Consider the following 49,063-nt stretch of genomic DNA (forward strand, 5'->3'; position numbering starts at 1 on the left):
TCAGACATCTCCACTAAGCCCGGAGGTTCTCCCCTTTCACAAGACCGGAAACGCCACCAACCTCATGGCCGGGTACAACTAGTCGGGTCCTACCACTGCTCGGACTGGACGCTGGAGCGTCCTGCTCCGGCTCCTGCACCCTTGGCACGGGGCTTCCGATTGGCGTCGCCCGTGAAGCGGGTGTCGCCGTCGCGCTTGGGGAAGTCCTTCTTGAAGGGCTTCTTGAACTCTCCTGCGCCGCGGTTGCCCGCAGGCTTGCGCCCCTTGTCGAGCTCGAGGTGGATGAGCTCTCCGCCGATGCGCGTCTTGGAGAGTGCGCGCAGCTGATCGGTCGAGAGGTCCGCCGGCAGTTCCACCAGGCTGTGATCGGCGCGGATGTCGATGCCGCCGATCTGCGAGGAGGACAGGCCGCCCTCGTTGGCGATGGCGCCGACGATCGAGCCCGGCATCACGCGCTGGCGACGGCCGACCGCGATGCGGTAGGTGGCGTTGCCCTCGGTGAGCGTGCGCGTCGGGCCACGCGACCCGAAGGCATCCTTGCGTCCCTCGGCACGCTCGCGCTGCCCGGCAGGAGCGACCGGGATGTCCTGCACGAGGATCGGCTGGCCACCCTGCGCCATGACGGCGAGTGCAGCAGCGACCTCGTTGGCCGGCACGTTGTGCTCACGCTCGTAGGTGGCGATGAGGTCGCGGAACAGTGCGACATCCTTGCCGGCCAGCGTCTGCGTGATCTTGTCCGCGAACTTGCTGAGGCGCAGCTCGTTGATCTTCTCCGTGGAGGGCAGCTGCATCTGCTCGACCGGCTGGCGCGTGGCCTTCTCGATCGAACGCAGCAGGTACTTCTCACGGGGAGTGATGAAGAGGATCGCGTCACCCGAACGGCCCGCGCGGCCGGTGCGGCCGATCCGGTGCACATAGGACTCGGTGTCATTCGGGATGTCGTAGTTCACGACGAGCGAGATGCGCTCCACGTCGAGGCCACGGGCTGCGACGTCCGTCGCCACGAGGATGTCGATCTTGCCGTCGCGCAGTGCCTCGACCGTGCGCTCACGCTGCTGCTGCGGGATGTCTCCGTTGATGGCTGCGGCCGAGAAGCCCCGTGAACGCAACTTGTCCGCCAGGTCTTCGGTAGCAGCCTTGGTGCGGACGAAGGCGATGATGCCGTCGTAGTCCTCCACCTCGAGGATGCGGGTCATCGCGTCCAGCTTGTGCGGGCCCATGACCTGCAGGTATCGCTGGCGGGTGTTGGTACCCGTCGTCGTCTTGCCCTTGACCGAGATCTCGGCCGGATCGTTCAGGTACTTCTTGGCGATGCGGCGGATGGCCGGAGGCATGGTCGCAGAGAACAGTGCAACCTGCTTCTCCGCGGGAGTCGAGGCGAGGATCTTCTCGACGTCCTCCGCGAAGCCCATGCGCAGCATCTCGTCGGCCTCGTCGAGCACGACGTACTCGAGGTTCGAGAGGTCGAGCGACCCCTTCTCGATGTGGTCGATCACGCGGCCGGGGGTACCCACGACGACCTGCGCGCCACGGCGGAGTCCGTTGAGCTGCGGTCCGTAGGGTGATCCGCCGTAGACGGGAAGGACGGTGAAGCCCTCCATGTGCTTGGCGTAGGAGGTGAAGGCGTCGGCGACCTGGAGCGCGAGCTCGCGGGTCGGTGCGAGCACCAGGACCTGGGTGTTCTTGCTGGGCCCACCGTTGACATCGGCCAGCTCGGCCATCTTGGACAGCGCGGGAACGGCGAACGCGGCGGTCTTGCCGGTTCCGGTCTGCGCCAGTCCGACGACGTCGCGGCCTTCCAGCAGCACGGGGATCGTCGCTGCCTGGATGGGAGAGGGCTTTTCGTAGCCGAGGTCGGTCAGCGCCGCGAGGATGCGGCCGTCGAGGTTGAGCTCGGTGAAGCGGATGTCCACGCCGTCGTCGTCGGACTGCGCTGCGGGGGCCGCGGCTACTGCTCCGGTGAGGGTGGAGTCGATGTTCTGCTCGGACAGGTTTTCAGGCACGGGAAATAATCCTCCAGGTAGGTGCCGGACGGCCCTGACAGGATGGAGCCCGCAGTGCCGAATGAACGTAGAAATCCGGCACTTTTTCAATCCCGAGGCCGAACTCCTCGCCACACGGGTTCACTGCGACAGCAGTGATGTGTGACTTTTCTTCTAGCCGGCGCTCCCTGATGAATCTGCTCGCGAGTCTGTGCTCCGAGCCCCAACACAACCTATCCGGCCCTGAAGGGCGGAAATAAAGGGAATACCGGTGTGGGGGATATATCCAGTCTACGTCATGCGCGGGCGGTCGCGCTCCAGGGAAGGCGTTGCAGGAGGTGACGTTCGGCACGTCAGGCCGGCGCTACCACCTTCAGTGCCTGGAGTGCTGACTTACGCACCTGCGGCGTGAGCGCGATCTGCCCCGACGCTCCGGCGTCGAGCAGGGCCTGCGCCTGCCCTTCATCGAGGCCTGCGTAGACCTGGGCAGCGGTGATCCCATGCTCCGGGGCGCTCACCACGCGGATGGTGTCACCTGCGCAGATACTGCCCCTCGTGACGACGCTCAGGTAGGTGCCCACGCGGTTGGCCTCGGCGAAGCGCCTCACCCACGAGCGCTCGCCCAGGTAGCGCGCGAAGTTCACGCACGGCGTGCGGGGCATGGTGACCTCGAGCACCACCTGATCACCCACGGCCCAGCGTTCGCCGATGACGGCGTGGGAGGCGTCGATCCCACCGACCCGGAGGTTCTCACCGAACAGGCCCGGCGTCACGTCACGGCCCAGCTGCTGCGTCCAGAAGTCCGCATCCTCCTGGGAGTACGCGTAGAGGGCCTTCGTGGGTCCACCGTGATGCTTCCTGCTGGCCTGGATGTCGCCGGTCAGCCCGAGCGCATGCACGTTCACTGCTCCCGCGACCGCACGCTTGTCGATTGCAGTGACACCGGTGGAGTCCTTGGTGGGCAGCAGTTCGTGCACGCGACAGACAGCGAGGAGGGTTCCAGTGGTCATGGCGACCATCCTATGCGTCGGCCTCCGCCTCCTTCCGGGTCAGGGCTGGAAGCGGTACCCCATGCCGCTCTCGGTGACGAAGTACCGGGGCGCGCCCGGGTCGCGTTCGAGTTTCTTGCGCAGCTGCGCCATGTACACGCGAAGATACTGGACGTCTTTCGCGTAGGCCGGGCCCCAGACGTCGAGCAGCAGCTGCTGCTGCGACACGAGCCGGCCCGGATGAGCGATCAGCCTGTCCACGATCTTCCATTCCGTCGGTGTCAGCCGGACATCCTGCCCGTTCCTGACGGCGCGCCGCGCGCCGGCGTCGAGCGTGAAATCCGGTGTCTCGATGACGGGGGCCTCCGCCTCGACGGCAGCACGTCGGCTGGCCGCGCGGAGGCGCGCCAACAGTTCGTCCAGTCCGAAGGGTTTCGTGACGTAGTCGTCGGCACCGGCGTCGAGGGCGTCGACCTTGTCCTGGGAACCGTGCCGGGCGGACAGCACGATGATGTGTACCTGCGACCAGCCGCGGATCCGCCGGATCACCTCGACGCCGTCGAGGTCCGGGAGACCGAGGTCCAACACGATGATGTCCGGGTGGTGCTCGGAGGCGGCGGCGAGGGCCGTCTCGCCGTCGACCGCAGTCACGCACTCGTAGCCGTAGGCGCGCAGGTTGATCTCAAGGGCGCGGAGGAGCTGCGGTTCGTCGTCCACGACCAGCACACGGATCACAGCTCCACGGCTCCCGTCGAGATCGGCAGCCGGATGACGAGTGTGAGTCCGCCGCCCGGCGTCTGTTCGGCGTCGAGCACGCCGCCCATCACCTCGGTGAAACCCTTCGCCACGGCGAGCCCCAGCCCGACGCCGGCACCCGACGGTGCGTCGTCCAGGCGCTGGAACGGGCGGAACATGACGGCGACGTCGTCCCGGGACACCCCGTGTCCGTGGTCGACGACCCTCAGCTCCGACGCCGGGAAGCCGTCGATGAGCGCCTTGCCCGTGCCACCCACGGATGCGGTGATCTCGACGGGAGAGTCCGGGGCGTACTTCACCGCGTTCTCGACGATGTTCGCGAGGACGCGCTCCAGCAGTCCGGGGTCGGCCTCGATGGCGGGCAGGTTCGGCGGGATGGACACCTGCACGCGGTCCTCCGCTACGTTCGCCAGGGCGGGCGTGACGACGTCTGCCCACGTGAGGGGGCGTAGGTGCGGATTGACGGCGTCCCCCGTGATGCGGGACATGTCGAGGAGGTTGTTGACGAGCGCGTCCAGCCGGTCGGAGTAGCTCTCGATGGTCTCGAGCAACTCGCCCTCGTCCTCCTTCGAGAAGGTCACGTCGGAGCGCCGCAGGCTGCTGACGGCGAGCTTGATCCCGGCGAGGGGGGTGCGGAGGTCGTGCGAGACCGAGCGCAGGATGGCCGTGCGCATGACGTTGCCCTCGATGAGCCTCCTGTTGGTGCGCGTGCTCGCGATCAGCTCCTGCCGCTGCAGCAATGACCGCAACTGACCGGCGAAGGCGGTGAGCAGTCCGCGCTCGCGTGCCGAGAGCTGGCGCCCGTAGAGGGCGAGGGAGACGTCTCCGTCCACCTGCTCGACGGCTGTCGCGCCGTCCAGGGTGAAACGGTCCGTGTCACGTCCGGGGTTCGGTTCCGTGACCGTCCGCCCGGAGTGCCCGCCTGCCTCCCGAGACCTTCGTGACTCCCGTGACTCCCGTGACTCCGCGATTCCGGGGTCGCGCGGACGCACCGCGAGCGAGCGGCGTTCCAGCCGGTGCCCGCCGGGCGACGTACCGGCATCCGGTTCGGCGTCGGTGCCGGACCCTGCTGGCCCGAACAGCGCGACGGCGTCGACGTCGAACTGGGCCTGGACGTGCTGCAGGAAACCCTGCAGCGTGTCCTCCTCGGCGAGCACGCCGCGCGCGAGTTCGCCGAGCAGTGCAGCTTCCTGCTGGGCCATGGCCGCTTCCCGGGAGCGTCGGGCGGACAGCCCGACGACGAGCGATACAACCACCGCCACCGTGATGAAGATCAGGACCGTCACGACGTTCTCGGCGTCGGAGATCGCGAGGGACCCGAATGGCTCCGTAGACGTGTAGTTCAGGATGATGCTGCTCCACAGCGCGGCCAGCAGAGCGGGCCACAGGCCACCGATCAGCGCCACGGCGATGACGCCCGCGATCTGGAAGAGCACGTCGATGGCGAGCAGCGAGGTGCCGACCGTGAACACGGCCGCCTCGAGCAGCGGCGGCAGCACCAGGGCGACGGCGCACCCGGCCGCGACCCGCACACGGCTGACAGGAGCCGCGAGGGTTCGCCGAGCTGCCGGCGACATCAGCGCGTCCGGTTCGCGGCGGTGTCTTCGTCGGCCGTTCCTGGCGTCCCCCGGAGGTCGTTCCCAGCCGGCAGGGGCCGCAGCGCGCGCGACAGGAGAACCCAGAAGACGGTGATGGCGAGCGCACAGAAGACGCCGGCACTGGAGGCCATGAGCCATCCGGTGGCGAGTTGTGAGTTGAGGTCCTCGGCGCCGAGGAGCACGCCGATGGTCTTCGGCGAATAGATGAATACCGCAAGGGTGACGACGAAGAGCACACCGGCTGTCCTCCGGTAGCCCCGCAGCTCGGCGGGAAGCCGCACCGCCTGACCGGCGAGGACCGCCAGCACGACAACGATCCACACCCAGTGGTGCGACCACGAGATCGGCGAGATCAGCAGCATGAGCAGGGCCGTCATGGCGATCGGGATGAAGCGGTCCCCCCGCCGTGCGGCGGCACGAATGATGAACACCGTCACGGCGACGAGCAGGAGCGAGAGGAGCAGCCAGGGCCCGGTGGAGGGGAAGCCGGGACCCATGAAGTGCAGGATGGCCCCGCGGATCGAGAGGTTGTCCACATAGCCTTCGCCGCCGATGCGGCCCGTGTCGCGCAGCATCTGCAGCCAGTAGGTTGCCGATTCGGCGGGAAGGAGGATGAATCCGACGGCGATGGTCCCGAAGAAACCGCCAGCCATGGTGAACAGGTGCTTCCACTCCCCCCGGACGAGGAAGTACAGACCGAAGACCAGCGGCGTCAGCTTGATACCGGCGGCGATACCGGTGAGCAGGCCGGTCGGCATGCGGCGGTGCGGTCCGGACAGGAGGTCGGCGGCGATCATGGCGAACAGCAGGATGTTGACCTGCGAGAAGGCCATGGTCTCGCGCCAGGGTCCGAGCAGGCACACCAGACCGGTGCCCGCGATGGCGAGCGGCAAGGCCCTGGGGTGCCTGAGGACGTCCCCGATCCTGTGGAATCCGCCGAGATAGCGCGTGATGAACAAGGACGTGATAGCGGCGATCAGCACCGACAGTCCGACGAAGAGGATGGCGCCCGTCTCGGCGCTGACGAGGGTCAGGACGGTGAAGGCCAGGGCGGCGAACGGCGGGTAGGTGAAGAGGAGCGAGCCCTTACCCTCGCCGAAGGCCCGGCTGTAGAGCGAGCCGTCGCCGTCGACCACCGACTGTCCCCCCATGCGGTACACCCGGAAGTCGAGCCCGATGAAGTCGGCCCAAGCGAACGCCCAGGCCATGAGTCCCGCTGCCACGAGAGCCGAGGCGACGAGGCCCAGCGCCCGGACCCGTGCCGGGGTGATGCGCTGGCTCATGCTTTCCTTCCGGAGGATTGGTGGTACCGACCTGGTACCCGGGAACGGCTCAACCAGTGTAGGCACGGCCCAGGTGAGGTCCTCGCGTGCCGATATGGTGGAAATCACCCCGTTCCCTGCGAAAGGCCGATGCACCGATGTCCTCCCCCAGCGGCACCACCCCGTCCGCTCCCGTCACAGCCATCACCAACGCGCACGTCGTCCCGATCGACGGGGAGCCCTTCGACGGCACCGTCGTCGTCGAGGACGGCCGCATCACGGCGCTCGGTGCCGACGTTCCCGTGCCCGACGGCGCGTCGGTCATCGACGCGGGCGGCAAGTGGCTGCTGCCCGGCTTCGTGGACGCCCACGTGCACCTCGGCACGCACGAGGAGGGCGAGGGCACGGCTGGTGACGACACCAACGAGATGACCGATCCCAACACGGCCGGTGTCCGGGCGATCGATGCGATCAATCCCTACGACCCCGGGTTCGACGACGCCCTCGCGGGTGGTGTCACGACCGTGAACGTGAACCCCGGATCCGGGAACCCCATCGGCGGGCTCGCCGTCGCCATCCACACGCACGGGCGCTACCTCGAGGAGATGGTGCTCCGCTCCCCCAGCGGGCTGAAGTCAGCACTCGGCGAGAACCCGAAGCGCGTCTACGGCGGAAAGGGCAAGACGCCGTCCACTCGTCTGGGCACCGCACTCGTGATCCGCGAGGCATTCATGAAGGCCCAGAACTACCTGGGCAAGGCCGAGGAGAACGCGCGGGACCCGCACCTCGAGGCACTCGCCATGGTGCTGCGCCGCGAGATCCCCTGGCGCCAGCACGCACACCGCGCCGACGACATCGCGACCGCCATCCGCATCGCCGACGAGTTCGGTTACGACCTCGTGCTCGATCACGGCACCGAGGCGCACCTGCTCGGCGACGTCCTGGCAGAGCGCGGGATTCCTGTCCTGATCGGGCCCCTCTTCACGACCAAGTCGAAGGTCGAGCTCCGCGGACGGTCCATCGCGAACCCGGGCAAGCTCGCGAGGGCCGGCGTCGAGATCTCGATCATCACCGACCACCCCGTCATCCCGATCAACTTCCTGGTCCACCAGGCCACCCTGGCGATCAAGGAGGGCCTCGACCGGGAGACGGCCCTGCGTTCAATCACCCTCAATCCGGCGAAGGTCCTCGGACTCGCGGACCGGCTCGGCTCCCTCGCCGTCGGCAAGGATGCGGACCTGGTGCTGTGGAGCGGTGACCCGCTCGATGTCATGCAGCGCGCCCTGCAGGTATGGATCGGCGGTACCGAGGTCTACTCCTACGACACCGAGACCCGCAGCGGCACTGTCGCTCCGCGGGGCTAGGAGCGCCCCGGTGCGTTCCCCCCAGAGCGCCCTACCGCCGCGGCCGTTTACACTGCGTGCCGCGCTCGTCCTGTGGCTCGTCATCGCGGTGCTGCTGCTCGTCGCGGCCGGCACGTTCCTCACGTCGGCGGCCGTGCAGGACCTCGACCGCGCCGGGTTCATCGGGCTCGGCGCGCTCTTCGGGGCGCTCGCCGTCCTCCAACTCGCCCTCCTGCTCCCGCTGCGTCGGGGCAGGAGGAGCGCCCGCGAGTTGCTGAGCACCGTCGGGATCATCGTCGGTGTGCCGATCATCGTGCGCGGGACCCCGGGGCTGTCCCTCATCGCGGGGGCGATGCTGGTCGCGGTGCTGCTGATGTGGCTGCCGCAGAGCAGCGACTTCTTCCAGCTGACCCAACCGAAGGCGAAGAAGCGCTTCCGGCTGCCGAAGCCCCGCTAGCGTTCCGCCGGGGGCGCGGGCGTTGCTCGCGCCCGGCGGGTCGCGGTCGTTCGCCCCGGGCCGGACCGCCGTCGTCCCCACGCAGCCGCGTCGCCGTCGTCCCCACGCAGCCGCGTCGCCGTCGACCCCACGCAGCCGCGTCGCCGTCGTCCCCACGCAGCCGGTCGCCGTCGTTCCCGGTCCTTGGCGCCGGCGTGCGTTGGCGGGCATCACGCCGCCGAGACGCCAGGTCGGGCGGGAACCGCGGGAACGACGGCGGGACGCCCTCCGCAACCGGTTGCTGGTGCGGCGTTATGCACGGCTTTCGTCCGCGAAGGGCGTGTTGCGCCAGGACACGCCGCGCCGAACGCCCGTCCCAGCCGGAAACGCGTGCGCGAAGCCGCTTCGCCGACCTGCTGGACGCGCGAAAGGCCCCTCCGGACGGAGGGGCCTTTCGCATGAGGGACAGGGACTAGCGCAGCGCCGAGATTGCCTGCTCGAGGTCGCCGATCAGGTCCTCAAGGTCCTCGATGCCCACCGACAGCCTGATGAGGTTCTCGGGGACGGCGAGTTCGGTGCCCTTGACCGAGGCATGCGTCATGTCCGACGGATAGTTCATGAGCGACTCGATGCCGCCCAGGGACTCCGCCAGCAGGAAGACGTGCGTCGACTCGGCGACCTTCTTGGCAGCGTCCGCCCCGCCCTTGAACGTCACGGAGATCATGCCGCCAAAGTCCTTCATCTGCGCCGCCGCGAGTTCGTGGCCAGGGTGGTCGGCCAGGCCCGGGTAGTACACGCGCTCGACCTCGTCCTGATCCTGCAGCCATCGCGCGATGGCCATGGCGTTCGAGGAGTGCCGATCCATCCGGACGCCCAGGGTCTTGAGCCCACGCGTGGTGAGCCAGGCCTCCATCGGTGCCGACACGGCACCGACCGCGAACTGGATGAACCCGATCTTCTCCGCGAGCTCGTCGTCGTTCACGACGACGGCCCCGCCGCTGGCGTCCGAGTGGCCGCCGATGTACTTGGTCGTCGAGTGCACGACGACGTCCGCACCGAACGTGAGCGGCTGCTGCAGGTAGGGCGAGGCGAAGGTGTTGTCGACGACGAGCAGGGCGCCGGCGTCGTGCGCCAGCTGGGCGGTCGCCGCGATGTCGGTGATCTTCATCATCGGGTTCGACGGCGTCTCGACCCACACCATCCTGGTGTTGTTCCCGGCGATGGCCGCCCGGACCGCCGCGGTGTCAGCCATGTCGACAGCCGAATTGGTGATGCCCCACTGGGACAGCACACGGTCGATCAGGCGGTAGGTGCCACCGTACGCGTCGTTGCCGAGGACGATGTGGTCCCCCGGACGCAGCGCGGCCCGGATGAGTGCGTCCTCCGCGGCGAGACCGGACGAGAAGCTGAAGGCGTGCTTGCCACCCTCGAGCGCGGCGATCTGCACCTGCAGGGAATCGCGCGTGGGGTTGGTGCCGCGCCCGTATTCGTAACCGTTGCGCAGCTTGCCGATGCCGTCCTGCGCGAACGTGGTGGTCTGGTACAGGGGCGGGATCACCGCACCCGTGGTGGGGTCGGGGGTCTGGCCTGCGTGGACGGCTCGGGTGTTGAAACCCTGGGCGTTCGAGTGCGTCACGATGCTCCTGGAATTCGCGGTGGTGATCTTACTTGCTCACATATGTCAGCAAGTCGTGGCGCGTAAGAATTCCCACGGGTGACCCGACGAACGTCACCATCAGCGTGTCGCTGTCCTGGAGCCGCTCGCGTGCCGTGCCGATGGACTCGAGCGACCCGATGAGCGGCAGCTTCTCGTCCATGTGCTGGGAGATCTGGTCCGTCATCTTCGCCTCACCGTGGAAGATCTTCGCGGTCAGGAAGCGCTCGTCGACCGATCCCAGAACCTCACCCATCTTGACCGGAGGCTCCTGCGACAGCACCGGGATGCTCGAGACGCCGTACTCGTTCATGATCGAGATGACATCGCGCACGGTCTCGGTGGGATGCGTGTGCACCAGCTCCGGGATGGATCCACTCTTGGCGCGCAGCACCTCGCCGACGCTGGCGTCATCGCCGCTGTCCATGAAGCCGTAGGACTTCATCCAGTCGTCGTTGAAGATCTTGCCGAGGTAGCCGCGCCCGCCGTCGGGCAGGAGGACCACGACGACGTCGTCCGCCGTCAGGTCCTTCGCGACGCGCAGGGCGGCGACGACGGCCATGCCGCAGGAGCCGCCGACGAGGAGCCCTTCCTCGCGGGCGAGGCGCCGGGTCATCTCGAAGCTCTCGGCGTCGGTGACGGCGTGGATCTCGTCCGGGATCGAGGGGTCGTAGGAGTCGGGCCACATGTCCTCGCCGACGCCCTCCACGAAGTAGGGGCGCCCGGTGCCGCCGGAGTAGATGGAGCCGTCCGGGTCTGCGCCGATGATGCGCACGGGCCCGCCCTCGCGGTCCGCGGACACCTCCTTCAGGTACCGACCCGTACCCGTGATGGTGCCGCCCGTGCCGACGCCGGTGACGAAGTGGGTGAGCTTGCCGTCGGTGTCGTTCCAGATCTCGGGGCCGGTGGTCTCGTAGTGGCTCAACGGCCCGTTCTGGTTGGAGAACTGGTCCGGCTTGTAGGCGCCCGGGATCTCGCGGACCAGGCGGTCGGAGACGCCGTAGTAGGACTGCGGGCTGTCGGGTGCGACCGCCGTCGGGGTGACGACGACCTCGGCGCCGTACGCCTTCAGGACGTTGCGCTTGTCTTCGCCGACCTTGTCGGGCACGACGAAGACGCACTTGTAGCCGCGCTGCTGCGCGACGAGGGCGAGCCCGACGCCGGTGTTGCCGGAGGTCGGCTCGACGATCGTGCCGCCGGGCTTGATCTTCCCCTCGGCCTCCGCGGCGTCGAGGATCTTCGCCGCGATACGGTCCTTCACCGACCCGCCCGGGTTGAGGTATTCGACCTTGGCGAGGACGGTGGCTGCGATGCCGTCGGTGACGGAGTTGAGCTTGACCAGCGGGGTGTTGCCGATCAGGTCAACGATGGAATTGGCATACTTCATGACTACAAAGTTACCGGCTGGTGCTTGCGCAGCCGTGCCGCCGTTACGTCGCGGGACGTGGAAGGCCCCCGGGGGACCGCTCGGAACGAGCACGTGGAGGCGAGGGCGGCGCCGGACGGTGGTCTTCGCGTCGACAGGTTCCAGATCGCGCGGTGAGCCCGGATCTGGGTGGAACGGGAACGACGGCGTCGCTCGGCGCGGCAATCGCGCAGGCCGTCAGCCGCTCGTCCCGCTGGCACGCCGATCCGCCCGGGATCACCAGGGGCAGCTGGTGCAGCGTGGCACCATGGATGCATGACCATCGCTCCCGCCGTCGTGCCCTCGGGCGCCGAGGCCACGGAGTGGATTCCGGACGGACCGTACACCTTGGCCGGCACCGTCCGCACGCTGCAGTGCGGGCCGCACGACCCGTCCTTCATCGTTCACGGCCCCGACCACTGGCTCGCCTTCCGGACCGTCGACGGCCCCGTCACGCTGGCCCTGAGGCAACGCGGCTCGTTGAACGACAGCCGTGTCCAGGCCACGGCGTGGGGACCGGGCGCGGCGCGGGCGCTCGAGTCCGTTCCGCGACTGCTCGGTGGCGACGACGACTGGAGTACGTTCGACAGCTCGGAGTTCCGTGCGACCCTGCCCGAGGTCGCCCGCAAGGGGAGGTACCTCAACCCCGGCCTGCGCCTGCCCTCGAGCGGCCGCATGCTCGACACCGTAGCCCGCGCGGTCCTCGAACAGAAGGTCACCGGCATCGAGGCCAAGCGCGCCTGGCGCTACCTGCTGACCCGGTACGGCGACCCGGCTCCCGGGGCGGGCACCTACGCTCCGTCAGGGCTCCGCCTTCCCCCGACCGCGGAGCAGTGGCGCCGCGTGCCCTCTTGGGACTGGCACAAGGCCGGGGTCGATTCCCACCGCTCGGCGACCATCCTCAAGGCAGCCCTCGTCGCCAGCGGCCTGGAACGCCTCGCGTCCCTGCCGGGAGGCGACGACGTCCGCGCCGGTTTGCGATCCGTTCCGGGCATCGGCGTCTGGACCGTCGCGGAAGTCGTCCAGCGGACCCACGGGTGCCCCGACTCGATCTCGATCGGCGACTACCACCTCGCTGCCTATATCGGGGCCGCACTCACGGGTCGGCGCACCGACGACGCCGGGATGATCGAACTGCTCAGGCCGTGGAAGGGGCAGCGCCAGCGCGTGGTGCGGTCCCTGTATGCGAGCGGTTTCCGCAAGCCGACCTTCGGCCCCCGCCTGTCCCCGGAGGACCATCGCCGGCGCTGACAGGAGCCGATATGACGCAACGAAGCGGCGCACGGAGGCGCCGCCGCTAGGGTTGGAGCATGAGCCACACCGTAGACGTCACAGCAGTGTTCACCCCCCTCGAGGGCGAGTTCTTCCGCGTGAAGCTCGCACTCGACATCGCCATCGAACAGGTGGTGCAGGAGCCGGGATGCATCCGGTACGAGATCACGGACGCGCAGGAGGACCGCATCGTGCTGACGGAGCAGTGGGAGTCCACCGAGCTCCTGGACGCGCACCTGCGCGGGCCCGCGGTACAGGATCTCGGCGAATCGCTGAGCGCGCTCCTGGCCAAGCCGGCCGAGGTCGTCCGCTCAGACCAGGCCGCCTGAACCCCGGCGGCATTCCCACCACGACGAAGCCCCGCACTCGAGGAGTGCGGGGCTTCTGCGCGCTGAAGGATCTATTGCGGGAAGGAGCGTTACTGCGCGTCGGCAGCCGGGCTGCCGCCCTCGGCCTGCTGCTGGGCGATCTGCTCGTGCACGGCTTTCATGTCCAGGCCCTTGACGGCCTCGACCAGTTCGGTGAACTGCGTGGCGTTCAGGGCGCCGGGCTGGGAGAACACGAGCACCTTCTCGCGGAATGCCATGAGGGTGGGAATGGAGGTGATGCCTGCGGCAGCGGCGAGGGACTGCTCGGCCTCGGTATCCACCTTCGCGAAGGTGACGTCATCGTGCTGCTGCGACACGGCGTCGTACACCGGGGCGAACTGCTTGCAGGGTCCGCACCAGTCGGCCCAGAAATCAACGAACACGATGTCGTTGCCCTCGATGGTTTCCGGGAAGCTAGCCTCAGTGATATTGATTGTCGACATCCCTTAACGCTAGCGATCCCGGCTTGCCCTGTCAGGCCTGTTCGCTACCGATGAAGCGCCCCAACCGCTCTACACAGCCGGAGGTACGAGTGACCGACCCGTATGACCTGACCCGATTCGTCGAGGCCCAGAACTCCGAGGGCACCTATGAGCAGGCCCTTGCCGAGTTGCAGCGGGGCCGCAAGACGGGGCACTGGATGTGGTTCGTCTTTCCCCAGATCGCCGGACTGGGCAGCAGCCCGACCTCGGTGAAGTACGCCATCACGTCGCTCGACGAGGCGCGGGCGTACCTGTCGCACACCGTCCTCGGACCCCGACTCATGGAGAGTGTCCATGCCCTCCTCAACCTGCAGGGCGGGGATCCTGTCGCGGTGCTCGGCGGGATCGACGCCCGCAAGCTCCAGTCCTCCATGACGCTCTTCAACCGGGCCAGCCCACAAGAGCCGTGGTTCACGGCAGTGCTGGATCGCTACTACGACGGCGCGGAGGACGAGGCGACGACGTCGCTCCTCGCGGGCTGACGCCGCCGCTTTCCCGTTCCTGCCGGCGGGTCTCTGCGGAGTGCATGAGCGACCGACAGGGTGTGGGCGAGGATCGTCAAGGAGCCGTGGTTGCGGGACAGCTGGCTGGACGCCGCGGGTACTGCTAGGTGGTGAGGTTGAGTTTCTCGATGATCGGCAGGGCGGCTGCGAGTGTCGCCCTCTCGTCGTCGTCGAGATGCTCGAGCAGGGCCGCCACGCGCTCGTTGCGGCGCAGGCTCGCCTCCTCCCAGGCGGCGCGGCCCTTGTCCGTCAGCTGTACCAGGACGGCGCGCGAGTCCGTGGGGTCCGGCTGCCGGCTGACAAGGCCCGCTTGTTCGAGCTTGATGATCTGCTCCGTTGCCGACGGAACCCGTATGCCGAGGTTGGCGGCAACGCGGCTCACGCGCAGGGGCTCGTCGGCAGCCATGCTCAGTGTGCTCATCTGCATGGTGGTCAGTTCGCCGTCGCCGTCCATGGATCGGCTGAGATAGACAGCGTGACGCAACGTGGTGCGGAAGGACTGCGCCAGTGCAAGCAGCTGCCGGCCGGTCGGGGAATCGGTCATAGTTAGGTAGCCTAACATTCAGGGCCGAGCACGACAAGGTGCGCGGAGGCAGTGGTAGCGCTAGCGTGGCAAGAACCGACGTCAGGGGACATTGTGCAGGACCCAGCACCATTGGCCACGCAGGCAGAGCTCATCGACGACCACCTGGACCGCATTCTCACCGAGGTCGACGACGCCATCGCCCTCCTGACCGGGACCTGGTCGACACACCGCACCCTGCTGGATCGGGCCAGTGGTACGGCGGGCATCTTCACAGGCACGACCACCTTCACCCCCGCTGACGGCGGCCTCCGGTGGGACGAGGCGGGCACCGTATTTTGGCCGCATTTCCGCGGTCCGGCCTCCCGCTCCTACTCGATCGAGGGAGATGGATCGGCGATAGCGGTCCACTTCGAGGACGGGCGGCTACTCTGCCGGCTCGACCTGAGCCACGGTAGGGCACGCGATGACCACGCCTGCGCGCCGGATACCTACCGCGTGGAGTTCGCCGTCACCTCCCCGGACACCATCGAGTACTCCTGGGACGTCACGGGCCCGGCGAAGGACCTCCTGCTGACGACGACCCTCACTCGCGTGACCCAGTGAAAGCTGAAGCCGGGGCCACGTCAGCGAGCGGCGGGACCCGGCGCGGGTTCCGGTGCCGTCGCCCGAGGGCCGGCAGGGCCCGACAACGACACCCGCGAACGCTGAGGGAACACGGAGCGGCCTGCCCGCCGACCGAAGTCAGCGGCGGAGCAGGCCGCCTTCGGCTGCGTCCGACAGGACGCAGACCGCGCCAGGAGCCTAGGGAGTGTGGGACGGCAGTCCCTGGCGAAGCGGCGTGGAGGACGGGCCGTCAGCCCCGGCCGGTTCGGAGGCCTGTGCGGGGAGCGGATCGCCACCCGCCTGGTCGTCGTGCGCGGGGCGACCCTCCTCCAGCCGGGCAAGCCCCAGCCGACCGCGGGTTGCGACGAGGATGACCAGGGCGATCACGGCCATGGCAAGGAGCTCGTGGATCTCGTGCACTCCGCCGAGGGCGCTGACCTTGAGGCCGGAGGCAGCATTGACCGCGGTGTGCGCAGCGACGACGGCGAGCAGTCCGCCACCGGCGATGTTGAAGACGAACCCGAGGACGATCGCTATCGCCATGACGAGGATGACGTAGATGGGGAACGAGATGGCCGACTGCGCGGTGGCCATCGACCAGAGAGGCGCGTGCCACACGGCCCAGATGATGCCCAGCATGACGTTGGCGGCCACGGGCGGCAGTGCCGCCTGCAACCGCGGCAGGGCGAAACCGCGCCATCCGAGCTCTTCATTACCTCCGCCGACCAGGGCGATGAGGACGATCATGCCGGGCAGGGCGGCGATTCCGGTCCCGAGCCCCTGGGTGTCCAGGGCCCCGCCGGCAAGCAGCGCGATGCCACCGGAGGCAACCAGTGCCACGAAGATCAACGCACCGATGATGAAGGGACGCCCTCCGCCCTGTCTTCTGGGGAGGTAGCGGCCGAACAGCGCGCGGAGGCCTGCGCGACCATCGAGCCGGGCAGTGACGACGGTGGCGGCAACCGCCGGACCGAAGCTGCCGAGGATGACGAGGGCCATGGTCGACGAAGCTCCCGGCGCAATCAGTGGGCCGGCCCACCAGACGAGCCAGGAGAACGCGAAGGCGATGATGAAGAACGCCGCGAGTCCTCGCGACGGAAGCAGGCGGGCGTCGGCGGTTGGAAGTGCGGTGGCAGAGGACGCATGAGGAGTCATGGGCCCATGCTCCCATACGGCGTATGAGAATCCTACGTCGTATGACTTAGAGGGTCTGGCCGACGTCATGAAGGAGGTCGGCGAGGCATCAGGCCGCCGTTCTGGCGTTACGGATCGCGAGTCGCGCGAATGCTTCGACGAGTTCTGGTGGATGGACGACGTCGATGTCGGTGTCGAAGCGGTTGAGGACGACCGCTCGTGGGGCGGGGGCCACTGATTCGGAAGTGGACCGCGAACGGCAGTCCACTTCGACCATATGCTCGCTTCCATGGAAATCCTCACGTACCGCGCATTCATCACGCCCGACGCGAATCCACGGTCGGGCAATCCGGCGGGGGTGGTCATCGGCGCGGAGGCACTGTCCCGGGCGGACATGCTCACCGTCGCGAGGGACCTGGGCTTCAGCGAGACCGCGTTCCTCACCGAGACCACGCCCGGGTCGACGCGCGTCCGCTATTTCAGCCCTCGGGACGAAATCGCTTTCTGCGGTCACGCGACCATCGCTTCCGGAGTCGCACTCGCTCGGCGAGGAGCCGGACCTGTCGTCGCTTTCGATACCAACGCGGGAGAGGTGCTCGTGGAGGTCTCGTCGGACCGGGCGACCCTCACTGCGGTCGACACGGAGGTCGATCCGTTGAGCGACGCACTGCTGGACGAGCTGCTCGCCGCTCTTCGCCTGTCGCGCGACGACCTCGACCCCGCCCTGCCACCGGCGTTCGTGCGCGGCGGGAATCCGCACCCGATCGTCTTCGTGCGGGAAGGCGTGCTCGCTTCTCTCGATCACGACGGCGAAGCGGTTCTGCACCTTCAGGACCGTGAGGGCTGGGACGGAACGATCCCCGTCGTCCACCGCCTGTCACCCGGCAGGTTCGCTTCCCGCAATCCGTTCCCTCGCGGTGGCATCCGGGAAGACCCCGCCACTGGCTCCGCTGCGGCAGGTCTCGGTGCCTATCTTCGTGCAGGTGATCACCTTGCCCTGCCCGCGGTGGTCGAGGTCGAGCAGGGCGCGGAGGTCGGGCGTCCCTCGTTGATCACCGTCGAAATCCCACTCGAAGGCCGTATCCGTGTGACAGGCGCGGCCTCGGAGCTGTAGCGAACCCTGGGGGCGGCGTCGAGGGAAGTGCCAGAGGTGGGCGGATTATCGCCCTCGTCGTACCGGACGGGCTGACCGAATCCGAGCGTACGCCGGGTGGTACCGGCGGCTACCCTGACGAGAGCAGCCCTGGGTGTCACACCATCCCTCTGGAGGTCCTTCGGTGACAAGTACCCTGCTTCGCTCGGCGACGCCTCCGACGGATGCGGTGAAGGCGTCGTCGTTCCGTCCCGACATCCAGGGTCTGCGCGGCCTCGCAGTCATCTCGGTGCTGCTGTACCACCTCGACGTACCCTTCGTGCCGGGCGGGTTCGTGGGAGTCGACGTCTTCTTCGTCATCTCCGGGTTCCTGATCACCGGGCTCCTGCTCAAGCAACTCGCCACGGCAGGGCGGATATCCCTCGTCGAGTTCTATGCCCGCAGAGCCAGGCGGCTGCTTCCTGCGGCGACCCTCGTCCTCGTGGCCACGGCAGCGCTGACCGCAGTGTTCCTGCCGATCACGCGGTGGGCGTCGATCGGCTGGGACATCATCGCTTCGGCTCTGTACGTCCAGAACTGGCGCCTTGCCGGCGACTCCGTCGACTACCTCGACGGCGACGTGGGCCCGGGCCCGCTGCAGCACTTCTGGTCCCTCGGCGTGGAGGAGCAGTTCTATCTGGTCTGGCCCCTGCTGCTCATCGCCGCCGGCTGGCTCGCGACGAGGCGGAAGCGTCGTTCCGGACCGATCGCCGCGGCAGACCCGAGCCGGCTGCTGCTCATCGGGCTCGGCCTGGTGCTGCTGCCATCGCTGGCGTGGTCGGTCTACTTCACCGGAACAGAGCCGGAGCCCGCCTACTTCTCCTCGACGACACGGTTCTGGCAGCTCGCACTCGGCGCGATTCTCGCCGTGATCCCCGCGCGCCTTGAGAGGTTACCGAGCCGCGCCGCAGCGATCATGGGCTGGACCGGGATGGCCGGCATCATCGGCTCGGTCGTCCTGATCGACGGATCGCTCCCCTATCCGGGTGCAGCTGCCCTGGTTCCCACGATCTCGTCCGCCCTCGTGATCGCGTCGTGCACCGGGCGAGCACCACTCGGGCCCGCACACGTCCTCGACACCCGGCCCATGACCTTCGTCGGAGACATCTCCTACTCCCTATACCTCTGGCACTGGCCACTCATCGTCCTGGCGACGGCGGTCCTCGGGACACTGCACGGCACGGCGGTCATCCTCGTCGCCGGACTGTCGGTCGGCGTCGCCTTTCTCACCTACCGCTATGTGGAGAGGCCGGTCAACCGATGGAGGGCCCTCACCGTCGCTCCCGTGCGCGCGCTCTGTGCCGGCGCCGTTCTCGTGCTGGCCGGAGCAATCACGGGCGGGATGCTCGTGAACACGGTCCGTGTGGAGGTGGACCGGGCCGAGGACGGCATGCGCCAGGCGGGCGATGTCCGGAACGGCGCCATGACCCTCCCAGGCGACCCCCGCTCGTCCGGGGTCCGGCCCCAGGAGACCGCTGAATACATCACACCGATGCCTATCGTGGCGGGCGAGGACTTCCCGACCTGCGACTCAACCAGGATCAGTCAGACCCACATCACGTCCTGCCAGTACGGCGATACGGCATCCGAGCGCCACGTCGTGCTGGTGGGGGACTCCCACGCGAAACAGTGGATCCCGGCACTCGACGGCATAGCCCGGGACAAGGGGTGGAAGCTCACGGCCTACATCCATGACGCCTGCCCCTTCGCAACCGGGGAACTCGAGCGGAAAGGGCGGCTCTACACCACCTGCATGGAGTGGAACGCCCGCATGCAGGACCTACTGGGACGTGACGACCGTCTCGCGCTCGTCATCACCAGCAGCTATACGGAGAGCGCCGGCATCGCGGACGCATCGGACGACGTCGCTTCCATGTCGGAAGCGTTCCAGCGATCGTGGAGCAGCTTCACCCGCCGTGGCATCCCTGTCGCCGTCATCAGGGACACTCCCGCACCCGCCATCAACGTCCCGGACTGCGTTGCCCTGAACCTCGGGGATCTGACCGAATGCTCCGTGCCACGCAGCGAAGCAGCCGATGACAAGGGGCTGGCGCAACTGATGGCCGCAGCATCCCTTCCCGGTACCACCGCCATCGACCTCAACGACTCCATCTGCCCCGCCACGAGGTGCCCGGCCGTCATCGGCGACGTCCTCATCTACCGGGACACGGACCACCTGACGGCGTCGTACGTCCGGTCGCTCACTCCCCGCCTTGCGGAACCGCTCGAGGGGCTGGTCGACGCCGGGTAGCTCCCCCAGGACCGAGGGATTAAACACGAGAGGCCGGTACTTCCTCTATTCCTAGCGGAAGTACCGGCCTCTCCTTGCTGTGGCAGATGAGGGATTCGAACCCCCGTAGGCGTTGCCAGCTGATTTACAGTCAGCCCCCTTTGGCCGCTCGGGTAATCTGCCGAACGTCTTCACAGGAAGACCGCCCGCAGCAAGCGCGGGCAAGACAACTTTACAGACAAACAGCCGCTGTGACGAATCCGCGCTGGCGCTAGAGGCCCGCGGCGATCCTGCGCTCGATCTGCGCGTAGAAACCGTCCGCCTGCTCGGGCGTGACGAGACGCATCAGGACCGCCTGGTCGAGGTCGTCACGGACCCCGGCGAGCCGCACCTCCGACGGCGTCGCCCCTGGCGCAACGGCGACCGGCGATGCGACCGTCACCGACGACGCCGGGTCCGGCCCGAGCGTGATGTCCTTCGCTTCGTGGTCCGCATCCGCAGCGACGGCTCGCGGCGGCACGGCCAGCGCCGGCGCCGCCGTGACACCCGTCAGGGATGCCGCGGCGGCTGCCGCGAGGAAGGACCCCGCTACCGCCGTGCGGAGACGGACCTGGTAGCGCCGGTGTCGTGGGTCAGGCATGAAATTCTCTCCTCGAGGGGCGACTGGTACTCCTACCGTTCCATCGGACCGTGTACGCGTCCCCGGAGTGGCCTGACCGCTCCCTGTGAAGCGCCCGGCCCAGCCGTCCGGGGGTTGCGGATAGTCTTTAACGCAAGAACCCAACCACCCCGAGGAGGCATCGTGGCGAGTGAATCCACGTTCGACGTCGTAAGCAAAGTGGACAAGCAGGAGGTCGCCAACGCGCTGAACCAGGCGCAGAAGGAGATCGCCCAGCGGTACGACTTCAAGGGGGTCGGCGCGGAGGTGGACTTCAGCGGCGAGAAGATCCTCATGAAGGCGAACTCGGAGGAGCGCGTCCTGGCCGTGCTCGACGTCCTGCAGTCCAAGATGATCAAGCGCGGCATCTCCCTGAAATCCCTCGACACGGGCGAGCCCTACCCGTCCGGCAAGGAGTTCCGCCTCGAGACGACCATCAAGGAGGGCATCGCGCAGGATCTTGCGAAGAAGATCAACAAGCTGATCCGTGATGAGGCCCCCAAGGGCGTGAAGTCGCAGATCCAGGGCGATGAACTGCGCGTCAGCTCGAAATCACGCGATGACCTGCAGGCCACCATGGCGCTCCTCAAGAACTTCGATGAGGCCGACCTCCAGTTCGTGAACATGCGCTGACAGTGCCTTCTCTGTAGACAGCTTTGACGACGACGGCGGCCCCACCTGCGAAAGGTGGGGCCGCCGTCGTCGTCGTGGGCATTTCTCAGGTGAGCGGGCGTCCCGCCATGCCCTCGAGGCGCGCGATGCGCTGGTCCATGGGCGGGTGGGTCGCGAAGAGCTTGCCCACGCCTGCCCCCTTGAACGGATTGGCGATCATGAGGTGTGAGGTGTTCACCAGTCGCTGATCCTGCGGGAGCGGAGCGCGCTGCGTCCCTCGCTCGAGCTTGCGGAGCGCCGAGGCGAGGGCCAGCGGGTCGTCCGTCAGGATCGCACCGTCCTCATCGGCGTCGTACTCGCGCGTACGGCCGATGGCCGTCTGGATGAGCCCCGCGGCCAGGGGTGCGAGGAAGGCGAGCAGCAGGGCCGCGATCGGGTTGCCGCCCTGATTCCGGTTGCCGCCCATCATGCCCGCGAACGCGAACATCTGGGCGACGGACGTGATGACGCCGGCGACTGCGGCAGCGATGGATCCGGTGAGGATGTCCCGGTTGTAGACGTGCATGAGCTCGTGCCCGAGGACTCCGCGCAGCTCCCGCTCGTCGAGCAGCTGCAGGATGCCCTGCGTGCAGCACACCGCGGAGTTCTCCGGGTTGCGGCCGGTCGCGAAGGCGTTCGGGGCCATGGTCGGCGAGACGTAGAGCCTCGGCATGGGCTTGTTCGCCCGCGTGCTGAGCTCGCGCACGATCCGGTACATGGCCGGCGCCTGCTGCTCCGTGACCTCGACGGCACCCATGCTGCGGATCGCGATCTTGTCGCTGTTCCAGTAGCTGTAGGCGATCGAGCCGACGCCGAGCAGGGCGAACAGCCAGATGAACATGGAACTGCCGGTGGCTCCAGCGATGACTGCGCCGAAGACGAGGAAGATCCCCATGAGGGCGCCGAACAACAACGCCGTCTTGGCACCGTTGAAATGGTTGTGCACTGCAACTCCTTGTACTGGGTGGGCCGGGCGGCCCCTTCAGTAGAACGGGGAATCCCAGCGGCCTGTTCCACTCATCGTACGGGGGTGCGCTGCGCGGCCGGCGGAGAGGACCGTGACGGTCACGGTCACGGTCACGGTCACGGTCACGGTCACGGTCACGGTCACGGTCACGGTTCCGGCCGGCGGGAGTCGTACTGGAGGAAGCGCGGCTGCCACCGCGCGACCGCGAGCACGAGCGCGGCACACGCGACACCTCCGACGACGGCGGTCCAGCCCTCCCCCAGCCACGATGCCTGACCTCCGGCGACCATGTCGCCGGCACGGGGACCACCGGCGACGACGACGATGAATACACCCTGGAGACGGCCACGCATGGCGTCCGGCGTCGCGGACTGGAGAATCGTGTTCCGGAACACGCTGCTGATGGAATCCGCGATACCCGCGAGGACGAGGCAGACCGATGCCGGCACTACCCATGCGGACAGTTCCCCCTCGCCCGGGGTCGGCAGGGATGACGAGCCGGCCATGACGACCACGAGTCCGAAACCGGCCACCGAAGCGCCCCACCCCACGATGGACCAGACGACGGCCTGGCCGTGCTTGTGGATGCGCCCGAGTGGCCCGGAGAACAGGCCCGCCAGCACCGAACCGAAGGCGGCCGATGCGAGCAGGATGCCGACCGTGAGTTCTCCCCCGCCGATGAGCACGGCCCCGACCGCGGGGAGCAGCGCCCGCGGCTGGGACGTGATCATGGCGATGAGGTCCAGGATGAACGTCATGCGGATGTTCGGCCGCGTGCCCAGGAAGCGGAAGCCCTCGAGAACCGTCGCGAGCCCGGCCCTGCGGGTGGGACCTTCCGGAGGCATCGGCGGGAGGCGGAAGACCGCCCAGACGGCGAAGGTGAACGTGACGACGTCGACGGTGTACGTCCAGGCGTAACCGACCTGCGCGACGAGCAACCCGGCGAGCAGCGGGCCGAGCGTGAACGCGAGGCCGAAGGTGATCATGCTCAGCGCGTTGGCGGCAGGCAGCAGCTCGGGCCGGACGAGGCGCGGGATGATCGAGCTCCGCGTGGGCTGGTTGATCCCGGCGGCACCGGACTGGATCGCGATCAGGATGTAGAGGAGCCACACGCTGTCCACGCCGGCCCAGGCCTGGATGGCGATGGCCATGGTGGTGCCCCACAGCGCGAAGCCCGAGTACAGCGCGACCTTCCGGCGATCCTGGGCGTCGGCGATCGCTCCGCCATACAAGCCCGCGACGACCAGGGGTACGAGGGCGAAGAGGCTGAGCAGGCCGACGCTGAAGGTGGACTGCGTGAGCGAGTAGACCTGCAGGCTCACCGCGACGATGGTGAGCTGCGTGCCGATCGCCGAGAGCGCGGTGCCGATGTACAGCCTACGGAACGCCGGACTCTCCCTCAGCGGTGTGATGTCGGCGAGGAGTCTTGGCACGGGGAAAGTCTAGCCGGGTGATGATTCGCTCCGGCAACGGTTGGCGAGGTGGAAAAGGAACCGACGGTCGTCGTCGTGCACCCGGACATGACTCGATCTACCGGGTCCGCTCCCCGTAGCGCTACTCCCCGTCGGACCGGGTGGCTGCGGACGGGAGACCGTTGGGTGGGGCCGGAGCTGTCATGGACGCCGGTACCGCGTGGCGGTCACGTCCTGCATGAGGTCTCCGAACATTTCGGTCATGGAGATGGCCACACCCGCATGCTGCGCGATCAGGTCGGCTCCGTCGCCGAGTGTCGCTCGGACGGCGTTCAGCGCCGGTGTGGCTCGGCTCGCGGCGGCAGCGCGCAGAAGCTCCAGGCGCTCCGAACCGGAGGTATGGCCGAGCTCGAACAACGTCCAGTGGAAGAGGTGCATCAGGGCAGTATCACGGTCGAAGCCGTCATGGGCAGGCATGCATTCCGACTCCTCCACGGTGAGGTCGAACTCCCGGTGGAGCGACAGGCCGAAGTCCGTGAAGAGGAGTCTGCCGTCCCGGACGAGGATGTTCCCCGGGTGCACGTCGGAGGGGAGGAGCATCGCCGTCGAACTTGCTGAGGTCCGCCTGGCACTTCGCATCGATGACTCTCCATCCGAGCAGGAGCGGAAAGAAGTCCGCTGCTCCCGTTCGGACCCACTCGGACGTCGTCCGATGCGCGGCCAGTTCTCGGCCGACCGCGTGGGTGGGGCTTCCGATCCCATAGTGGGAGATGAAAGGAAGCGGGAGCCGACTGGTCGTGGCTGTCGGATCCGCTTCCTCGACAGCCGTCAGGGGAAGCTGTTTCACGAAGGCAGCCGCTCCGCCGACGCGCGCCGTCAGGGTCGTTCCGCCGATTCCGACGCCTACGCGTTCGGCGGTGTCGACAAGCATCCGTACGCCGGCGTCGTCCAGTCCGTCGAGCACGGCAGTGATGGCTCGGGCGTCGTCGAGGCGGACCGTCATCGCTCCACCCTAAGCGTGCGGCGCTCGGATCGCCGCCCGAGGTCTCAACCGGAGGCGGCGTCCCGCTCCCCCGCCTCGATGGCGCGGTCGATCTCCTGCAGCACGCGCGTGTCGGCGATCGGACGGAAGTGACCCATCGTGTCGAGCTGGACGTTCCGCGCGCCCTCGACGTAGCTGCCGCCGGGGATGTGGGGATCGAAGCGGCCGTAGATCGAGGTGATGTGGCCGTTGAGCTCGAGATTGGCGCGCAGGGTCCGCAGCGTCCTGTTGTGCGGGGAGAACGCCCGGATACTGGGCAACAGGAAGAAGTTCGCGTAGATCGAGCCGGAGAACGGCGTGTTCACGGCCACCAGCCGCGTGATCCGCCTGGTGACGCTGGACATCGTCATGAGGAACTTCCCGATCAGGCCGCCTTTGCTGTGCGCGACGACGACCACGTCGGTGAGGTCGTTCTCCTCGAGGTACCCGGCGGCGAGCTGGGCCATGGCCTCCACGGTGCCGCGGTTGTAGCCCAGCTTCTGCACCACATGGACGGGATGGCCCGCACGGTGGAGGTGGTCGGCGATGGGCCGCATGAACTGCCAGGTCTCGTAGATGCCGGGGATCAGCAGGACCGGAGCCTTGCCGGCGGGACTTCCGGGAGGCGGAGTCAGGTAGTGCGCAGGATCGTCGCGGAAGACGAACCCGTGCACCTGCCAGAAGCCGACATAGGCGTAGTCCAGCAGCCAGGCCCAGCCGCGCTTGATGAGGATCACCCTCCCCACGGTACCCACCGCACCGGCACCGTGGTGTGCGAGTTGGGTGCGCCTATTATGACTAATTCAGATTTACTGGTTTGATGGAGCCATGACGCAGACAGCCAGGACGCCGGAGGCCCGCGAGGCCCAGTGGTCCGCTGCGCTGCATGCCCATCATCGCCGCGTGACACGCCAACGCCTCGCCGTCCTCGCCGCCGTCGAGCGGTTTCCGCACGCGACGGCCGACGACGCCGCGACCGCCGTTCGCGCGGAACTGCCCCACATCACGGTCCAGTCCGTCTACGTGATCCTCGCCGACCTCACCGACATCGGCCTGCTGCGGCGCATCGAGACGCCGCACTCCCCCGCCCGCTACGAGACCCGCGTGGGCGACAACCACCACCACGCCGTCTGCACCGGATGCGGCCGGATCGAGGACGTCGACTGCGCGGTGGGACACGCGCCCTGCCTGACTCCGGAGTGGTCCCCCGGCGCCTCGCGCATGACCATCCAGATCGCAGAGGTCCTCTACCAGGGCCTCTGCGACGACTGCCGCACGGCAGCCCCCTGAGCCACCACTGATCCCCCAACCCCTAGGAATAGGAGCACTATGTCCGCGAACTTCAGCACCACGCAGTCCGGCGCCCCCGTCATCGACGACAGCAACTCGTCCGTCCTCGGCCGCGACGGCGCCATCCCGCTGACCGACCACTACCTCGTCGAGAAGCTGGCCCAGTTCAACCGCGAGCGCGTCCCCGAGCGCGTGGTCCACGCCAAGGGCGGCGGTGCGTTCGGTGTCTTCGAGACCACCGAGGACGTCAGCATGTACACCCGCGCCGCGCTGTTCCAGAAGGGCGCGACGACGGAGACCCTCCTGCGTTTCTCGTCCGTCGCGGGCGAGCAGGGTTCGCCCGACACGTGGCGCGACCCGCGTGGCTTCGCCCTGAAGTTCTACACCTCCGAGGGCAACTACGACCTCGTGGGCAACAACACCCCTGTGTTCTTCATCCGCGACGGCATCAAGTTCCCGGACTTCATCCACTCGCAGAAGCGCCTCCCCGGCACGAACCTGCGCGACGCCGACATGCAGTGGGACTTCTGGACGCTCAGCCCCGAGTCCGCACACCAGGTGACGTGGCTCATGGGCGACCGCGGCCTGCCGAATTCGTGGCGCACCATGAACGGCTACGGCTCGCACACCTACATGTGGATCAACGAGTCCAACGAGAAGTTCTGGGTCAAGTACCACTTCAAGTCCAACCAGGGCCACGAGGTCCTGACGGTCGACGAGGCCGAGGCGCTCGCCGGCTCGGACGCGGACCACCACCTGCGCGACCTGTCGGAGAACATCGCCCGGGGCAACCACCCGAGCTGGGACCTCAAGGTCCAGATCATGCCGTACGACGACGCGAAGACGTACCGGTTCAACCCGTTCGACCTCACGAAGGTGTGGCCGCAGGGCGACTACCCCCTGATCCCGGTCGGCAAGCTCACGCTGAACCGCAACCCGGAGAACTACTTCGCGCAGATCGAGCAGGCGACGTTCGCGCCGTCGAACTTTGTGCCCGGCATCGCCGCCAGCCCTGACCGGATGCTGCAGGCCCGGATCTTCTCCTATGCCGATGCGCACCGCTACCGCGTGGGCACCAACCACGCCCAGCTGCCCGTGAACATGCCGAAGAACGAGGTGCGCAACTACTCGAAGGACGGCGCGGCACGCTACTACTTCAACTCCTCCTCGACCCCCGTCTATGCTCCGAACTCCGTGGGCGGTCCTGCGGCAGACCCTGCACAGTACGGAGCGCACGGCGGCTGGGAGAACGACGGCGACCTCGTCTACGCGGCGCACTCCCTGCATGCCGAGGATGACGACTTCGGTCAGGCCGGGACGCTCTACCGCGAGGTGTTCGACGACGCGCAGCGTGCCCGCTTCCTCGAGACCATCACCGGTGCGGTCGGCGGCGTGAAGAGCGACGAGATCCGCGCCCGGGCCGTCCAGTACTGGGCCAACGTCGACGCCGAGCTGGGGGCGAAGCTCGCCGCGAACCTCGGTTCCGGCGTCGAGCCCGCCACCGAGTCGGAAGCAGCTCTCTACTAGGCGACCACCAGCTCCCTGCACGAACGAAAGGGCGGACCCGCAAGGGTCCGCCCTTTCCGTGTCCCGGCCCCCTTGTGAGCCGCACCATCGCCCAATGTTTCGCCGGAAGTCCTGCGCGTCTTGATCGCCCGACCGATCTGCGATTACATCGCCATACTCCAACGGGTTCGCTCCCCGGGACTGAAAGACCATCCAGAGCGGCTGAGAGACCTGGCTCGTTGAAGCCGCAGCAACCACCCCGCCGGGGCCGGTGCTACTGCCAGGACCGATGGAGATAGCCTTATCCCCCCGTTGGTGACGACCGACCTCTCGTCGGTCCGAACCCTCCTGCGTGCGCGGATAGGGAAGCCTCGATCACGACTGAGAGGACCGGCATGACTTCCCGCACCGTTTCCAGCCACAACGAAGCCCGACTCCGCCCCGTCCTGACGCGACGGTCACTGCGCATGACGGCGATGCTGGGCATCGCAGCCCTCGCGCTCACTGCCTGCGGGTCGACGGCGGACACCGCTGCTCGGCAGGACGCTGCCTCGGGAGAGCCCGTCGAGGGAGGAACCCTCGTGTACGCGGAGGTGACGCCGATCAACAACTGGCAGACCCAGGCCGCACGCTTCTACGAGAAATCGAACGTCCTCAACAGCGTGCTGGACCGCCTGACCTACTTCGATCCCGAGCAGGGCGAACTGGTGCCCTGGATCGCTTCCGAGTTCTCCGCCAACCCGGAGGCGACCGAGTTCACGTTCACCATCCGCCCGGGCGTGACGTTCAGCGACGGCACGCCGCTGGACGCCGAGGCGGTCAAGCTGAACCTCGACGCGCTGGGTCTCGGCATCGAAGCCGCACAGATTCAGCCGAACGTGGACTTCGCCGGGTACGCGTCGGCCGAGGTGATCGGTGAGGACCAGGTGAAGGTCACGCTGTCCTCCCCCAACGCGAACTTTCTCCGGGCCACCTCGTCCGTCACCGCGGGCCTGGTGTCGCCGGCAACACTGGAGCTGGATGCGGCGGGACAGTCGGCGATCAGCAGAATCTCCGGCTCCGGTCCCTTCGTCTTCGAGTCCGAGAAGCCGGACGAGGAAGTCGTGCTCGCCAAGCGCGCGGAGTATGCCTGGGCACCGGAGACCGCCGCCAACCAGGGGGATGCGTACCTCGACAAGGTCGTCGTCAAATACCTGCCCGAGGTAGCCCACCGCGCCGGCGCCGTGCAATCCGGGCAGGTGGACCTGGTGCGGGGCCTCCAGCCCCTGGACGAGAAGACGCTCGCGGGGAGCGGGAACCAGGTGCTCCCGGCCGAGGGCGTGGACCTCACGGCGAACATGGCTGCGGTCCGGATCGGCAGCGGGAAACTCGCCGATGAGGAGGTGCGCCGAGCCCTGCAGATCGGCATCGACCGGCAGAGCATCAAGGACACCGTCCTGTCCGACAGCTACGAGCTCGCCGCCTCGGTTCTGAACCACAAGGCCCCGGGTTTCACCGACCTGTCCGACGAGCTCGAGTACCAGCCGGAGGAAGCCCGGAAGCTGCTCGACGCCGCCGGCTGGAAGGTCGGAGCGGACGGCATCCGGGCGAAGGGCGGCGTGAAACTGGAGGTCACCGTCACGAGCTCCAACAACTCCGTGGTGATCAAGCCCGCCTTCGAACTCATCGAGCAGCAGTGGCGCGAGATCGGGGTCAAGCTCAACAACCGCGCCGGTGACAACACCTTCCTCGCCACGGCCATGCCCGATCCGAACGTGGAGTTCTTCGGAACCCGCCAGTTCATCTACGGGGGCCTCGGCCCGATCTTCGAGCCCGCCAACAACACCATGACGCACACCAGCGATCCGGAGCTCAATGCGATCTTCGCCGCTGAGCGCGCTGCCGCTCCGGGTCCGGAGCGGGACGCCCTGCTGGCCGAGGAACAGCAGGCACTGGTCCTGGACAAGGCCTACTCGCTCGTGCTGTGGGACGAGGTCCAGGTATACGGTGCGCACAGCGGAACGCACGTCGAGTTCACCTCCGGCACGGCACCTGTGTTCCAGGGCGCCTGGAAGACGGGCGGCTAGCGCTGGTGGCACGCTACCTCGCGCAACGGATCGGGCAGGCACTGCTGGTGGTGTGGCTCGCCTACACCTTCGTCTTCCTCGCCGTGCAGCTCCTGCCCAGCGACCCCGTGACGATCTTCCTGACCGTCGACTCGGCGGTCGACCAGGCCGCGATCGACACGATGAAGAGCCAGTACGGCTACGACCAGCCCCTGCCGGTGCAGTACGTGCACCAGCTGCTGGGACTCTTCTCGGGCGACTTCGGCTACTCGCTGGCGTCGGGCGAATCAGTGAGTGACAGGATCAGTGGTGTCGCCGGATCGACGATGGTGCTGGCAGGCTCCGCCTTCGTCTCCGCAGTACTCATCGCGGTCCTGCTGGTCGCCGCCGCCACCCTCACCCGATCGGGCGCCGCCCGTCGGTTCCTCGTCAACCTGCCTCCCCTGTTCTCCGCGGTACCGGTGTTCTGGCTCGGGTTGGTCCTGCTGGAACTGCTCTCCATCCGCTGGGGTGTGATGTCGCTGTTTCCGGACGGCTCCTTCCTGTCGCTGGCCGTTCCCGTCCTGGTCCTCGCCGTCGTCGTCTCGGCCCCGATGGCCCAGGTACTGCTCAAGAGCATGGCCCATGTCTACGAGCAACCGTTCATCGACGTCCTGAGGGCCAAGGGCGCCTCGCGGTCATGGATCTTCTTCCGCCACGCGCTCAAGAACGCGGCAGGGCCGGCCCTGACGATCACCGGTATCACGGTGGGGACACTCCTCGCCGGGTCCGTCATCACGGAGACCGTGTTCGCCCGCTCCGGTCTCGGCTCGGTGGTCCTCCAGGCCGTCACGACCCAGGACGTCCCCCTGGTCCAGGGGCTCGTGCTCCTGACCGCGACGGTTTTCGTGGTCGTCAACCTGGTGGTCGACCTGCTGTATCCCCTGCTCGATCCGCGCATCCTCAAGAGCAACCGCCAGGGGTCCGCACGGGCCCTCGCCGCCTGACGACCCAGACACGATCGAGGTATCTCCATGCCCGTCACCAGGAATTCCCAGCTCCCGGTCCTTCCGGCCGCAGCAGCACCGGCGACGCCGGTCGGTCCCGACGCGTCGTACGCGGCGATCGACGACGTCGGCCTCGCGCACCCAGCCGCACGGCGCCGTCGCAGGGTGCTCCGCAATCCTTCCCTGTGGGTCCTGGCCCTGCCCCTGACCGTGATCGCAGCCTGGGCGCTCGTCCCCGACTGGTTCACCACGTACTCGCCCCTCGACGGCACCCCGAGCGAGAACTTCCAGGCGCCGAATGCCACCCACCTCTTCGGTACGGATCATCTCGGCCGCGACGTCTTCGCCCGCGTGGTGCACGGAACGCGGCAGACACTCCTGACCGCAGGGCTCGCCGTCCTGATCGGGCTGGTCGTGGGCTCGGTGGTCGGGCTGGTGGCGGCGACCGCAGGACGTGCGGCGGACGCCGTCTCCATGCGACTCGTCGACGTGCTGCTCGCCGTACCCGGCTTCCTGATCTCCCTCGTGATCGTCACGGCTTTCGCTCCCGGGCCCGTGTCCCTCGGGGTCGGTGTCGGCATCGCCTCGGTGGCGTCGTTCGCACGCGTCGTCCGATCGGAGGTCCTGCGTGTCCGGAACCTCGACTTCGTCGAGGCGTCCTTCCTTAATGGCGGCACCTACTGGTCGGTGGTGCTCCGCCATATCCTCCCGAACGCCAGTGGACCGGTCCTGGCGCTGCTCGCCGTCGACCTCGGGGCGGCCATCCTCGCGATCTCCGGACTGGGCTTCCTCGGATTCGGCGCCCCACCACCCACTCCGGAGTGGGGACTGCTGATCGCGGAAGGACGCCAGTACCTCGGCAGCGCGTGGTGGCTGACGTCGTTGCCGGGCGTGGTCATCGTGGCGACCGTCATCCTGCTGGCTGCCCTCGGGCGGCAGCTGTTGAAAACCTTCCGGATCTAGCCAGGAGCACACCGTGAACACCCGAGAAGCACCCACCCGCCCCCGTACGGAAACGGCCCCTGACCGGGTACCGCACGTTCCGGACGAATTGCTGCTCGACGTGCGCGGGCTGAGGATCGAGTACGGCCAGGGCGACGCAGCCAGGACCGCGGTCGACGGCGTGGATCTAGCCCTCCGCCGCGGCGAGATCGTCGCGCTCGTCGGCGAATCAGGATCGGGCAAGTCGACCCTCGCGAAGTCGATCATCGGCCTGCTCCCGGCGGCGGCTCGACGGACCGCCGGCTCGATCGTCCTGGGCGACACCAACCTGACCGACGCCCGGGAGAAGGACCTCGAGAAGATCCGGGGCGTCCGGATAGGGCTGGTGCCCCAGGACCCCGGCGCCTCCCTCGATCCGGTCCGGACCATCGGCTCACAACTGGCAGAGGTCTTCCGGCTGCACCGCGATGGCCCGCGCCGCTCCCGCCGATCGGTCCGGGCCGACGTCATCCGGCTGCTCGACCTCGTCGGGATCGACCGTCCCGAGGAACGGCTGAAGCAGTACCCCCACGAATTGTCGGGCGGCCTCAAGCAGCGTGTCCTCATCGCGATCGCCTTCAGCCTGCAGCCCGAACTGCTGATCGCCGACGAGCCGACCTCCGCCCTGGACGTCACCGTCCAGGCAAGGGTTCTGGACGTCTTCGAACGCCTCGCCAGGGAGTTCGGCACGGCCGTGGTCTTCGTGACCCACGATCTCGCGGTCGCCACGGACCACGCCGTGCGGATCGTCGTCATGCGTCGGGGACGTATCGTCGAGGACCGCCCCGTCGCCGACATCCTCGCCGAGCCCGAGGACGAGTACACCGCGAGGCTGCTCGAGGAGGCCTCGCCGCACCCCCGTGCCGAGGCCCGATTGGTCTCCGTGGCAGGACCCGGCGCGACACCCGCTATCGAGGTACGGGGGCTCACCCGGGACTTCGACAGGGCCGGTGAGCACCACCGGGCGGTCGACGGCGTGTCCTTCGGCATCGCCCAGGGCACGACCTTCTCCCTCGTGGGGGAGTCGGGGTCGGGCAAGTCGACGACCGCGCGCATGATCCTCCGGCTCCTGGACCCCACGGCGGGGCAGGTACTCATTCAGGGGGAAGATGTCACCTCGGTCTCCGGCGACCAGAAGAGGGAGCTGTGGCGGAGCCTGCAACTGGTCTACCAGAATCCCGACTCGGCCCTCGACCCCCGGCTGCCGGTCAGGAAGATCGTCGGTGAGCCGCTCCTGAACTACCGGATCGGCACCCGCGTGGAGCGGGACGGACGCGTGGCCGACCTCCTCGAGCAGGTGGGCCTCGCTCCCGGCCTCGCCGGCAAACGCCCCCTCGAACTCTCGGGCGGGCAGCGCCAACGCGTGGCGATAGCGCGGGCGCTCGCGCTGGGCGCACGAACGCTGGTGCTCGACGAGGCGCTCTCAGCCCTCGACGTGCTCACCCAGGCGCAGATCCTCCGCCTCCTCGAGGATCTGCAGCAGGACCTCGGACTGACCTACCTCTTCATCTCGCACGATCTGCACGTCGTGGAACGGATCTCGACGACGGTCGGCGTCATGCGCCGGGGCCAACTCGTCGAGACGGGCCCGACGGCTGACGTCTTCGGCAACCCTGCCAGCGAGTACACCCGCCTGCTCCTCGACTCCAACCCCGGCCACCGACTGCGCGCACTGACCGATTCCCGCAGCACAGCTGCCCTCTCCTCCTCCCGCTAAGGACACCTCCATGACCGCTACGGCAAACACACCGCCCCGCCAGGCGACCGGCAGCACCGACCCCGACGACCCACGAACGGTCCCGGTGACCGGCGAGGCCCGGTATGCGGAACTGGCTGCCCGCTTCCGGCCCGTCTTCGACCGTATCTCCGAGGGGACGCTGGACCGCGAGGCGAACCGTATCCTGCCCTTCGACCAGGTGGAGTGGCTGAGGAAAGCAGGATTCACGACCCTTCGCGTGCCGGCACGCTTCGGCGGCGACCCGGTGAGCCATGAGCACCTCTTCCGGCTGCTGATCGAACTGGCCGAGGCGGACTCCAACGTCTCCCACCTGCTCCGGTCCCACTTCTCCTTCGTCGAGACCGTCGCCCTGCAGCCCGCCGAATTCCAGGAGCGATGGTTCCCACGCATCGCCGCGGGGCAGATCTTCGGCAACGCGGCCACGGAGCGTGGTGGAAACGCGCTGGGTACAACCCGGACGCGGCTCCGCCAGGAGGACGGGCAGTGGTTCCTGACCGGTGAGAAGTACTACACCACCGGCAGCATCTTCGCTGACTGGGTGGTCGTGATGGCGAGCACGGAAGGCGTGGACGGTCGCCAGTACGCCCTCGTGAAAGCCGACGATCCGCGGGTCACCATCGTCGACGACTGGGACGGATTCGGCCAGTCGCTGACCGGCACGGGGACCGCGCTCTTCGACAGGGTGCCCGTGCACGCCGGGGACATCCTCCAGAGGAAGGTGACGAGCACGCTCGAACCTGCGTTCTTCCAGCTCTTCCTGCTGGCTGTCCTGGCGGGGATCGGGCGCGCCGCGCTCCGTGACACCCGCAACCTCGTCGGCGCTCGGACCCGGACCTTCAACACGGGCTCCGGCGGGTTGTTCCGCGACGACCCCCAGATCCAGGAACACGTGGGACTCCTCGCCTCGAAGGTCTACGCGGCAGAAGCGATCGTGACCGCTGCTGCACGGGATCTCGATGCCGCCGTCGATCCCCTCCTGGCCCTGTCTTCCGAGGATTCGTTCCTCCGCGCCGAACTCGCCGTCCAGCAGGCCCACGTCGCCGTGCCCCCGCTGGTGCTCGCGGCCACCGGGGAGCTCTTCGACGTGACCGGAGCCTCGGCCGTCAGCAGGGGTAAGGCGCTGGACCGCCACTGGCGCAACGCCAGGACCGTCGCGACGCACAATCCCGCCCTCTTCAAGGCTCGCTCCGTCGGTGACTACTTCATCAACGGGACGATCCCGATCGGCCTCAACAGCATCGGTGAAGCCACAGTCCCGCAGTCGTCCACAACCGGAGGTACCCCCTGATGTCAGTCTTCTCCGAGCGGCCCCGGCTGCTCCTCAGCGCATTCGCGATGAACACCACCAGCCACATCCTCGGCGGGCAGTGGCGTCATCCCGAGGCACAGCAGCACCGCTCCAACGAGCTCGGCCTGTGGACGGACCTCGCCCGGCGCCTCGAGGACGCGAAGTTCGATGCCCTGTTCCTCGCCGACGTCGTCGGCCTGTACGGGAACCACGGCGGTGGCTGGGACTCCCACGTGGAGCGGGGCATGCAGTTCCCGGCTGCTGATCCGCTGATCCTCCAGTCCGCGCTGGCGGCCTCGACCGAGCACCTCGGGTTGGCGCTGACCAGTTCCGTCGTCCAGTCCCATCCGTTCCAGTTCGCGCGACAGCTGTCCACCCTGGATCACCTGAGCAACGGGCGCGTGGCATGGAACATCGTCACGAGCGTCCTGGAGAACTCGTTCCGCAACTTCGGCAACGACGGGCTCCTCGAGCACGACAGCCGCTACGACTGGGCCGACGAGTACCTCGAGGTCTGCTACAAGCTGTGGGAGGGCTCGTGGGACGACGGCGCACTCCTCCAGGACAAGCGCACGGGTCGCCACGCGGACCCGACGAAGGTCCACAAGATCAACCACAGCGGTGCCCGGTACGCCGTCGAGGGCCCGCACCTCGTGGCCCCGTCGCCGCAGCGCACCCCGCTCCTCTTCCAGGCCGGCTCCTCGGGCCGCGGGCAGCACTTCGCAGCAGCGAACGCCGAAGCGGCCTTCCTCTTCGCTCCGAACGTCGGCTACGCGGAGAAGGTGACCTCCGCTGTGCGCGCCACCGCGCGCCAGCTGGGACGCCGCGACCAGGACATCAAGTTCTTCGCGGGACTGTCCTTCGTCGTCGGGTCCACCGAGGCCGAAGTGAAGGCGAAGCAGGCCGACTTCGACGAATACCTGGACCTCGACATGATCGTGGCGCACATCGGCGGCGGCATCGGCGTCGACCTCGGCGGCCTGCCGCTCGACACCACGCTCGGCGATCTACGCACGGACGGCGCCCGGGGAGTCCTGGAGTCGGTCTTCGCCTCGGTCCCGGGCGGCAACCCCACCATCGCCGACCTGGCGAGGTACCGCGCCTACAACCAGCAGATCGCGGGAACCCCGGAACAGATCGTCGACCAGCTCGAGACGTGGCAGGATGCCGGGATCGACGGGATCAACATCATCAACCAGATCCTGCCCGGCTCCTACGACGACTTCATCGACGGCGTCCTGCCCGAACTGCGCAGGCGCGGGCTGGCCCAGACCGAATACCGACCCGGTACCCTGCGGGAGAAGCTGTTCGGAGAGGGGCCCCAACTGCCCCCGCGCCACCCCGCGGCCGGCTACCGCGGTGCCTTCTCGGAGGTAGCGGTCCCCTGATCGCCGTCCTGTGGCGGACCGGTTCGAACTCGTTTCGCGCCGGTTCGCCACGCCGGCCTGCGCTCTCCTAGGCTGGACGGATGCTGCCACTGCCCTGCGCCGAACTGCACCTGCACATCGAAGGGACGCTGGAGCCGCACCTCATCTTCGAGCTCGCCGGGCGCAACGGGATCTCGCTGCCCTACGCGGACGCGGCCGACCTCGCGGCCCGGTACGCGTTCTCCGACCTGCAGTCGTTCCTCGACCTGTACTACGCGGGGATGACCGTACTACGGACCGAGCAGGACTTCGAGGACATGACGCGGGCGTACCTGCGGCGCGCCTCGGCGGCGGGGGTCCGTCACGCCGAGATCATGATGGATCCGCAGGCGCACCTCGCCCGCGGCGTCGCGCTCGAGACCTGCGTCAACGGCGTGGCCGCGGCGCTCGCGACCAGTGAGGCGGAGTTCGGCATCAGCACGGCGCTCATCGCCGCGTTCCTTCGCGACCGCCCCGCCGCGGAGGCCCTCGGGGTGCTGCGGGAACTGATCGCCATAGACGCTCCGATCATCGGGATCGGGCTCGATTCGGCGGAGGTCGGCTACCCGCCGTCGCTCTTCACCGAGGTGTACGATCTCGCCCGGAACGCTGGACTGAAGTGCGTCGCTCACGCCGGGGAGGAGGGGCCGCCCGCCTACATCCGGGAAGCGCTCGACATCCTGCGCGTCGACCGGATCGACCACGGTATCCGGTGCCTGGAGGACGACGCGCTCGTCGAGCGGCTGGTCGCAGACCGCGTCCCGCTGACGGTGTGCCCGCTCTCGAACGTGCGGCTCCGCGCCGTCGACACCCTTGCCGATCATCCCCTGCCGCAGATGCTAGCCCGCGGTCTGAACGTGTCCGTCAACTCGGATGATCCCGCCTACTTCGGGGGCTACCTAGACGACAACGTCCAGGCCCTCGAAGCGGTGTTCGGTCTCGGTCCCGATGCCCTCGCGATGCTTGCCGCGAACTCCTTCCGTTCCGCCTTCCTGCAGGATGATCGACGGACGGCACTCCTGGCCGAGGTCGACTCCTGGCTGGTTGCCGTCCGGCAGTCCGGCGTCAGCTGACCCTTCCTGGTCGGGCCGTCCCCCTGCCCCTGCGGTGTGGTTTCCTTCACATCCCCGGTACATCGTGGCTGGGATCATGCGGGCCGGTGATACTTTGCGGCCATGAGGATTGCAGCCGCCCGGCCGGACATCGAGGAAACCGTCGAGACCGAGGAAGCCGTTCCGATCGTGAAGCACTCGGCGCTGGAGGACATCCTCGGCATCATCACGGGCACCTTCACGGTCTCCCTCGGACTGTTCCTGCTGAAGGCCAGCGGTGCCGTCACCGGAGGAACGGCCGGCCTCGCCCTGCTCCTGAGCTACGTGGGCGATCTCCCCTTCAGCGTCCTGTTCTTCGCCGTCAACGTGCCGTTCTTCGCGCTGGCCGTCTGGAAGAAGGGCTGGGATTTCACGCTGCGGACGATGGCCGCCGTCGCCCTCGTCTCGGGCTTGTCCTACCTCCACCCGCTGGCCCTGGGCAAACTGACGCTCGATCCGCTCTACGCGGCCCTCGGCGGGAACCTGCTGGCCGGCGTCGGGCTGCTGATCCTCTTCCGGCACAAGGCGAGCCTCGGCGGGTTCAACATCCTCGCGCTCATCCTGCAGGAACGCCTCAACTGGCGCGCAGGCTACGTGCAGATGGCTCTCGATACGGCGATCGTCCTCGCCGCCTTCGCCGTCGTCGAGCCGGCCGCAGTCCTGTTGTCCGCAGCAGGGGCTGTCCTGCTGAACCTGGTGCTGGCCCTCAACCATCGGCCTGGGCGCTACCTCGGCGCCTAGCTGCCCTTCCGAAGCGACCCCGGCGAATCTAGACTCGTCCAAGGATCGGGGGACTCATGGAGGGTACCGGAGCACGCTTCGCCGTTGTGCCTGAGCAGCACGGTCTTGTCCTTGTGCAATGGGCGCCGGCCATCGTCCTGAGGGATTCGGACGGTGCCTCGCTGACGGCCGAGGTCCAACTCCACCGTCCCGGACACCGCGTCCACCTGCTGATGTTCCTCAACGGCATGACGTCCCTCAGCCAGGACGCCCTGGCGTACTTCGCGAAGCGCGCACCGTTGTCCGCTGTCGCCCTGGTGGGCCCATCGATCCTTGACCAGCCGTTAATCGAGCTGTACGTCGAGGTCTACCACCCGCCGTACCCGGTGGAGTACTTCGAGCGGGAGGGCCCGGCGCGGGACTGGCTTCTTCGCCAGCCGACCCTCGGTGCTCCGGGTCCGGGCGCCCGGTGACCGCGAGCCCCATTCCGCGCCTGCTGCGGAGTGACCGCAGCAGGCGCGGGAAGTTACACCAGGACGGTCTCGCGCTCCTTGTCCTCGCGCAACAGCTTCGCGCCTTCGACGTCGACATCGGGCAGGATGCGCTCGAGCCAGGCCGGCAGCCACCACGCGCGCTCCCCCAGCAGGTACATCGCGGCCGGCACCAGCGTCATACGGACCACGAAGGCATCCAGCAGGACACCGAAGGCGAGCCCGAACCCGATCGGACGCACCATCGCGAGGTGCGAGAACACGAACCCGGCGAACACGGACACCATGATGATCGCCGCCGCGGTGACCACCCGGGCGCCATGGCTGAAGCCGATGCGGACGGCAGCCTTCGGATCGTCGCCGTGGACGTACGCCTCGCGCATGCCCGAGACGAGGAACATCTGGTAATCCATGGCGAGCCCGAAGAGCACCCCGATCAGGATGATCGGCAGGAAGCTCAGGATGGGCCCGGGATTGGTGACACCGAAGAAGCCTCCCATCCAGCCCCACTGGTAGATGGCGACCGTCGCGCCGAAGCTCGCGAGCAGTGACAGCAGGAACCCGGCGGTCGCGATGACGGGAACCAGGATCGAGCGGAAGACCAGCAGCAGCAGGATCAGCGACAGCCCGACGACGATCCCGAGGTAGACCGGCAGGGCCTCCATCAGCTTCGCGGACACGTCGATGTTCGCAGCGGTCTGTCCGGTCACGGAGATCGCGACGCCGGTCTGGTCCTCGAACCCGGTCGTCGCTTCGCGGAGGTCGCGGACGAGCTTCTCGGTGGTCACGCTGGCCGGGCCCTCCTCCGGGATCACCTGGAAGATCGCGGTTCGTCCGTCCTCGCTGACTGCGGCGGGGACGGATGCTGCGACGTCGGGCACCTCGCGCAGGAGGTCGTTGACGTCCAGCCTGAGCGCCGTGAGCTCGGCCTCGTCGGCCGTCTCAGGCATCGACCCGACCACGATCAGTGGCCCGTTCGTGCCGGCCCCGAACTTCTCGCCGATGGTGCTGTACGCCTGGAACGCCGTCGAGTCGGCAGGCTCGGTACCACCGTCCGGCAGCCCGACGCGCAACTGTGCAGCAGGGATGGCGATGACACCGAGGACGACGATGCCGGCGAGGACCGTCAGGATCGGTTTCCGGGTGGCGATGCCGCCCCAGCCCGCGCCTCTCGCGGCCTGTTCGTCCGACGCTGAGGAGCCGGAGCCCGCGACGTCGACCGCCGTGCCGTCGTGGTCCTGCGCCTTCGCCCAGCGGCGCTTCGAGATGATGCGCCGCCCGAACACCGCGAGCAGGGCGGGAGTGAGGGTCAGGGCGACGATGACCGAGACGGCGACCGTACCTGCCGCGGAGAGACCCATGACCGTCAGGAACGGCAGCCCCGGGACTGCGAGTGCCGCAAGGGCCACGATCACCGTGATTCCGGCGAACAGCACAGCGTTTCCCGCCGTTCCCGTGGCCTTGGCGATGGACTCCTGCAGGTCCATGCCGTGCAGCAGCTGCGTGCGGTGGCGATTGACGATGAACAGCGAGTAGTCGATCCCTACAGCGAGACCGAGCATCAGGGCGAGGACCGGCGAGATGCTGTTCATCTCGATGATGCCCGAGAGGGCGAAGGTGATCCCGACCCCGACTCCTACGCCCACTACGGCCATGAGCAGCGGCAGACCGGCGGCTATCAGCGTGCCCAGCATCAGGATCAGGACGACGGCGGCGACGGCCAGACCGATGGCCTCCGTGGCACCGACGATGCCGGACACGTCCTCGACGATCTCCTTGCTGTAGTCGACGCCCACTCCGGCTGATCCAGCCTCGGCGGCAGCCTCCTGGACCGCTGCGCGCAGTTCGGGGGACACTCCGTTGATCTGCTGCTCGAACTGCACACTGGCGACGGCGGCCGTGCCGTCCTCGGAGAGGAGCTCCACTCCCGAGGTGGCCTCGAGCTGCCGCTGGGCTAGCTCGAGCTCTGTCCTCCCGGACTCGAGCTGCTCCCGCCCGGACTCGAGTTCGGTCCGGCTGGCATCGAGTTGCGCCTGCCCCTGGGCGAGCTGCTGCTCGGTGGCCGCAGCCTGGTCCGGCGGCAACTGTCCGCGCGCCTGCTCGAACTGCGACCGCTGCTCGTCGAGCTGGGCCTGGCCCTGCGCGAGCTGCTCCTCACCGGCCACGAGCTGCTGCTCGCTGGCCTGGAGCTCGGCACGTCCTGAGTCGAGCTCCTGCGCGCCGGATGCGACCTGGTCTGCGACGTCGAAAGGATCGACGACGCCGCGGACGCCGTCGAGCTCCGCGATGTCCGCGAGCGCCGACTGCACGCCCTCGCGCTGCTCCCCGGAGAACGGTGCGCCGTCGTCCGTGGTGAACACCACCGTTCCCGTGCCGCCGACAGCTTCCGGCAGTTCCTCCCGGAGGCGGTCCGAGATGCGCTGCGATTCAGTACCGGGGATGGTGAAGTTGTTGGTCAGGGTGCCGGAGAAGGCGACGGCTGCGCCTCCGACGGCGAGCATGATCGCGAGCCATGCGGAGATGACCCACCACCGCCTCCGAAACGCGAACGAGCCGAGCCGGTAGAGCAAGAAAGCCATGGGAAAGTCCTAGCGGGAGTGGTAGTGAGGGAATCAGGAGGAGGACCGGGGACGGCCCATCGAACCGACGCCCGGATCGGCGAAGCCGTCCCGCAGCATCGTCAGGACCGCGAGGATGCGGGCCTCCAGGTCGGCGCCGGAGTCGTCGCCGGAGGTGGGGGTGTCGGATGCCCAGTCGCGCATCGCAGCCTTGGTGCAGGAGAGGACGCAGCCGACGAGCGAGTTCAGGTACAGATCCGATGCCCCGGAGCCGAGGCGACTGCGGAGCGCTTCCACGATGCGCACTTCGGCGCGCTCCCAGGAGTGCAGCTGGGCGCGCAGCAGTTCCGGATTCACTGCGGCCATCCGGAAGAGTTCGCCGTGCTGCGACAGCCCCTCCATCCGGGTGGTCTCGATGAAGGCGGAGATGATCGAGTCGAACAACGGCTCGTCCTGCGGGAGCTTGCCGAACACCTCGATCGCCAGGTCGAGAAACCCGTCGACCCGCACCGTCAGCGCGTCTTCCGCGCTGTGGAAGTAGTTGAAGAACGTGCGGCGCGATACGCCGGCGCGTTCGGCGATCTGATCGACCGTGAAGGCGCCCGGGCCGACGGATCGTGCAAGGTCGAAGGCGGCGTCCGCGATGGCACGGCGCGTATCGATCTTGTTCTGCTCGCGGCGACCCATCGGCTCCACGTTGTCGGTTGTACTCAGCACGGTCCAAGCCTAGAGCGAAACTTGCACGCTGTGCAACAAAGGGGTCATGGACGCCTTCGAGCAACACCTGGTCACCGCTCCTCCCCTGGAAGTTGACCGAGGGCCACCGCGGGCAGCGGAGGCAGCACCCCCCCGGGCGCGAACGGGAAGGCTGCCGGTTGTCGCGAGCTGTTCGGCGACGGCGAGGAGCTTGGCGTTGATCTGCGAGGAGACCTGCTCCAGCATGATGAACGCCTGCCCGGAGGTGATGCCGTAGCGCTCCGACCCCTTCCGGGCTATGGCACCACCGCTGTTCACCCGCGGCTGTACTATCGATGCATGGAATCGCACCACCACCACGCTCGGCCCGACGAGGCGAATCGACGGCCTCTGGCCGGCGCACTCGCGATCACGCTCGGTGTCTTCGTCCTCCAGATCGTGGGGTCGCTGTGGACGGGCAGCCTGGCGCTGCTCTTCGACTCGGTGCATGTGCTGACCGACGCCGCCGGCCTCGCCGTGGCACTAGGTGCAGCGACCCTGGCCGGTCGTCCCGCCACCGCCCGGCGTTCCTGGGGATTCCGCCGCGCAGAAGTCATCGCGGCGCTCCTGCAGGCGGCATTCCTCCTCGCCGTCGGGGCGTACGTGCTCGTCGAGGGAGTGCGGCGCCTGATCACGCCCGAGGAGGTGGCTGCGCCCGAACTGATCGTCTTCGGGGCGATCGGTCTCGCGGGCAACCTCGCCGCACTCTGGCTCCTCGCACGGCACCGGACGGCGAGTTTCAACCTCCGCGCAGCCTTCCTCGAAGTGCTCAACGACGCACTGGGATCCGTGGCCGTCATCACCGCTGCCGTGATCATCACGCTGACCGGGTGGATGCGGGCCGACGCCGTCGTCGCCCTGCTCATCGGCGCCCTCATCATCCCGCGGACGCTGATGCTGCTGCGAGAGACCATCGATGTACTCCTGGAGTCCACCCCCATCGGGATCGATCTCGAGGAGGTACGCGCCCACATCGCCCGGCTGCCACAGGTCCGGGATGTCCACGATCTGCACATCAGCCAGATTGCAACCGGACTGCCGGTGCTCACGGCGCACATCGTCGTCGATGACGAGTGCTACCGGGACGGATCGGCCCACGCCGTCCTCGACCAGCTCCAGGAATGCGTCGGCCAGCACTTCGAGGTCGGCATCGATCACTGCACCTTCCAGATCGAGCCGCTGGGGCACGTACCCCACGAGACGGAGCTGACTCACTGATGCTCGAGACCCTGACCTCGACCTCCGTCCTCGAACGCGTGGGCACGGCGCTCTCCGACCCGACGCGCGTCCGCATCCTGGTGGCGCTCCGGGACGCGCCGGCGTACCCGAGCGACCTGGCGCTGCTTCTGGGCGTCAGCCGCCAGAGCCTGTCCAACCACCTCTCATGCCTGCGCGGCTGCGGACTCGTGGTGTCCGTGCCCGAGGGCCGGCGCTCCCGGTACGAACTCGTCGACCCGAAGCTCGGTCACGCGCTCACGGACCTGCTCGGGATCGTCCTCGCCGTCGATCCGGAGCACCACGACCACGCTTGATCCTTGCTCCCCGCACGACGAAGGGCCCGGGAGGCGCTGTGCCTGCCGGGCCCCCTCGTGGTCCGGCTATCCCATCAGCCGGGACCGGATGAGGAACCGCTTCCCTTCGGGCGCCTCGACGGAGAACCCGCTCCCCCGCCCTGGAACGACGTCGATGGTCAGGTGGGTGTGCCGCCAGTATTCGAACTGCTCGCGCGACATCCAGAACTCGATCAGGCGGGGACCGTCGTCGTTCGTTGCCGTTGCCGCGTCCTCGCGACCCTGGGCGCCGGCCGTGATGTCCAGGACGCCGAGCAGCACGTCCGCCTCGGCCGTGATGAACTCACCCGCCGGATAGCACATCGGCGACGACCCGTCGCAGCACCCCCCGGACTGGTGGAACATCAGGGGCCCATGGATGAGCCACAGCGTGTCCAGGAGCTCCACCGCGCCCGTCGTGAGTGCCACGCGGGACGTCGTCTCCCCCGGGATCGTCACCGAGGCCTCGACCGTCATGGCATCTCCTAGAAGAATCCGAGCTTGGATTCCGAGTAGCTGACCAGGAGGTTCTTGGTCTGCTGGTAGTGGTCGAGCATCATGGCGTGGTTCTCGCGGCCGATGCCGGAGGACTTGTACCCACCGAACGCCGCTCCCGCGGGATAGGCGTGGTAGTTGTTCACCCAGACGCGGCCCGCCTGGATCTCGCGTCCGGCGCGGTAGGCGACGTTGCCGTTCCTCGACCAGACACCAGCCCCGAGCCCATAGAGGGTGTCGTTCGCGATCTCCATGGCTTCGGCGTAGTCGTCGAACCGGGTCACCGATACGACCGGACCGAAGATCTCCTCCTGGAAGACCCGCATGTTGTTGGTGCCCTCGAACACCGTGGGCTTCACGTAGTAGCCCTCGGCGAGGTCGCCGTCGAGCATGTTGCGCTCGCCGCCGATCAGGACCTTGGCGCCCTCCTGCGTGCCGATGTCCATGTAGGACAGGATCTTCTCGAGCTGGTCGTTGGACGCCTGCGCGCCGACCTGCGTGTCGGTGTCCAGCGGATTGCCCTGCACCATCTTGTCCACGCGCGCGATCGCATCCGCCATGAACGAGTCGTAGATGGAGCCCTGCACGAGGGCGCGTGACGGGCACGTGCACACCTCGCCCTGGTTGAGCGCGAACAACGCGAAACCCTCGAGCGCCTTGTCGTAGAACGCGTCGTTGCTGTCGGCGACATCCGAGAAGAAGATGTTCGGGCTCTTGCCGCCGAGCTCGAGGGTGACGGGGATCAGGTTCTGGCTCGCGTACTGGCTGATCAGGCGGCCCGTGGTCGTCTCGCCGGTGAACGCGATCTTGCGGATGCGCTTGCTGGACGCGAGCGGCTTGCCTGCCTCCACACCGAAACCGTTGACGACGTTCACGACGCCCGCGGGCAGGATGTCGCTGATCAGCTCCATGAGCACGAGGATCGACGACGGCGTCTGCTCCGCCGGCTTCAGCACGACGGCGTTGCCCGCGGCGATGGCCGGGGCGAGCTTCCAGGTGGCCATGAGGATCGGGAAGTTCCACGGGATGATCTGCCCCACGACGCCGAGGGGCTCGTGGTAGTGGTAGGCCGTCATGTCCTCGTCGAGTTGGGAGAGGTGGCCTTCCTGGGCGCGGATGGCACTGGCGAAGTAGCGGAAGTGGTCGATCGCGAGGGGCATGTCCGCAGCGAGCGTCTCCCGGACGGGCTTGCCGTTGTCCCACGTCTCCGCGACCGCGAGCATCTCGAGGTTCTCCTCCATGCGGTCCGCGATGCGGTTCAGCACTGAGGCCCTCTCGGCAACGGACGTCCTGCCCCAGGCGGGGGCGGCCTTGTGGGCGGCGTCGAGGGCGAGTTCGATGTCCTCGGCCGTGCCCCGGGCAACCTCGCAGAAGGGCTTCCCTGTCACCGGCGAGATGTTCTCGAAATACTGCCCCTTGATCGGCGGAGCCCACTCGCCGCCGATCCAGTTCTCGTATCGCGGCTTGAAACTGATCTTCGATCCATCCTGGCCGGGCTGGGCGTAAACGGTCATCGTCGAACTCCTTGCACTCCTCGGGACCGGGACGTCGTCGTCCCTGGTCCACAGCGTAGGAGGCCGGGGGTTGCACCGACGTTGCACGGCAGCAGCAGCACCGGGCCGGGCCTGCTCAGGTCACGGTCACGGCGACGTGTACCGATGGAGGCCCTGAGGGACGCCGATCAGGATGCCCTACGCTCAGCCCTGCTCGCGAGGGAGAACCGCCGGTTCTCCGGGCGACGGCGCCCCCTCCTGCTGGGATCCCGATTCCGGTGCTGGTGCCGATCCGGGGGCCGCCGGACCGTCAGCCCCTGGATCGGCATCCCCGGGCTCGTCCGGGTCCTCCCAGTCGTCCGGGTCGTCCGGGCCGTTCAGATCCTCCGGGTCGCCGCAGGGTGTGTTCGCTGCGTCGACGTCGTTGGCCGGTGCAGCATTCGCTGGGTCGACGTCATTGCCCGGTGCGAAATCCGCGGCCGGCACCGTGGAAGGGCGCCCAGCGGCGCCGTTCGACGCCGCTCCGGGCCCGGTGTCGGTCGGCAACGCGCTCGGCGCGGGCGGCGGCACCGACACGACCTGCTGCTGCGGAGCTTCGGCGGGCACACCCGGCACTGCGGGCGCATGTTCTCCGTCTTCGGGTGATGGCGGGGCCGGAGTCAGGGCTGCCGGATCGCCGGGCCCAGGCGTCGTCGAAGCGGTCGCGTCAGTATCGGTCTCCGCCTCCGCAGCCGCATCCGCAGCCGTGCCCGAAGCCGTACCCGAAGCCGTGCCCGAAGCCGTGTCCGCAGCCGTGTCCCCAGCTGTCGCGTCGGTGCCGCAGGAGGACTCCGGGCCCGGAGTCATCGGAGCTTCCGGTGAAGGTGACGTAGCGGTCGGCGGGGCCGGCGGCTCACCGGGCGCATGAGGTGGCGCCTGGGTCGGCGGAAGTGGCGCTTCCGGCGAAGGCGGCGGAGCATGCGTCACGTCGGGCGTCGTCGACGGCGTATCGGCCGGCGGGGGCGGCCGAGTAGTACCGGGCACAAGAGGCGGCGGAGCCGGCGCTTCCGGCGGAACTGCACCCGGCGCAGGTGGCTGAGGAGCCTCCGCCACTCCCGGCGTCGTCGACGGCGGTGGCGTGACACCCGGCGTCCCAGCGGGCGCGGGTGGCGACGGAACGGGAGCAGTCGCGATCCCGTCGCCGCTGGGCTTCTCGGGGACGTCCAGCTCGTCGGGCAGGTCCGACACCCGCGGAGGCACGTCGGGCTCCTCGGCCTGCGCCGACGCAGCGGACCGGGTCGAGGACTGCGCCCACGCTGGAACGTCTCCCCCACTCGAGGCACCAGGGGTGTAGTCCCTCAGTTCGCCCGTTCGCTCGCCGTGCTCCGCAGTTATCAGCTTCCACCGCAGGGGGTCGACGTGCTCGCCGTCCAGGATCGTCTCGAAATGCAGGTGGCAGCCGGTCGACGAACCGCTCGTTCCCACCTCGGCGATCGGGTCCCCGCCATCGACGGACTCGCCCACGCCGACGGAGATGCGCTGCAGGTGGTTGTAACTCGTGATCAGACCGTTGCCGTGATCCACCTCGACGCGGTTCCCACCGCCCCACAGATGCCATCCGACGGCACGGACAGTGCCGGCGTCGGCCGCGAAGACCGGCGTACCGCACGGTGCGGCATAGTCCTGGCCCGTGTGGAACTCACCGGCCTCGCCGGTGATGGGGCTGGTCCGTAGCCCGAAGGACGACGTGGGAGTGAGGGCGTCGAAGGGTGCGAACAAGGTACCCGCCGGAGGCCGCCGGGTCGTGCTGGCCGCAGCAGCAGAGATCGCGGCGCCATCCTTGCCTGTTTCCCGGGCGGACGCGCGGCGCCCAGGAGCCGTCGCGTCAAGCGCGTCGAGGGCACCCGATGGCACCAGGAGCGACGGGCCCACGGTGCCGGTGGGCACGAGCGCGTCTCCCCGCGCAGACAACGAACCGGCGCCATCGGCGTGACCGGAGGAGACGGACTCAGGATTCCAACACTGCGGTGCGACTCCGTGGAAACCGATCAGGCACACCACCATCGCGAGGCTCGCGTTCATCCTCAGGCGCGAAGGCCCGAGGATGCGCCCCTGCACCTTCGGCCCGCCTAGGTGGAGTCCAGCCTGCGCCACGAGAAGTCCCCTTGAAGAGTGCTGCATCCGGTGGGTCGGATCGTCGGGCAGCAGTGCCCTCAGGACGTTCGACCGTCGTGAACAACGGTAGACCGATCACTATGCCACCGCGACGGTTTATTGCATTTTGCTAACGGGCGTGAGGAGCACGCGAACCCGGCGATGACGGCGTCGAGAGTTCCCCCTCGAGCCATTCGGCATGAGCGACGACGGCAGCACGGCGTGGCGAGCGCGGGGGCAGGACCCGGAGAGCGAGCTGCCACGCCTCGGTGTCGTACTCGGCTTCGGCGAGCGCAAGGTACTGCAGCACGGTGTCGGCGGCGCCGTCGTTCAGGACGGCGTCCCGAAGGAGAGCTGAAACCTCCACCCGAAGCCGTGCGATAGCCGGCGCCTGCGACCGGGGGAGGACGGGCCCCCGATAGATACCCAGCGCCATGCGGTGCGCTCCTCGGTGGAGGTAGTTGAGGACCTGGACGGCATCCACGACGAGCTCCGCCGGGAGCCGGTACGGGCGCGACTGGGGCACGATCGTGTCACCGTGCCCCACCAGCACCCTGCGAAGCCTGAGCATCTCGGCCCTGATGGTCGTCACCGATGCGTCGCCCGAGTACGCCATGCCCGCGAGCTGGTCCGCCGTCAGGCCCTCCGGATGCAGCGCCAGCAGTGTGAGCAGTTCCGCATGGCGCAGGCTCAGCTCCAGGGACGAGCCCCCGGCGTGAACGATGCCGTGGTCGGTGCCGAGGATCTGGAGACTGTTCCGGTACAGGCTGGCCCGCGTGCGGGGGGATCGCGTGCGCCCCGCTGCAGGCAGGCGGCTCCGGAGCCGGTGGATACTCAGTTGCGCTTCCGCTGCGGCCACCGCTGCTTGGACGAGGGACAGTGTGTGGGTCGCGACCGCGTCCGCGGTACCGGTGATGTCAATGACGCCCAGGACGGTTCCCGAGTCGGGGTCGTGAAGCGGCACCGCGGTGCAGCTCCACGGATGGACCTGTGGACTGAAGTGTTCGGCTCCCGCGATCTGCACGCTGCGCTGCAGCGCCAGCGCGGTGCCCGGTGCGCTCGTTCCGACGGAAGCTTCGGACCAGTCGGCCCCTGCCACGAACAGCATGCCTTCCGCCCGCCCGCGCAGGTCACGGTCGCCATCGACCCACAGAAGCCGGCCGTTCTCATCGCCGACCGCGACCAGCATCCCGGACTCGAGGCTCGGCTGCACGAGCAGCCGATCGATGACAGGCATGACAGCCGCGAGCGGATGCGCCTGGCGGTAGGACTCCAACTCTTCCTCGGAGCAGAACAACCGCGCCCGCGCCGACGACGGATCGGGCAAGAACGCGAGCGAGCGGAGCCAGGAATCATGGACGACGCCGCGCAACTTCCCGTCGACACTGGCACCCTGACCCAGGGCCTCATGAGCGGCAACGGCCTTCCGCTGCACCACGTCGGAGGACAGCTCGGCTAGGGGAATCGAACGGGACGGCAACATCGGCACTCCGCTTCGTGACCTGCCCCACCAGAAGCGTGGGACAGGTCACAGTGTAGCGGGACTACTCACCTCGGGAAATTGCCACCATGTCCTCACGGGGAACCAGTTTGACGCGCTCACGGACCAGTTCCGCGTTGCCCGAGGTGTTGACGAAGTTCGATCCGAGCTTCATCTCATGGGCGTCCAGCTTCAGCCACCCTTCCCAGGTCGTGTAGCGGACGCCGCGCTCTTCGAGGAGGTTGATGATGGCGTCCTCGGAAGGGTCCTCCGCCGGCGGCAGGTTCAGTCGGTCCTCGAGCAGGAACCCGATGGTCTCGAGCGCATCGCCCTTGGTGTGCCCGATGAGGCCCACCGGCCCGCGCTTGATCCACCCCGTGGCGTAGATACCCGGTACCGGGCTCCCGTCCTCGTCGATGACGCGGCCTCCCTCGTTCGGGATGACACCGCGCTTGTCGTCGAAACCCACCTCGGGCAGTTCGGACCCGAAGTAGCCGATGGCCCGGTACACGGCCTGGACGGGGTAGTCGATGAACTCGCCGGTTCCCCGGACATTGCCGTCACCCGTCAGCTCGGTGCGCTCGAACTTCATGCCGGCGACCTTGCCGGGTGTCTCCGGTGAGTCGTAGATCTCCACGGGCGAGTGCAGGAAGTGCAGGTGCAGCCGGCGTGAGGCTCCCGTCGGCTCGTCCT

At 68.1% G+C, this 49,063-nt stretch carries 45 protein-coding genes, 1 tRNA gene, 1 pseudogene and 1 riboswitch; of the genes and pseudogenes, 22 read left to right on the forward strand and 25 right to left on the reverse strand.

The window, feature by feature from the left end; translation table 11 throughout:
• Positions 1-89: 89 nt before the first annotated feature.
• From CXQ96_RS15515 to CXQ96_RS15535, 5 genes are all read right to left on the reverse strand, one after another.
• Entirely contained in the window at positions 90-1,913 is a 1,824-nt protein-coding gene (locus tag CXQ96_RS15515; RefSeq protein WP_258059158.1) for a DEAD/DEAH box helicase, read from the reverse strand.
• Positions 1,914-2,335: 422 nt separating this feature from the next.
• Positions 2,336-2,992, reverse strand: a complete 657-nt coding sequence (locus tag CXQ96_RS15520) for an MOSC domain-containing protein (RefSeq protein WP_104118952.1) — start codon at positions 2,990-2,992, stop codon at positions 2,336-2,338.
• Between the two features lie 39 nt (positions 2,993-3,031).
• Positions 3,032-3,706 carry a response regulator gene (locus CXQ96_RS15525; RefSeq protein WP_104118909.1) on the reverse strand — a complete coding sequence of 225 codons (675 nt, stop codon included), beginning with the start codon at positions 3,704-3,706 and terminating at the stop codon, positions 3,032-3,034.
• On the reverse strand, positions 3,703-5,304 hold the full coding sequence (locus CXQ96_RS15530) for an ATP-binding protein (RefSeq protein ID WP_181036501.1): 1,602 nt from the start codon (positions 5,302-5,304) through the stop codon (positions 3,703-3,705). Before CXQ96_RS15530 ends, CXQ96_RS15525 begins: the two co-directional genes overlap by 4 nt.
• On the reverse strand, positions 5,304-6,608 hold the full coding sequence (locus tag CXQ96_RS15535; protein ID WP_104118911.1) for a glycosyltransferase 87 family protein: 1,305 nt from the start codon (positions 6,606-6,608) through the stop codon (positions 5,304-5,306). Before CXQ96_RS15535 ends, CXQ96_RS15530 begins: the two co-directional genes overlap by 1 nt.
• Before the next feature lie 137 nt (positions 6,609-6,745).
• On the opposite strand from CXQ96_RS15535, the gene CXQ96_RS15540 reads away from it, so the two are divergent.
• Complete coding sequence (locus CXQ96_RS15540; RefSeq protein WP_104118912.1) at positions 6,746-7,951, forward strand: amidohydrolase; 1,206 nt, start codon at positions 6,746-6,748, stop codon at positions 7,949-7,951.
• A gap of 10 nt (positions 7,952-7,961) precedes the next feature.
• Positions 7,962-8,387, forward strand: a complete 426-nt coding sequence (locus CXQ96_RS15545) for a hypothetical protein (protein WP_104118913.1) — start codon at positions 7,962-7,964, stop codon at positions 8,385-8,387.
• A gap of 451 nt (positions 8,388-8,838) precedes the next feature.
• On the opposite strand, the gene CXQ96_RS15550 is transcribed toward CXQ96_RS15545, so the two are convergent.
• Both CXQ96_RS15550 and CXQ96_RS15555 read right to left on the reverse strand, forming a co-directional pair.
• Positions 8,839-10,002 (reverse strand): cystathionine gamma-synthase, encoded by a 1,164-nt coding sequence (locus CXQ96_RS15550; protein ID WP_104118914.1) that lies wholly within the window; start codon positions 10,000-10,002, stop codon positions 8,839-8,841.
• A 28-nt stretch (positions 10,003-10,030) separates the two neighbouring features.
• On the reverse strand, positions 10,031-11,407 hold the full coding sequence (locus CXQ96_RS15555) for a cystathionine beta-synthase (RefSeq protein ID WP_104118915.1): 1,377 nt from the start codon (positions 11,405-11,407) through the stop codon (positions 10,031-10,033).
• Between the two features lie 294 nt (positions 11,408-11,701).
• On the opposite strand from CXQ96_RS15555, the gene CXQ96_RS15560 reads away from it, so the two are divergent.
• Positions 11,702-12,676 carry a DNA-3-methyladenine glycosylase gene (locus CXQ96_RS15560; protein WP_104118916.1) on the forward strand — a complete coding sequence of 325 codons (975 nt, stop codon included), beginning with the start codon at positions 11,702-11,704 and terminating at the stop codon, positions 12,674-12,676.
• Between the two features lie 59 nt (positions 12,677-12,735).
• Positions 12,736-13,026 carry a putative quinol monooxygenase gene (locus tag CXQ96_RS15565; RefSeq protein ID WP_104118917.1) on the forward strand — a complete coding sequence of 97 codons (291 nt, stop codon included), beginning with the start codon at positions 12,736-12,738 and terminating at the stop codon, positions 13,024-13,026.
• A gap of 89 nt (positions 13,027-13,115) precedes the next feature.
• Here the strand turns inward: CXQ96_RS15565 and trxA are convergent, their stop codons facing one another.
• Positions 13,116-13,508, reverse strand: a complete 393-nt coding sequence (gene trxA, locus CXQ96_RS15570) for a thioredoxin (RefSeq protein ID WP_104118918.1) — start codon at positions 13,506-13,508, stop codon at positions 13,116-13,118.
• Between the two features lie 89 nt (positions 13,509-13,597).
• Here trxA and CXQ96_RS15575 point away from each other — a divergent pair, with 89 nt between their 5' ends.
• Complete coding sequence (locus tag CXQ96_RS15575; protein ID WP_104118919.1) at positions 13,598-14,029, forward strand: DUF1810 domain-containing protein; 432 nt, start codon at positions 13,598-13,600, stop codon at positions 14,027-14,029.
• 124 nt (positions 14,030-14,153) lie between these two features.
• Here CXQ96_RS15575 and CXQ96_RS15580 read toward each other — a convergent pair whose 3' ends face one another.
• Positions 14,154-14,594, reverse strand: coding sequence for a MarR family winged helix-turn-helix transcriptional regulator (locus CXQ96_RS15580; RefSeq protein WP_104118920.1), 441 nt, complete (start codon positions 14,592-14,594; stop codon positions 14,154-14,156).
• 111 nt (positions 14,595-14,705) lie between these two features.
• Here CXQ96_RS15580 and CXQ96_RS15585 point away from each other — a divergent pair, with 111 nt between their 5' ends.
• Entirely contained in the window at positions 14,706-15,179 is a 474-nt protein-coding gene (locus tag CXQ96_RS15585) for a DUF6314 family protein (protein ID WP_104118921.1), read from the forward strand.
• 198 nt (positions 15,180-15,377) lie between these two features.
• On the opposite strand, the gene CXQ96_RS15590 is transcribed toward CXQ96_RS15585, so the two are convergent.
• A complete protein-coding gene (locus CXQ96_RS15590) occupies positions 15,378-16,334 on the reverse strand; it encodes a CPBP family intramembrane glutamic endopeptidase (RefSeq protein ID WP_181036502.1) in 957 nt (318 codons plus the stop codon).
• Between the two features lie 88 nt (positions 16,335-16,422).
• The gene (locus tag CXQ96_RS18955) at positions 16,423-16,548 is read right to left on the reverse strand and encodes a hypothetical protein (RefSeq protein ID WP_258059155.1); all 126 of its coding nucleotides are present in this window, start codon (positions 16,546-16,548) and stop codon (positions 16,423-16,425) included.
• Positions 16,549-16,602: 54 nt separating this feature from the next.
• Between CXQ96_RS18955 and CXQ96_RS15600 the strand changes: the two genes are divergently transcribed.
• A complete protein-coding gene (locus CXQ96_RS15600; RefSeq protein ID WP_219816157.1) occupies positions 16,603-17,427 on the forward strand; it encodes a PhzF family phenazine biosynthesis protein in 825 nt (274 codons plus the stop codon).
• Positions 17,428-17,590: 163 nt separating this feature from the next.
• Positions 17,591-19,696, forward strand: a complete 2,106-nt coding sequence (locus tag CXQ96_RS15605; protein WP_181036503.1) for an acyltransferase family protein — start codon at positions 17,591-17,593, stop codon at positions 19,694-19,696.
• An 80-nt stretch (positions 19,697-19,776) separates the two neighbouring features.
• Here CXQ96_RS15605 and CXQ96_RS15610 read toward each other — a convergent pair.
• Together CXQ96_RS15610 and CXQ96_RS15615 are read right to left on the reverse strand one after the other, a co-directional pair.
• A tRNA-Tyr gene (locus CXQ96_RS15610) sits at positions 19,777-19,858 on the reverse strand.
• Positions 19,859-19,946: 88 nt separating this feature from the next.
• The gene (locus CXQ96_RS15615) at positions 19,947-20,315 is read right to left on the reverse strand and encodes a hypothetical protein (RefSeq protein ID WP_104118925.1); all 369 of its coding nucleotides are present in this window, start codon (positions 20,313-20,315) and stop codon (positions 19,947-19,949) included.
• Positions 20,316-20,477: 162 nt separating this feature from the next.
• Between CXQ96_RS15615 and CXQ96_RS15620 the strand changes: the two genes are divergently transcribed.
• A complete protein-coding gene (locus CXQ96_RS15620) occupies positions 20,478-20,966 on the forward strand; it encodes a YajQ family cyclic di-GMP-binding protein (protein WP_104118926.1) in 489 nt (162 codons plus the stop codon).
• 85 nt (positions 20,967-21,051) lie between these two features.
• Here CXQ96_RS15620 and htpX read toward each other — a convergent pair whose 3' ends face one another.
• The 5 genes from htpX to CXQ96_RS15645 form a co-directional block, all read right to left on the reverse strand.
• The gene (htpX, locus tag CXQ96_RS15625; RefSeq protein ID WP_104118927.1) at positions 21,052-21,930 is read right to left on the reverse strand and encodes a zinc metalloprotease HtpX; all 879 of its coding nucleotides are present in this window, start codon (positions 21,928-21,930) and stop codon (positions 21,052-21,054) included.
• A 36-nt stretch (positions 21,931-21,966) separates the two neighbouring features.
• Positions 21,967-22,095: a hypothetical protein gene (locus tag CXQ96_RS18960; protein ID WP_258059156.1), complete on the reverse strand. Its 129-nt coding sequence runs from the start codon at positions 22,093-22,095 to the stop codon at positions 21,967-21,969.
• 2 nt (positions 22,096-22,097) lie between these two features.
• Positions 22,098-23,384 (reverse strand): MFS transporter, encoded by a 1,287-nt coding sequence (locus CXQ96_RS15630; RefSeq protein WP_104118928.1) that lies wholly within the window; start codon positions 23,382-23,384, stop codon positions 22,098-22,100.
• 180 nt (positions 23,385-23,564) lie between these two features.
• Positions 23,565-24,002 carry a hypothetical protein gene (locus CXQ96_RS18140; RefSeq protein WP_146070908.1) on the reverse strand — a complete coding sequence of 146 codons (438 nt, stop codon included), beginning with the start codon at positions 24,000-24,002 and terminating at the stop codon, positions 23,565-23,567.
• 408 nt (positions 24,003-24,410) lie between these two features.
• On the reverse strand, positions 24,411-25,121 hold the full coding sequence (locus tag CXQ96_RS15645; RefSeq protein WP_104118931.1) for a triacylglycerol lipase: 711 nt from the start codon (positions 25,119-25,121) through the stop codon (positions 24,411-24,413).
• Positions 25,122-25,212: 91 nt separating this feature from the next.
• Here CXQ96_RS15645 and CXQ96_RS15650 point away from each other — a divergent pair, with 91 nt between their 5' ends.
• From CXQ96_RS15650 to CXQ96_RS15700, 11 genes are all read left to right on the forward strand, one after another.
• Entirely contained in the window at positions 25,213-25,674 is a 462-nt protein-coding gene (locus CXQ96_RS15650; RefSeq protein ID WP_104118932.1) for a Fur family transcriptional regulator, read from the forward strand.
• A gap of 39 nt (positions 25,675-25,713) precedes the next feature.
• On the forward strand, positions 25,714-27,201 hold the full coding sequence (locus CXQ96_RS15655) for a catalase (protein WP_104118933.1): 1,488 nt from the start codon (positions 25,714-25,716) through the stop codon (positions 27,199-27,201).
• 185 nt (positions 27,202-27,386) lie between these two features.
• Positions 27,387-27,476, forward strand: a riboswitch (SAM riboswitch).
• A 99-nt stretch (positions 27,477-27,575) separates the two neighbouring features.
• Positions 27,576-29,246 (forward strand): ABC transporter substrate-binding protein, encoded by a 1,671-nt coding sequence (locus tag CXQ96_RS15660; protein ID WP_104118934.1) that lies wholly within the window; start codon positions 27,576-27,578, stop codon positions 29,244-29,246.
• A gap of 5 nt (positions 29,247-29,251) precedes the next feature.
• A complete protein-coding gene (locus CXQ96_RS15665; protein WP_104118935.1) occupies positions 29,252-30,211 on the forward strand; it encodes an ABC transporter permease in 960 nt (319 codons plus the stop codon).
• A gap of 27 nt (positions 30,212-30,238) precedes the next feature.
• Positions 30,239-31,174, forward strand: a complete 936-nt coding sequence (locus CXQ96_RS15670) for an ABC transporter permease (protein WP_104118936.1) — start codon at positions 30,239-30,241, stop codon at positions 31,172-31,174.
• A 13-nt stretch (positions 31,175-31,187) separates the two neighbouring features.
• A complete protein-coding gene (locus tag CXQ96_RS15675) occupies positions 31,188-32,909 on the forward strand; it encodes an ABC transporter ATP-binding protein (RefSeq protein ID WP_104118937.1) in 1,722 nt (573 codons plus the stop codon).
• Between the two features lie 10 nt (positions 32,910-32,919).
• Positions 32,920-34,218: an acyl-CoA dehydrogenase family protein gene (locus CXQ96_RS15680; protein WP_104118938.1), complete on the forward strand. Its 1,299-nt coding sequence runs from the start codon at positions 32,920-32,922 to the stop codon at positions 34,216-34,218.
• The gene (locus CXQ96_RS15685; protein ID WP_104118939.1) at positions 34,218-35,606 is read left to right on the forward strand and encodes an NtaA/DmoA family FMN-dependent monooxygenase; all 1,389 of its coding nucleotides are present in this window, start codon (positions 34,218-34,220) and stop codon (positions 35,604-35,606) included. Before CXQ96_RS15680 ends, CXQ96_RS15685 begins: the two co-directional genes overlap by 1 nt.
• An 80-nt stretch (positions 35,607-35,686) precedes the next feature.
• The gene (locus CXQ96_RS15690) at positions 35,687-36,697 is read left to right on the forward strand and encodes an adenosine deaminase (protein WP_104118940.1); all 1,011 of its coding nucleotides are present in this window, start codon (positions 35,687-35,689) and stop codon (positions 36,695-36,697) included.
• Positions 36,698-36,799: 102 nt separating this feature from the next.
• Complete coding sequence (locus tag CXQ96_RS15695; protein ID WP_104118941.1) at positions 36,800-37,456, forward strand: YitT family protein; 657 nt, start codon at positions 36,800-36,802, stop codon at positions 37,454-37,456.
• Positions 37,457-37,512: 56 nt separating this feature from the next.
• Positions 37,513-37,908: a hypothetical protein gene (locus CXQ96_RS15700; RefSeq protein WP_104118942.1), complete on the forward strand. Its 396-nt coding sequence runs from the start codon at positions 37,513-37,515 to the stop codon at positions 37,906-37,908.
• A 53-nt stretch (positions 37,909-37,961) separates the two neighbouring features.
• Here CXQ96_RS15700 and CXQ96_RS15705 read toward each other — a convergent pair whose 3' ends face one another.
• Together CXQ96_RS15705 and CXQ96_RS15710 are read right to left on the reverse strand one after the other, a co-directional pair.
• Positions 37,962-40,505 carry an MMPL family transporter gene (locus tag CXQ96_RS15705; protein WP_104118943.1) on the reverse strand — a complete coding sequence of 848 codons (2,544 nt, stop codon included), beginning with the start codon at positions 40,503-40,505 and terminating at the stop codon, positions 37,962-37,964.
• A 33-nt stretch (positions 40,506-40,538) separates the two neighbouring features.
• Positions 40,539-41,201: a TetR/AcrR family transcriptional regulator gene (locus CXQ96_RS15710; protein ID WP_146070909.1), complete on the reverse strand. Its 663-nt coding sequence runs from the start codon at positions 41,199-41,201 to the stop codon at positions 40,539-40,541.
• A 318-nt stretch (positions 41,202-41,519) separates the two neighbouring features.
• Between CXQ96_RS15710 and CXQ96_RS15720 the strand changes: the two genes are divergently transcribed.
• Positions 41,520-42,437, forward strand: coding sequence for a cation diffusion facilitator family transporter (locus CXQ96_RS15720; protein WP_104118946.1), 918 nt, complete (start codon positions 41,520-41,522; stop codon positions 42,435-42,437).
• Positions 42,437-42,751: a helix-turn-helix transcriptional regulator gene (locus CXQ96_RS15725; protein WP_104118947.1), complete on the forward strand. Its 315-nt coding sequence runs from the start codon at positions 42,437-42,439 to the stop codon at positions 42,749-42,751. Before CXQ96_RS15720 ends, CXQ96_RS15725 begins: the two co-directional genes overlap by 1 nt.
• A 66-nt stretch (positions 42,752-42,817) precedes the next feature.
• Here the strand turns inward: CXQ96_RS15725 and CXQ96_RS15730 are convergent, their stop codons facing one another.
• The 5 genes and pseudogenes from CXQ96_RS15730 to CXQ96_RS15750 form a co-directional block, all read right to left on the reverse strand.
• The gene (locus tag CXQ96_RS15730) at positions 42,818-43,246 is read right to left on the reverse strand and encodes a DUF779 domain-containing protein (protein WP_104118948.1); all 429 of its coding nucleotides are present in this window, start codon (positions 43,244-43,246) and stop codon (positions 42,818-42,820) included.
• An 8-nt stretch (positions 43,247-43,254) separates the two neighbouring features.
• Positions 43,255-44,778: an aldehyde dehydrogenase family protein gene (locus tag CXQ96_RS15735; RefSeq protein WP_104118949.1), complete on the reverse strand. Its 1,524-nt coding sequence runs from the start codon at positions 44,776-44,778 to the stop codon at positions 43,255-43,257.
• Positions 44,779-44,961: 183 nt separating this feature from the next.
• Complete coding sequence (locus tag CXQ96_RS18505; RefSeq protein ID WP_258059157.1) at positions 44,962-46,890, reverse strand: M23 family metallopeptidase; 1,929 nt, start codon at positions 46,888-46,890, stop codon at positions 44,962-44,964.
• Positions 46,891-47,020: 130 nt separating this feature from the next.
• Positions 47,021-48,373, reverse strand: coding sequence for a GAF domain-containing protein (locus CXQ96_RS15745; protein WP_104118950.1), 1,353 nt, complete (start codon positions 48,371-48,373; stop codon positions 47,021-47,023).
• Positions 48,374-48,434: 61 nt separating this feature from the next.
• Positions 48,435-49,063, reverse strand: a pseudogene (locus CXQ96_RS15750) (pyridine nucleotide-disulfide oxidoreductase); the annotation flags it as partial.

The sequence above is a fragment of the Arthrobacter sp. B1805 genome (assembly GCF_002929745.1).
GTDB lineage: Bacteria > Actinomycetota > Actinomycetes > Actinomycetales > Micrococcaceae > Arthrobacter_D.

What these genes read in the sequence shown, in the direction of transcription:
- CXQ96_RS15580 (WP_104118920.1), bottom strand. Translation starts at nt 14,594, where the DNA reads ATGACCGATTCCCCGACCGGCCGGCAGCTGCTTGCACTGGCGCAGTCC.
- CXQ96_RS15705 (WP_104118943.1), bottom strand. Translation starts at nt 40,505, where the DNA reads ATGGCTTTCTTGCTCTACCGGCTCGGCTCGTTCGCGTTTCGGAGGCGG.
- CXQ96_RS15560 (WP_104118916.1), top strand. Translation starts at nt 11,702, where the DNA reads ATGACCATCGCTCCCGCCGTCGTGCCCTCGGGCGCCGAGGCCACGGAG.
- trxA (WP_104118918.1), bottom strand. Translation starts at nt 13,508, where the DNA reads ATGTCGACAATCAATATCACTGAGGCTAGCTTCCCGGAAACCATCGAG.
- CXQ96_RS15685 (WP_104118939.1), top strand. Translation starts at nt 34,218, where the DNA reads ATGTCAGTCTTCTCCGAGCGGCCCCGGCTGCTCCTCAGCGCATTCGCG.
- CXQ96_RS15700 (WP_104118942.1), top strand. Translation starts at nt 37,513, where the DNA reads ATGGAGGGTACCGGAGCACGCTTCGCCGTTGTGCCTGAGCAGCACGGT.
- CXQ96_RS15535 (WP_104118911.1), bottom strand. Translation starts at nt 6,608, where the DNA reads ATGAGCCAGCGCATCACCCCGGCACGGGTCCGGGCGCTGGGCCTCGTC.
- CXQ96_RS15615 (WP_104118925.1), bottom strand. Translation starts at nt 20,315, where the DNA reads ATGCCTGACCCACGACACCGGCGCTACCAGGTCCGTCTCCGCACGGCG.
- CXQ96_RS15725 (WP_104118947.1), top strand. Translation starts at nt 42,437, where the DNA reads ATGCTCGAGACCCTGACCTCGACCTCCGTCCTCGAACGCGTGGGCACG.
- CXQ96_RS18140 (WP_146070908.1), bottom strand. Translation starts at nt 24,002, where the DNA reads ATGCGAAGTGCCAGGCGGACCTCAGCAAGTTCGACGGCGATGCTCCTC.
- CXQ96_RS15735 (WP_104118949.1), bottom strand. Translation starts at nt 44,778, where the DNA reads ATGACCGTTTACGCCCAGCCCGGCCAGGATGGATCGAAGATCAGTTTC.
- CXQ96_RS15690 (WP_104118940.1), top strand. Translation starts at nt 35,687, where the DNA reads ATGCTGCCACTGCCCTGCGCCGAACTGCACCTGCACATCGAAGGGACG.
- CXQ96_RS15650 (WP_104118932.1), top strand. Translation starts at nt 25,213, where the DNA reads ATGACGCAGACAGCCAGGACGCCGGAGGCCCGCGAGGCCCAGTGGTCC.
- CXQ96_RS15655 (WP_104118933.1), top strand. Translation starts at nt 25,714, where the DNA reads ATGTCCGCGAACTTCAGCACCACGCAGTCCGGCGCCCCCGTCATCGAC.
- CXQ96_RS15555 (WP_104118915.1), bottom strand. Translation starts at nt 11,407, where the DNA reads ATGAAGTATGCCAATTCCATCGTTGACCTGATCGGCAACACCCCGCTG.
- CXQ96_RS15695 (WP_104118941.1), top strand. Translation starts at nt 36,800, where the DNA reads ATGAGGATTGCAGCCGCCCGGCCGGACATCGAGGAAACCGTCGAGACC.
- CXQ96_RS15600 (WP_219816157.1), top strand. Translation starts at nt 16,603, where the DNA reads ATGGAAATCCTCACGTACCGCGCATTCATCACGCCCGACGCGAATCCA.
- CXQ96_RS15520 (WP_104118952.1), bottom strand. Translation starts at nt 2,992, where the DNA reads ATGACCACTGGAACCCTCCTCGCTGTCTGTCGCGTGCACGAACTGCTG.
- CXQ96_RS15680 (WP_104118938.1), top strand. Translation starts at nt 32,920, where the DNA reads ATGACCGCTACGGCAAACACACCGCCCCGCCAGGCGACCGGCAGCACC.
- CXQ96_RS15540 (WP_104118912.1), top strand. Translation starts at nt 6,746, where the DNA reads ATGTCCTCCCCCAGCGGCACCACCCCGTCCGCTCCCGTCACAGCCATC.
- CXQ96_RS15720 (WP_104118946.1), top strand. Translation starts at nt 41,520, where the DNA reads ATGGAATCGCACCACCACCACGCTCGGCCCGACGAGGCGAATCGACGG.
- CXQ96_RS15670 (WP_104118936.1), top strand. Translation starts at nt 30,239, where the DNA reads ATGCCCGTCACCAGGAATTCCCAGCTCCCGGTCCTTCCGGCCGCAGCA.
- CXQ96_RS15565 (WP_104118917.1), top strand. Translation starts at nt 12,736, where the DNA reads ATGAGCCACACCGTAGACGTCACAGCAGTGTTCACCCCCCTCGAGGGC.
- CXQ96_RS15745 (WP_104118950.1), bottom strand. Translation starts at nt 48,373, where the DNA reads ATGTTGCCGTCCCGTTCGATTCCCCTAGCCGAGCTGTCCTCCGACGTG.
- CXQ96_RS15730 (WP_104118948.1), bottom strand. Translation starts at nt 43,246, where the DNA reads ATGACGGTCGAGGCCTCGGTGACGATCCCGGGGGAGACGACGTCCCGC.
- CXQ96_RS15660 (WP_104118934.1), top strand. Translation starts at nt 27,576, where the DNA reads ATGACTTCCCGCACCGTTTCCAGCCACAACGAAGCCCGACTCCGCCCC.
- CXQ96_RS15530 (WP_181036501.1), bottom strand. Translation starts at nt 5,304, where the DNA reads ATGTCGCCGGCAGCTCGGCGAACCCTCGCGGCTCCTGTCAGCCGTGTG.
- CXQ96_RS15590 (WP_181036502.1), bottom strand. Translation starts at nt 16,334, where the DNA reads ATGACTCCTCATGCGTCCTCTGCCACCGCACTTCCAACCGCCGACGCC.